This is a genomic window from Maribacter spongiae (assembly GCF_047345125.1).
Lineage (GTDB): Bacteria > Bacteroidota > Bacteroidia > Flavobacteriales > Flavobacteriaceae > Maribacter.
On record NZ_JBLFEQ010000002.1, the window covers coordinates 346,028 to 403,698 of the forward strand.

General features: G+C 41.5%; 44 protein-coding genes and 2 tRNA genes (2 of these 46 running past the window's edge). 12 read left to right on the top strand and 34 right to left on the bottom strand.

The genetic code is table 11. From position 1 onward, the window contains the following. Both arsS and arsM read left to right on the top strand, forming a co-directional pair. Positions 1–760 carry the 3' portion of an arsenosugar biosynthesis radical SAM (seleno)protein ArsS gene (gene arsS / locus ACKWB9_RS04180; protein ID WP_414001738.1) on the top strand. Its footprint begins 296 nt before the window's first position, so only the last 760 of its 1,056 coding nucleotides appear in the window; its start codon lies beyond the left edge, outside the window; it ends in the stop codon at positions 758–760. A gap of 27 nt (positions 761–787) precedes the next feature. Beyond that, positions 788–1,756 carry an arsenosugar biosynthesis arsenite methyltransferase ArsM gene (gene arsM, locus ACKWB9_RS04185; protein ID WP_414001739.1) on the top strand — a complete coding sequence of 323 codons (969 nt, stop codon included), beginning with the start codon at positions 788–790 and terminating at the stop codon, positions 1,754–1,756. Positions 1,757–1,955: 199 nt separating this feature from the next. On the opposite strand, the gene ACKWB9_RS04190 is transcribed toward arsM, so the two are convergent. After that, entirely contained in the window at positions 1,956–3,011 is a 1,056-nt protein-coding gene (locus ACKWB9_RS04190) for a bestrophin family protein (protein WP_414001740.1), read from the bottom strand. A 297-nt stretch (positions 3,012–3,308) separates the two neighbouring features. On the opposite strand from ACKWB9_RS04190, the gene ACKWB9_RS04195 reads away from it, so the two are divergent. Next, the gene (locus ACKWB9_RS04195; RefSeq protein ID WP_414001741.1) at positions 3,309–3,926 is read left to right on the top strand and encodes a TetR/AcrR family transcriptional regulator; all 618 of its coding nucleotides are present in this window, start codon (positions 3,309–3,311) and stop codon (positions 3,924–3,926) included. 10 nt (positions 3,927–3,936) lie between these two features. Here ACKWB9_RS04195 and ACKWB9_RS04200 read toward each other — a convergent pair whose 3' ends face one another. The 3 genes from ACKWB9_RS04200 to ACKWB9_RS04210 are packed head-to-tail and all read right to left on the bottom strand — an operon-like array spanning position 3,937 to position 6,671. Further along, positions 3,937–5,022 carry a glycosyltransferase family 9 protein gene (locus ACKWB9_RS04200; RefSeq protein ID WP_414001742.1) on the bottom strand — a complete coding sequence of 362 codons (1,086 nt, stop codon included), beginning with the start codon at positions 5,020–5,022 and terminating at the stop codon, positions 3,937–3,939. 58 nt (positions 5,023–5,080) lie between these two features. Beyond that, on the bottom strand, positions 5,081–5,701 hold the full coding sequence (locus ACKWB9_RS04205; RefSeq protein WP_414001743.1) for a DUF4254 domain-containing protein: 621 nt from the start codon (positions 5,699–5,701) through the stop codon (positions 5,081–5,083). Between the two features lie 31 nt (positions 5,702–5,732). Then, entirely contained in the window at positions 5,733–6,671 is a 939-nt protein-coding gene (locus ACKWB9_RS04210) for a hypothetical protein (RefSeq protein WP_414001744.1), read from the bottom strand. Between the two features lie 41 nt (positions 6,672–6,712). Here ACKWB9_RS04210 and ACKWB9_RS04215 point away from each other — a divergent pair, with 41 nt between their 5' ends. Further along, positions 6,713–6,934 carry a DUF6341 family protein gene (locus ACKWB9_RS04215; protein WP_414001745.1) on the top strand — a complete coding sequence of 74 codons (222 nt, stop codon included), beginning with the start codon at positions 6,713–6,715 and terminating at the stop codon, positions 6,932–6,934. A gap of 68 nt (positions 6,935–7,002) precedes the next feature. Here ACKWB9_RS04215 and purD read toward each other — a convergent pair whose 3' ends face one another. From purD to ACKWB9_RS04235, 4 genes are all read right to left on the bottom strand, one after another. Next, complete coding sequence (purD, locus tag ACKWB9_RS04220) at positions 7,003–8,274, bottom strand: phosphoribosylamine--glycine ligase (protein ID WP_414001746.1); 1,272 nt, start codon at positions 8,272–8,274, stop codon at positions 7,003–7,005. A gap of 46 nt (positions 8,275–8,320) precedes the next feature. Beyond that, positions 8,321–9,298, bottom strand: coding sequence for a UDP-glucuronic acid decarboxylase family protein (locus ACKWB9_RS04225; RefSeq protein ID WP_414001747.1), 978 nt, complete (start codon positions 9,296–9,298; stop codon positions 8,321–8,323). After that, positions 9,295–10,452 carry a glycosyltransferase family 4 protein gene (locus tag ACKWB9_RS04230; RefSeq protein ID WP_414001748.1) on the bottom strand — a complete coding sequence of 386 codons (1,158 nt, stop codon included), beginning with the start codon at positions 10,450–10,452 and terminating at the stop codon, positions 9,295–9,297. Before ACKWB9_RS04230 ends, ACKWB9_RS04225 begins: the two co-directional genes overlap by 4 nt. A 91-nt stretch (positions 10,453–10,543) precedes the next feature. Beyond that, on the bottom strand, positions 10,544–11,620 hold the full coding sequence (locus ACKWB9_RS04235) for a DUF1972 domain-containing protein (protein WP_414001749.1): 1,077 nt from the start codon (positions 11,618–11,620) through the stop codon (positions 10,544–10,546). Between the two features lie 201 nt (positions 11,621–11,821). On the opposite strand from ACKWB9_RS04235, the gene ACKWB9_RS04240 reads away from it, so the two are divergent. Further along, a complete protein-coding gene (locus ACKWB9_RS04240; protein ID WP_414001750.1) occupies positions 11,822–13,003 on the top strand; it encodes an O-antigen ligase family protein in 1,182 nt (393 codons plus the stop codon). Here ACKWB9_RS04240 and ACKWB9_RS04245 read toward each other — a convergent pair. The 17 genes from ACKWB9_RS04245 to ACKWB9_RS04325 all read right to left on the bottom strand — a co-directional run bounded on the left by ACKWB9_RS04245 (position 12,979) and on the right by ACKWB9_RS04325 (position 31,356). Continuing rightward, positions 12,979–14,091 (bottom strand): glycosyltransferase family 4 protein, encoded by a 1,113-nt coding sequence (locus ACKWB9_RS04245; RefSeq protein WP_414001751.1) that lies wholly within the window; start codon positions 14,089–14,091, stop codon positions 12,979–12,981. The genes ACKWB9_RS04240 and ACKWB9_RS04245 overlap by 25 nt on opposite strands. Positions 14,092–14,209: 118 nt before the next feature. Beyond that, entirely contained in the window at positions 14,210–15,397 is a 1,188-nt protein-coding gene (locus ACKWB9_RS04250) for an O-antigen polymerase (RefSeq protein ID WP_414001752.1), read from the bottom strand. Positions 15,398–15,406: 9 nt separating this feature from the next. Further along, positions 15,407–16,219 (bottom strand): hypothetical protein, encoded by an 813-nt coding sequence (locus ACKWB9_RS04255; protein ID WP_414001753.1) that lies wholly within the window; start codon positions 16,217–16,219, stop codon positions 15,407–15,409. After that, a complete protein-coding gene (locus tag ACKWB9_RS04260) occupies positions 16,189–16,515 on the bottom strand; it encodes a hypothetical protein (RefSeq protein WP_414001754.1) in 327 nt (108 codons plus the stop codon). Before ACKWB9_RS04260 ends, ACKWB9_RS04255 begins: the two co-directional genes overlap by 31 nt. A gap of 224 nt (positions 16,516–16,739) precedes the next feature. Further along, a complete protein-coding gene (locus ACKWB9_RS04265) occupies positions 16,740–17,888 on the bottom strand; it encodes a CDP-glycerol glycerophosphotransferase family protein (RefSeq protein WP_414001755.1) in 1,149 nt (382 codons plus the stop codon). 120 nt (positions 17,889–18,008) lie between these two features. Beyond that, complete coding sequence (locus tag ACKWB9_RS04270) at positions 18,009–19,277, bottom strand: oligosaccharide flippase family protein (protein ID WP_414001756.1); 1,269 nt, start codon at positions 19,275–19,277, stop codon at positions 18,009–18,011. 153 nt (positions 19,278–19,430) lie between these two features. Then, a complete protein-coding gene (wecB, locus tag ACKWB9_RS04275) occupies positions 19,431–20,561 on the bottom strand; it encodes a non-hydrolyzing UDP-N-acetylglucosamine 2-epimerase (RefSeq protein ID WP_414001757.1) in 1,131 nt (376 codons plus the stop codon). 57 nt (positions 20,562–20,618) lie between these two features. Beyond that, positions 20,619–21,056: an adenylyltransferase/cytidyltransferase family protein gene (locus ACKWB9_RS04280; protein WP_414001758.1), complete on the bottom strand. Its 438-nt coding sequence runs from the start codon at positions 21,054–21,056 to the stop codon at positions 20,619–20,621. 18 nt (positions 21,057–21,074) lie between these two features. Beyond that, positions 21,075–22,892, bottom strand: a complete 1,818-nt coding sequence (asnB, locus tag ACKWB9_RS04285) for an asparagine synthase (glutamine-hydrolyzing) (protein WP_414001759.1) — start codon at positions 22,890–22,892, stop codon at positions 21,075–21,077. Between the two features lie 4 nt (positions 22,893–22,896). Then, on the bottom strand, positions 22,897–23,751 hold the full coding sequence (gene rfbD, locus ACKWB9_RS04290) for a dTDP-4-dehydrorhamnose reductase (RefSeq protein WP_414001760.1): 855 nt from the start codon (positions 23,749–23,751) through the stop codon (positions 22,897–22,899). Then, a complete protein-coding gene (gene rfbC / locus ACKWB9_RS04295; RefSeq protein WP_414001761.1) occupies positions 23,748–24,293 on the bottom strand; it encodes a dTDP-4-dehydrorhamnose 3,5-epimerase in 546 nt (181 codons plus the stop codon). The genes rfbD and rfbC overlap by 4 nt, the downstream gene beginning before the upstream one ends. Continuing rightward, entirely contained in the window at positions 24,290–25,159 is an 870-nt protein-coding gene (gene rfbA / locus ACKWB9_RS04300; protein ID WP_414001762.1) for a glucose-1-phosphate thymidylyltransferase RfbA, read from the bottom strand. The genes rfbC and rfbA overlap by 4 nt, the downstream gene beginning before the upstream one ends. A 5-nt stretch (positions 25,160–25,164) precedes the next feature. Next, on the bottom strand, positions 25,165–26,217 hold the full coding sequence (gene rfbB, locus ACKWB9_RS04305) for a dTDP-glucose 4,6-dehydratase (RefSeq protein WP_414001763.1): 1,053 nt from the start codon (positions 26,215–26,217) through the stop codon (positions 25,165–25,167). A 32-nt stretch (positions 26,218–26,249) separates the two neighbouring features. After that, positions 26,250–27,245 carry a hypothetical protein gene (locus ACKWB9_RS04310; RefSeq protein WP_414001764.1) on the bottom strand — a complete coding sequence of 332 codons (996 nt, stop codon included), beginning with the start codon at positions 27,243–27,245 and terminating at the stop codon, positions 26,250–26,252. 3 nt (positions 27,246–27,248) lie between these two features. Beyond that, positions 27,249–28,931, bottom strand: coding sequence for a DUF6909 family protein (locus ACKWB9_RS04315; RefSeq protein ID WP_414001765.1), 1,683 nt, complete (start codon positions 28,929–28,931; stop codon positions 27,249–27,251). A gap of 50 nt (positions 28,932–28,981) precedes the next feature. Then, a complete protein-coding gene (locus ACKWB9_RS04320; protein ID WP_414001766.1) occupies positions 28,982–30,481 on the bottom strand; it encodes a GH3 auxin-responsive promoter family protein in 1,500 nt (499 codons plus the stop codon). Positions 30,482–30,486: 5 nt separating this feature from the next. Next, the gene (locus ACKWB9_RS04325; protein ID WP_414001767.1) at positions 30,487–31,356 is read right to left on the bottom strand and encodes a M23 family metallopeptidase; all 870 of its coding nucleotides are present in this window, start codon (positions 31,354–31,356) and stop codon (positions 30,487–30,489) included. 202 nt (positions 31,357–31,558) lie between these two features. On the opposite strand from ACKWB9_RS04325, the gene ACKWB9_RS04330 reads away from it, so the two are divergent. The 4 genes from ACKWB9_RS04330 (at position 31,559) to ACKWB9_RS04345 (ending at position 35,305) form a co-directional block, all read left to right on the top strand. Then, a complete protein-coding gene (locus ACKWB9_RS04330) occupies positions 31,559–31,744 on the top strand; it encodes a Sec-independent protein translocase subunit TatA/TatB (RefSeq protein ID WP_414001768.1) in 186 nt (61 codons plus the stop codon). 295 nt (positions 31,745–32,039) lie between these two features. Continuing rightward, a complete protein-coding gene (locus ACKWB9_RS04335) occupies positions 32,040–34,541 on the top strand; it encodes an OmpA family protein (RefSeq protein ID WP_414001769.1) in 2,502 nt (833 codons plus the stop codon). Between the two features lie 204 nt (positions 34,542–34,745). Beyond that, a complete protein-coding gene (locus tag ACKWB9_RS04340) occupies positions 34,746–34,916 on the top strand; it encodes a DUF6747 family protein (protein WP_414001770.1) in 171 nt (56 codons plus the stop codon). 212 nt (positions 34,917–35,128) lie between these two features. After that, on the top strand, positions 35,129–35,305 hold the full coding sequence (locus ACKWB9_RS04345; RefSeq protein ID WP_414001771.1) for a DUF6747 family protein: 177 nt from the start codon (positions 35,129–35,131) through the stop codon (positions 35,303–35,305). 12 nt (positions 35,306–35,317) lie between these two features. Here ACKWB9_RS04345 and ACKWB9_RS04350 read toward each other — a convergent pair whose 3' ends face one another. The 3 genes from ACKWB9_RS04350 to ACKWB9_RS04360 all read right to left on the bottom strand — a co-directional run bounded on the left by ACKWB9_RS04350 (position 35,318) and on the right by ACKWB9_RS04360 (position 39,327). Further along, complete coding sequence (locus tag ACKWB9_RS04350) at positions 35,318–36,364, bottom strand: DUF4837 family protein (RefSeq protein ID WP_414001772.1); 1,047 nt, start codon at positions 36,362–36,364, stop codon at positions 35,318–35,320. A 13-nt stretch (positions 36,365–36,377) separates the two neighbouring features. Beyond that, complete coding sequence (locus tag ACKWB9_RS04355) at positions 36,378–38,018, bottom strand: LysM peptidoglycan-binding domain-containing protein (RefSeq protein ID WP_414001773.1); 1,641 nt, start codon at positions 38,016–38,018, stop codon at positions 36,378–36,380. A 118-nt stretch (positions 38,019–38,136) separates the two neighbouring features. Then, positions 38,137–39,327: a phosphoglycerate kinase gene (locus ACKWB9_RS04360; RefSeq protein ID WP_414001774.1), complete on the bottom strand. Its 1,191-nt coding sequence runs from the start codon at positions 39,325–39,327 to the stop codon at positions 38,137–38,139. Positions 39,328–39,561: 234 nt separating this feature from the next. Between ACKWB9_RS04360 and ACKWB9_RS04365 the strand changes: the two genes are divergently transcribed. Continuing rightward, on the top strand, positions 39,562–40,725 hold the full coding sequence (locus ACKWB9_RS04365) for a DNA polymerase III subunit (RefSeq protein ID WP_414001775.1): 1,164 nt from the start codon (positions 39,562–39,564) through the stop codon (positions 40,723–40,725). A 1-nt stretch (position 40,726) separates the two neighbouring features. After that, on the top strand, positions 40,727–41,125 hold the full coding sequence (locus tag ACKWB9_RS04370; RefSeq protein WP_414001776.1) for a DoxX family protein: 399 nt from the start codon (positions 40,727–40,729) through the stop codon (positions 41,123–41,125). Positions 41,126–41,301: 176 nt separating this feature from the next. Here ACKWB9_RS04370 and ACKWB9_RS04375 read toward each other — a convergent pair. From ACKWB9_RS04375 to ACKWB9_RS04395, 5 genes are all read right to left on the bottom strand, one after another. Beyond that, positions 41,302–41,372 (bottom strand) — tRNA-Cys (locus tag ACKWB9_RS04375). Between the two features lie 87 nt (positions 41,373–41,459). Further along, positions 41,460–41,531 (bottom strand) — tRNA-Cys (locus ACKWB9_RS04380). Between the two features lie 37 nt (positions 41,532–41,568). Continuing rightward, complete coding sequence (gene folB, locus ACKWB9_RS04385) at positions 41,569–41,931, bottom strand: dihydroneopterin aldolase (RefSeq protein ID WP_414001777.1); 363 nt, start codon at positions 41,929–41,931, stop codon at positions 41,569–41,571. Between the two features lie 44 nt (positions 41,932–41,975). Then, positions 41,976–42,932, bottom strand: coding sequence for a PorP/SprF family type IX secretion system membrane protein (locus ACKWB9_RS04390; protein ID WP_414001778.1), 957 nt, complete (start codon positions 42,930–42,932; stop codon positions 41,976–41,978). Positions 42,933–42,951: 19 nt separating this feature from the next. Next, positions 42,952–56,607 carry a T9SS type B sorting domain-containing protein gene (locus tag ACKWB9_RS04395; protein ID WP_414001779.1) on the bottom strand — a complete coding sequence of 4,552 codons (13,656 nt, stop codon included), beginning with the start codon at positions 56,605–56,607 and terminating at the stop codon, positions 42,952–42,954. Positions 56,608–57,039: 432 nt separating this feature from the next. Here ACKWB9_RS04395 and ACKWB9_RS04400 point away from each other — a divergent pair, with 432 nt between their 5' ends. Beyond that, complete coding sequence (locus tag ACKWB9_RS04400; RefSeq protein ID WP_414001780.1) at positions 57,040–57,300, top strand: helix-turn-helix domain-containing protein; 261 nt, start codon at positions 57,040–57,042, stop codon at positions 57,298–57,300. Between the two features lie 304 nt (positions 57,301–57,604). Here the strand turns inward: ACKWB9_RS04400 and ACKWB9_RS04405 are convergent, their stop codons facing one another. Beyond that, positions 57,605–57,671, bottom strand: partial view of a PorP/SprF family type IX secretion system membrane protein gene (locus tag ACKWB9_RS04405; RefSeq protein ID WP_414001781.1) — the end only. Its footprint extends 2,198 nt past the window's final position; only the last 67 of its 2,265 coding nucleotides appear in the window; its start codon lies beyond the right edge, outside the window; the stop codon is at positions 57,605–57,607.

The following is a 57,671-nucleotide window of genomic DNA, read 5'->3' on the forward strand; positions in this document are numbered from 1 at the left end:
GGCGCACACCTTGGATCTGACCGGAGGAGCACCGGAGATGAACCCGGATTTTAGATGGTTCGTGGAAGAAGCGGCAAAAGCGGGTATCAAAGATTTTATAGTACGTTCCAACCTGACGATTATCCGGGCGAACAAAAAATACCATGATCTGCCGGATTTCTTTAAAAAGCACAATGTACACGTAATTTCGTCCATGCCCCACTATACCCGTGGCAAGACGGACAAACAACGGGGCGATGGGGTTTTTGACAAATCCATAAAAGCATTGCAGGAACTCAACGCCCGGGGCTATGGCATGCCGGGCAGTAATCTGCGCCTGGACCTGGTGTACAACCCATCAGGGGCCTTTTTGCCCGGCGACCAAATGGCCATGGAAAAAGATTTTAAGAAAGCTTTGGACGAGGATTTTGGCATTCAGTTCCATAACCTTTTCGCAATAACCAATTTGCCCATTGCACGGTTTTTGGATTATCTGATCGCTTCAGAAAATTATGAGGATTATATGTACGCCCTTGTAGAGGCTTATAATCCCGCTGCCGTAGCCAATGTCATGTGTACAAATACCATATCCATTAGCTGGGACGGTTGGTTGTACGATTGTGATTTTAACCAAATGCTGGACCTAAAGGTAGCCAGTAAGATAAAACACATTAAAGATTATAACGAGGACATCTTAAACGATAGAGACATTATCATATCACAACACTGTTATGGTTGTACTGCCGGTGCCGGAAGCAGTTGTCAGGGAACGGTAGCATAATACTAAAATTAAACATTAAAAAAGATTATGAGTTATTTAGAAGCAACAAACGATTTATACAAACAGGCTGCATTGACCCCAGATGTTGGTCTATGCTGTACCACCAATCCCATTTGGGAACTTCCCGGGCTTAAAATTCCAAAAATCATGCAGGAAATGAACTATGGTTGTGGAAGTACCGTACACCCAAGGGATCTTTCCAACAATCCCAAAATGTTGTATGTTGGTGTTGGCGGTGGAATGGAACTGCTACAGTTTTCTTATTTCAACCGTCAAAAAGGTGGCGTTGTAGGTGTGGATGTCGTTGATGAGATGTTAGAGGCCAGTAGAAAAAATTTCAAAATAGCCGAAGCGGAAAACGATTGGTTTAAATCCGAATTCGTGGACTTAAAAAAGGGGGATGCTTTAAATTTACCTGTAGCGGACAATAGCATAGATGTTGCCGCCCAAAACTGTCTGTTCAACATATTTAAAGAAGAAGATTTAAAACGGGCCATTGAAGAAATGTACCGGGTCTTAAAACCCCACGGAAGATTGGTTATGAGCGACCCTACCTGCGAACAGGAAATGAACACGACCCTAAGAAACGACGACCGCTTGCGGGCGCTTTGCCTAAGTGGAAGCTTACCCATAGCACAATATGTAAAGGCATTGACCGATGTTGGTTTCGGAACTATTGAAATTAGGGCAAGAAAACCCTATCGTATCCTAGATCCCAAAAATTATCCCACTGATGAATTGATCTATATCGAGTCCATAGAAGTCGCTGCCATAAAAGATCCTATGCCGGAGGACGGCCCCTGTGTTTTTACCGGTAAGGCCGCCATCTATTATGGGGATGAGGATTACTTTGATGATAAAAAAGGCCATGTACTGTTAAAGAACCAACCCTTGGCGGTTTGTGATAAGACTGCGGATGCCATAGCCGCTTTAGGAAAGGAAGATGTTTTTATTAGTGGATCTACCTTTCATTACGATGGTGGAGGGTGTTGTTGAGGATTATTATTTTTCAAGCTCTCCATCCTAAAATAAACGGTATGGTATGAAATATAAAATTATTAAACCTCTGGAGAGTTTATAATGCTCCGGAGGTTTTTTTGGTTCTATACAAGTGTAATTTTGGCTAAATATTTCAACTTGCTTTATTGATTCACAACCAAAACTATCACGATATATATATGCTAGATAGTTTTTCTTAAAACTGTGTATGGTGTTTTATGGGAAACTGTGCCGGAATATCTTCTTTTGACTCTCCTAGGTTTTGTCTTAGGTCAATTTCAATACCTCTGGCAATAGTAGAGATCGGCACATCGTTTGCCGTACCTTCAAAAGGGTTTTCCCCTGTTCTTCCGATCCGTTCCATGGTATGGAATATCCATGCGACGATTACATAGAACGGAATGGTAAACCAAACAAAAATAGACCCTATTAATGGATAATTATCGAAAATCGTATTTCCGATCCCGGCAAATTGAGGTACCAATGCCAACGGAAGCAACAGTACAAAGACCCACATAAAAAAATGGTTCAATGTGGCAAACTGCCTGGGGTAAGGGAAATTCTTAATACGTTCGCTCTTGCCCTGCAACGTAAACAGCTCTTGTAGAACACCTTCCAATTCCAAAAAGGAAAACTCCCAGATAACGCCTTGTTCCTTTAATTTTCTCAAATGGTGGGACTGTTGGTACAATAATGCGGTCTGTTTATTATTTTTATTCAGGACTTCATCCAAATCGTTTGTAGAAATATAGGGTTTTATATCTTCTTCCAGGGTATGTTCCCGCTCGGGCGGGTGCATATCCCACTCCTTATTGGTCCTGTGGTTTATGGTAGTCTCCCAGGGTTTGGGCAAACGCATGGCATGCCGCAAGGCCGTCATCCATGCGATATGACGATAGGTAAGTACCTTGATCTCATTTTTTAGTTCTTCGTTCGATAAGGGTTTTTTTGCATATTCATTGGTCACCATATCCTGAACGTACATTCCCAATGTTCTGGACGTATTTACGATACCGCCCCAAATTTTTCGGGCCTCCCAGATCCTACCGTAAGCCGAATTATTTTGAAACCCGATAACAAAGGCCACAGCAGTGCCTATCAATGCCAAAGGAGTCCAGGGAATCCTTAACCATTCCAAATCCAAAAAATAATAGGCTGCGACCCATAAGCTTATGATCACTACAAACAAAAGCGTCTCAAATCTGGTCCACATGGCCATTTCAAAGGCCGTATATGTTTTTTTAATATGCATGTTTTAGTGTTTGAAGTTGATTTTGCCTTTGAAATATATGAATTTAAGCTAATTTTTGAGAGGAACAAATTCGAAAATTGCCCCGTCCTTCTTTTTTGGGCTGTAGTTTGACCAAACAATTGGGCCGTTAAACCGACCGGGTAGTCTGTTCGTATTTTGAAAAACTGTGCTGCTTATCGATATTTTTAACGTTGAACGATTTTTTTGGTAGCTATGACCGGATCTATTGAATAGAAATACGTGATAACGGGTTCTTTGTACTGACCGAAGGGTCGGATTAACCCAAATCTTGAAATTATGGACAAAACCTTAAAGCGCATGGCTACCATGCAACGTATGCAAACCACTGGATTACAACTTTTTTACACCAAAGGGTATTACAATACCAGTATTGATGACATCTTAAAAGAGCTATCCCTATCCAAAGGAGCTTTTTATTATCATTTTGATTCCAAAGAAGACTTCTTCATTCAGATAATACAAAATAATCTGGCTGGTAAAATGTATAGCTTGCTTATTGAACCTATTGAAGGTCATGAGAATCCTTTGGACCTCATTACCAAGTGTTTTGAAAACGCATTGGAAACCGCCGTTCACAATGAGTTTGATTTTGGCTGTGTTTTGGGCAATTTCCTATCGGAATTTAATGGAAGGAACGAGACCATTATGAGACATCTTAATGATATTGTTTCCATATGGGAAGTAAATCTGGTATCTACCCTGCAAAAAGGAAAGTTTAATGGGTATTTGAATCGCCATACGGATTGTGAAGCTGTTGCCAATTATCTAATGAGCTCTTATTTTGGTATTCGTACCCTAATGGTAAGTGCAGCTCCCAGTGCCAGAAAATATAGATTTATGGGTCAGTTGAGGCAGTATTTCAGGTCTATCGAAACCAAACCCGTTGCGGCATAAAAACTATTCCCTAACGGGAATCCAAAACCGATTTAATTTTTTGAATCACGTGTTCTGGCCCAATGGTCTCCATGGCATTTTCGTATCCTTTTGGAAATGCATTGCCATAGACCGAGGTGGGTATTAAAGGAAATTGGTCCCTATCCGCTAAAAGAGCGTTACGGTCACTTTGCCCAAAAGGGTAAAAGCCCGCAAAGGGATGGGTCACTCCCCATAAGGTAATGGTTGGAATACCGAACATGGCCGATAAATGGGCATTTCCACTGTCCATGGCGACCATTGCATCCAAATTGGAAATCAATGCAAGTTGTTCGTCTAGGTCAATACGGCCAGCTATATTCATGCAGTTGGAAAATTGATTTTCCCATTTTTCCAATTGTCTTTGTTCGGAAGGCCCTCCTCCAAAAAGGAGTACTTGACAGTTTTTTAAATTATTCAACCTATCCAGTACTTCTTCCATCAAAGGCAAAGGATACATTTTTCCTGAAAATGCAGCAAAAGGTGCTATACCGATCCATTTTTTCTGTTCAGATAATGGTAACTCCGGTTTTTTAAAATTAATTTCCTGCCTCGGCAGCACATTTTCGGGCTTCAGATCAATTTTAAACCCCAATTTTCCAAACACATCGGCATATCGTTCATGTGTGGTCCTTAACTGCTTGAAATGCTTATTCTTTTTGGCCGTAAGTGCTTTTTTTTCTGCTCTCCCTTTATCTATTTGAACAAATGGGGTACCGCTGAGTTTAAAGAGTCCTTTTAAAACATTACTTCGCATCACATTGTGAAGGTCCGCCACGGTATCGATCTCCAATCTCCTTAATTCCCTATACAGTTTCCATAAGCCCTGAATGCCTTTGTGTTTTCCTTTAACGTCCGCTGCAAAAACAGTGACATTGGGAAGCTGTGAAAATATCGGTTTGAAAAAGCTTTTGGTAAGTACCGTAACCTTAAGCTCGGGATAAGCGGCCATAAGTGCCAAAAGCACATGAATGGCCATGGCCACATCTCCCATAGCGGACAACCGAATGACCAAAATATGAAATCCTTCCACTCGTGAATGGGAAATCTCTTTTTGGTATTTGTCGTTGTCTTTCACAAGCTAAAGTCTATAACCAGCAATGATCTATGCACTAAAAGATGGAGTATTGAGCGTTTTACATTCCTTTTGGTGGTTGGGAAAGCTGGCGCAAAACAGGGTTTAGTTCATCATCATTGTACATTTTCATCTGCTTATAGACCTTCATGTATTTTTTACCACACTCAATGTCCGTCAACAACTGATCGATCGCAGCGGAAAGGTCTTCTTTTTGTTCTAAAAGTACATTAAGTTTGGCTCGACATTTTTCTATGTGTTCCGCAGATGCATCGGCACGTTCCACTTCTTCCCTCATATGATAGATTTTAAGGGCCAATATGGAAAGTCGGTCAATGGCCCAGGCCGGACTTTCGGTATTTATGGTCGCATCCCCATTAACTTCTACCAATTGGTATTTTTTAAGAAAATAGCTATCGATATATTCGACTAAATCCGTTCTATCCTGATTGCTGGCATCTATTTTACGCTTTAGGTCCAAGGCGGCGACCGGATTTATTTCCGGATCCCTAATAATATCCTCATAATGCCATTGTACGGTATCTATCCAATTTTTTCGATATAATAAGTGAGAAACCTCGTCCTTTGGAAAAGGGTTGATGAAATCTTGATGAACATTGTCCTTAATATGATAAGCATCAATACTCTGTTCAAAAATCGTATAGGCTAATTTGCTGAACATTTTCCTTTTTTTTTTACAAAGATACCCCTAATTATAAAACTACAAGTTTGTAAAAAAACATTAAAAGCGGAAGGAAAATGCCCATAATCAATACGATTTCCAAAATATTTGGTTTTTTGATGGATTCCATATAATTGGTAATGAAAATAACCGAAGGGAAAAAAGTAATAATAATGGCCTGATTGTTTTCCGTTGCCACCAAAAGATTAACAATAAGGCCTATAATAAAGGATAGGGCAATAAGCCTTATAGTAACTATTTTTCCCATACCGGACTTTCCCAATTTTAAAAATGCAAAGAAGGCCAAGATTACGTTGGCCATTACATAAATCGTTAGTTTAAGGCTAGACCACCATTTAGCGGGATAAATGACATTAAAATCTATATTGAAATTATAATGGTCACCAATAAACGCCGTTTTATTCATCAGAATTAATATACTGTAGAGTATAAAAAACCAGCAAAAGGTCGCCGGCACCACTGTTAACCAATTCCTTATGTTCTTGGGTTCATAAATATAGATAGCTGCAAATACTAAAATGACGTAAAGGACTGCCCATTCGTAGAACAGACTGGAAATCAATATCCAAAAAGTAGCGTCAAAAATCTTTGATTTGATATTTTTCAATGATTTTAGACTCAATAGACGCCTTGATGCCAAGAGCAGAAAAAAGGTGCTCAGTATGGCATTGTTGTCTCCCAGGGTTTCCGGAAACACCACGATCAACATGGTAAAAAATAGAATAGGGAATGAATTGGGACCGGTAAGCTTGTTTCGTTTTACGATAAAATCCACTACAAAAATACTGAACAGCAATATACCCAACACCAAAGTTCTTAGAAGGATATTTTCTGTAGAAAAACCCTGATCTAAGAGATAAAATTGAACGCACCAATAGAAAAGGAATAGAAAACCTAATAAAATAATGAAGTTGACCGGTTTAGTTTTTCCAAAAATGCTTGAAATCATCTATGATTTTTATACTTTTGTTGCGTAAATATAGGAATAAGATGAAGTCATTTTTTGAAGGTATCGAGGATTTATTTGTAAATGGATTGTTTGCTCCATTTGATTTTTTCCGGTTTATGGAAAACTGGTGGGCGGCCAACGTTATTAACTGGTTGTTTATGATTGTTGGTACGGCGGCTTTTGTGTATTGGATGCTCCAATTACGGATTTTTGATCAGAACAACGAAGAGGACAAGTCCATTTCCTCTCATTCTTATTTATAAACCTTCCCTTTGACCTCCTTCAAAAAGAAGGGATAATCAAGGGTTATTCTTGGATATGATAGGTTTTGTTACAGATCGAAACCTAAATCTTTTCTATAATTCATTCCTTCAAAGGAAAGTTTATCTACATTTTTATAGGATTGTTTTAAGGCCTCTTTAAAATCCTCCCCATAAGAGGTTACGGCCATTACCCTGCCCCCATTGGTCACCACCTTTCCGTTTTCTAATTTGGTTCCTGCATGGAAAACTATGGAATCTTCTATGCTATCGATTCCCAAGATTTCCTTTCCTTTTTCATAGCTACCGGGATAACCTCCTGAAACCGTCATTACCGTTGTAGCGGTACGTTCATCTATCTGTAAATCGATTTTATCAAGTGCCTGACCTGCCACTGCTTCAAATACTTCAACAAGATCGTTCTGAATTCGTGGAATTACGACTTCCGTTTCCGGATCTCCCATGCGCACATTGTACTCTATAACTTTAGGGTCATTGCCTACTTTGATCAAACCGATGAATATAAAGCCTTTGTATGGCAGATTATCCTTTTTAAGCCCTTCTACGGTAGGTTTTACCACCCTCTCCTCTATCTTGCCCATAAAATCCTTATCCGCGAAAGGAACGGGTGATATGGCCCCCATACCGCCCGTATTAAGTCCGGTATCTCCTTCTCCAATGCGTTTATAGTCTTTTGCCGTAGGCAAGGTCTTATAATTTTCGCCATCGGTCAGTACAAAAACACTGAGTTCTATACCATCCAGAAATTCCTCAATGACCACGGTAGCACTGGCAGAACCGAATTTTTCATCCAAAAGCATGGATCTGAGTTCGGCTTTGGCTTCATTTAAATCGTTCAAGATGACCACGCCTTTTCCCGCAGCCAATCCGTCCGCTTTTAGAACATAAGGTGCCTGGAGGTTTTCAAGGAATTCATACCCGGCTTCCACATTGTCTTTTGTAAAGCTTTCATATTGCGCCGTAGGAATCTGATGCCGCATCATAAATTCCTTGGCAAATTCTTTACTGCCTTCCAAAGTCGCGGCCGCTTTTTGAGGACCGATTACGGGAATATGCTTTAACTGGTCTTCTTCTAAAAAGTAGTCATGTACCCCGTTGACCAAAGGGTCTTCCGGGCCCACTACCACCATATCGATTCCTTCTTGTATAACGAAATCCTTAATGGCCGGAAAATCGTTTACACCAATCGGTACATTATTGGCCATTGCACTTGTACCTGCATTGCCAGGGGCTACATAGAGTTTATTGAGTTTTGGACTGTGGTTCAGTTTCCATGCCAGGGCATGTTCACGACCGCCGGAACCAAGGATAAGGATTTTCATTCGTAAAGATTTTCGGCAAAAATACACCTAACCACCAAATAATAGTTTATTTGGTGAAAAAATTGCGGTGCTCTTTCTTTTGCAGTTCCTCGGGGGACAAGGATTTAAAATAATCATATACGATTTTTAATCCTTCGGAGCGATTCACTTGCGGTTCCCATCCCAATATTTCTTTTGCTTTTGTAATATCCGGTTGTCTTTGCAACGGATCATCTTTGGGAAGTGGTTTGTATATGATCTTTTGGTCCGTTTCCGTTAACGCAATTATTTCTTCCGCAAACTCTTTGATCGTGGTCTCATGCGGGTTTCCAATATTGACCGGTTCTGGATAATTACTGAATAACAATCGGTATATTCCTTCCACCTGATCGTCTATATAACAGAACGATCGTGTTTGGGAGCCATCACCGAACACCGTCAAATCCTCCCCACGTAACGCCTGCCCCATAAAAGCCGGCACTACCCGGCCATCGTTTAAGCGCATACGGGAACCATAGGTGTTAAAAATGCGAACGATCCTGGTTTCGAGACCATGGTACCGATGATATGCCATGGTAATGGATTCCATAAAACGTTTGGCCTCATCGTACACTCCCCTCGGCCCTACGGGACTCACATTGCCGTAATATTCCTCATTCTGTGGATGTACCAAGGGGTCCCCATACACCTCGGAAGTAGAGGCTACCAATATCCTTGCGTTCTTCTCTTTAGCGAGCCCAAGTAAATTCAAAGTCCCCAAAGAGCCTACTTTTAAGGTTTCGATCGGGATTTTCAAATAATCTATAGGGCTGGCGGGCGATGCAAAATGCAGGATGTAGTCCAATTTTCCTTCTAAATGTACAAAGGTAGAGACATCATGATGGTGAAACTCAAAGTGTTCCAGGGGAAACAAATGTGCAATATTCTTTAGGTCGCCCGTAATGAGATTATCCATGCCAATGACATGATGCCCTTCTGCAATAAATCGATCACAAAGGTGTGAGCCAAGAAATCCGGCAGCACCGGTTATTAGGGTTTTTTTCATTCTACATCTACACCTTTTTGTCCTTCATTCTTCTTCTTCGGCTTAGACTTAAGTTTTTCCACCTTCCTTTTTAAAATGATTTTTTGTTTTAATGCGGTAAAATTATAGTTATACTTAAAAAAAACATATCCTAACAAGACAACAACCGAGACCAACATTATTACCATCCCTAGATTCTTTGCCGTACTTCCCAAAACAATAAAAAGAACTACAAAAACCAAATTAAAACACCCTATGATAAAACTAGCTTGTTTATGAGAAAGGCCCCAATAATCAATCAGTACATGATGCGTGTGATTACGATCAGGTGAAAATGGGCCGCGTTTATTCGCTATCCGTATTGCAAATACCCTGGCCGTATCAAACAAAGGAACTATAAGGATGCTAATAGCAATTATTGGTGCATTTTCCAACAAAAATGGCAATTCGGTATAATCATTAGGTTTTAAAGCCAAAAATTTAAGAGTTAATATACTAATTATAAATCCTATTATCAACGATCCCGTATCTCCCATAAATATTTTTCTTTCCGACGATATATTGAATCCAAAAAAAGCCATAAGACATGCATTCATTGTTATACTAATCAATGCGAAAAAGTGTTCTCCTGTCAAATAAAAAATTGTAGTATAAATTATCATAATTACTATTCCAACAACCGAAGCCAAACCGTCAATCCCATCAATTAAATTATAAGAGTTAATTATAGTAATCATAATGAATGCTCCTATAATTAAATATAAGTAGTAAGGTATTTCATTTATGTTTAGAAAACCGTTTAAGGAGTAAATAACAAAACTATCATTTACCAAAATAAAAGCGACGGCAAAAACTTGTGCCAACAATTTTGACCCTGGGGAAATTACAACTAAATCATCTTTTAAGCCTACAATAAAAAGTATCGTTAGTCCAGGTATTATATAGATTGTTTCATCAAAAATATCTCTGCCATGAATAAAAAATAGAGCGAAAATTAGTGCATAATAAAAAGAAATGCCTCCTAGAGTAGGTGTTTTAGATATGTGGGAACTTCTTTGATTAGGCTTGTCCATTAAACGTTTATGCTCAACTACACTTATTATCTTAGGTATAGTGAGATAAGTCAGAAGGAACATTCCTATAAAAAGCGATATTGCTGTTTCCAGAAAAAACAAAATGCTAAATTAATTATTAAAAGTAGTCAAACTTAGAAGAGTACAATTCAAAATATGTGAAAAATATTCTAGTGCCAAATAACAATTGTTCTTAGAATAAATTATCATAAGCATTGCTAATAAACTTCCATGTATATTTTTGAACTGCTTCCTTTCTCATCTGTTTAGCAATATCGTTTAATCTTCCTATAGTCAATACCTCATCATCCAATATCTTTTCAAGGTCTTGACCTGTCCTAAAATACAGGGCTTGTCCACTAGTTGTATATCGGTTGTAGTCTACATCGAAAGCAACAATTGGAAGACCTAGATACATTGCCTCTACTAATGAAGGGTTAGTGCCTCCCGCACTATGGCCGTGTACATAAAACTTGCAATTACTCCTCAATTCATTCAATTTTTTCTGATCATAAATAGGGTGTAGCAGGTGTAGGTGGTCGAATGCAGCGAACTTCTCAAGCAAACCCACCCCATAGGCACTATTGTTCCAGTTTCCGACTAATAGCAGATTCATCTCGCTTTTGCTGAACGCCTCGAGAATAATGTGGATGTTGTTTTCCGGTTCGATGCGACACACCTTAAAAGCAAATTCGTCGGGGATATTAAATTCCTGCCTAGTCCTATCAGTGAGCGTTTCTCGAAAAATATGGTCGCCCCCGTAGGCAATCAGGTTACTAGGCCTTTTATACTCTTCCAAAACGTAGTCCTCGATGCCTTTGTTATCCACCACCACCGTATGACTAGAGCGAACGGCAATCCGCTCCTGCCATTTCAAATACCTTTTGGCATAGCCGCTCCATTTCGCACGTTTCCATTCTAAGCCGTCAATGTTAGTGATAATCTTTTTTGTGGTCAACTGCCTGACAATAGGAATCATGAACGCCCCGCTTACCCCCAAAACCAGAATGACATCTGCAAAAAAGGCCGCGTGCATCATGGACAACATATCATAAAGAATACTGGATTTACCGTTGGCTTTAATCGGCAAATACTTTAATCTAGCCCCCAAATATATCTTTTTCCGATTTGAAGGGTAGCTCGGTGCACTACAATAGACAGTAAAAGCATATTTTTTGCCAAGCTGTTCTACCAAGTTTTCTGCTAAGGTCTCAAATCCACCATATTTTGCAGGTATTCCAACGGTTCCTATAATCGTTACTTTTTTCAATATCGGACGTATTCAGATGATTTCAAGACCTTATTTTCTTTTCCAAGATTTCGATGGGGATTGATTTCCGTCACTGAAAGACACCTCCTTCGACTGCTTAAACCATGAAGGCATTGGCTTTCATTTATGCCTATTTTGTATAATAAAATTAAATTTATGGTGTTATTTTAATTCTTTAATTTCGTTTTCAAACTTTTATGAGTGCTGTTGGACAAACTTAAGAAAATAGTATTGTTTATTCTAGTGATTACGATTCCACTAGCACGAATTTTTAACCTTAACTCGTATGCCATAGCATTATTTACGATACTCTTCTTATTTTCACCACGAAAAAAGTTCATTCCTCCTCTGAAACCCATAACCTTTCTTTTTTGCGCCTATTTCATCGTACTCAGCCTGAACGTTCTAGTGGTCGCACAACCCCACGCAGCATCAATCTTGCTAAAATACATCCCCTTGGTGCTGATTCCCATTTCACTATTGTTTGTGAACTATCAAAAAGAGGTTCTCGAGGTTTTTGTTTATTCCATTGTCTTTTCCTCCTTAACCTGCATTGTTCATGCTACCATCAAAAGCAAGGGATATATTTTCTATTATCATAATCCAACGGAACTTCTCGATATACAAATAAACTATTTGGGTATTTTCATATGCTTTGCACTTGCCATACTTTATCATGAAATATTGGCGGCAAATGTAGCCAAATTAAAGCACTACCTTTTTATACCCATTCTCTTTTTTTCCTTGGCTGTTCTCTTCAACAGAACAGCGATTATAGCATCCTTGATTATTACCCTATTTTTTGTAGTTTCCCTTTTCAAAAGATATCGAAATACAAAATTTTTAATCGGATTTATCATATTCTTCGCCTCAACCACCACATGGATCTTAAGCAGGCCAATAATACAAAGTAAATTTGAGGAATTGGTCCATTTGGATTATAAGAGCGTAAGCAATTATAACAATGGTGTCAGCAGCAGACTACTTTCTTGGGAATGCAGCTGGGACTACATCACGAATGGCGGTTTTTTTGGTCATGGCACCAACAATACCAAAGCACTGTTAAAGGTCTGCTACGAGCAAAAAATCGGTGCCGATACCATTCAAGTTTCCAAGGGATACAACGCCCACAACCAATTTCTGCAGACCGCTTTGGGTCATGGGTATTTGGGCCTTATGGTCCTTTTGGCCATTTATGGCCATATTCTGTTCGTCTGTATTAGGCAAAGGGACTTTCTACTCTTGCTCTACTTTGTCATCATCCTCATTTTTGGAATGACGGAATCCTTTATGGTCAGGCAATGGGGTATTGCATTCTTTACATTTTTTACTCCTTTCCTGTTAAGTCGGTGGGACCCTCAAAAAAAACAGGCTAGTTTGTAGCCTTCCAAGGTTTTTTTTGCGGTTTCCTCCCAAATGTATTCGTCAAGGATTTTTTGCCTTAGCCCTTGGTTAAAAGGCCTGTTGTAGGCTTCTTCAATTGCCTTTCGAATAGAGTCGATATCATCGGGCTCACAGTAATAGGCATAGTCCTCAAAATAGTCGCGAGTATCCCCTTTTTCGGTAATTACGATATTGGTGCCCATGGCACCGGCTTCCAAGGAGGAAAGACCGGGAGTTTCCATCCAACTTATCAGGGCGTGTACCCTGGCCAGTTTATAATACACCGGGAGTTTGTTATGGGGTATGGCACCTATAAAATGTACATTGGGGCCTGCGGCTGTATGTACGGCATTGATGAATCCAGGGTCATTTTTGGTCTCATTGCCAATGAGCACCAAGGGGTATTTGTCTCCAACCGCCCTTATAAGGTTCAAGGTAGACTTTCGCCCCTCGATCCTGGCCACGGAAAGTACGCAATTTTCATATTTCAAAAGTTCTTCCCCCAATGTTGCCTTGTCGATATCGTCCGGATTGAACAACTTTGTATCGACGGCGTTTGGCACGACCATATGCCTGTAGTCGTGCAGTTTATATTCTTTTGCCACCCGTTGCATTTCCGAAAAAGAGTTCGGCAAAAACACATCGACGTTCTCGGTGACTTTTTTTGCCAATCGATAATAGCCCCTGAAAAGCATATAGTAAACTCCCTTGTTCATTCGACCATCTTTGAGGTGCCTCAAAAACGTCTTGATATAGTTAATAGTATAGGGAGACAGTATATTGGCCACTTTCTGCGCAAAACCCCCACGGGCCTTCCTTTCAAATTCGGTATAGAGTCCATAAATAGTTGATAGGGCTACCTTTTTGTTGTACTTTTTGGCATGTTTGATCTGCATATACAGCTCTTGGGGATCCATTAAATTGAAGAGGTGCACCAAGTCATAGCCCGTTAAATCAGGTTCGAGTTCAATGCTGATATCAACTTCGAGCCCCAGTTTTTCGAGGTACTGTTTTGTTTTTTCAATTTGTGTAGTGTCCCCGCCCGGGGCACTGTAAAGGTTGCTTCTTGATTGAAATAGAACTTTCATGTAATGTCGTTTGTATGTTTATAATGCTTCTGCAAAACGGTCCGTTGTCTTTCCCTGGTCGCACGATGAACACAAATATGGTCCAAGCGAAACCATTATTTCGACCATTTTCCTTATCTTAAATTCTCAATTTGGCAATAATAATAAATGCTCCACAAAGAATAAGTTGTGGAACAAGAAAGAAAAGTCCGGGAGCCACAATACCCCCTACCGCCAAGCGTGAAAAATTAAGACTGAATAGCACGAGTACCACAAACCAACTCAATTTTCCGCTTCTCATAATCACTTCGTAGAAAAATCCTGCTAATGTACCCAAAAATACAGCGTGGAAAACAATCCCGACCCAACCAAAATTCATGTAGGCCTCGCCAGGTGCGGTAATGGTCATGCCCTCTCCTTCAAAATCCATGTTATACTTTGTTTTCAAAATAACGCCGGTAAACCCGTTTTCATGGAGCCCCAAAGCCACTCCGAGGTCACTTAGCACTGTGTACCCATAATAAAACAATCCACTTTTGTCGGTATTGTGGACTATGGCTCCTAAATTACTAACGTTAACCGCCGTTGTCCAGGCCGTAGACCCAATTGCCCTAAAAGAAAATTCACCCGTATGGCGATAATATCCTACCAAGGAGAGAAAGACAATGAAAACAATGCCCAATATAATATAACGCATCGAGATACCCTGCCTGGTCAGGTATTTATTGGAGAAAATCAAATATGCCAAAAAACAGCTTACAATCAAGTATGCGGCAGGGCCCCGAAAACCAATGCCCATCACAAAAAAAACACCTATGACGAGATAGATGACGGAAATTATCTTGATTCCGCCGAGCACGAACTTTTCAATGGCAAAACGATATACCAAGCTTACACTGATGAGGGCATTCGCAATAAGGATGTACTTGCCCAAACCTTTTTTAACCCCTATACGGGCACTTTCCAAGTTATCGAGAAAAATGGGGATCGTGCCCATTTTGAACAGGTACATATAAAGGTACAGGCTTACTCCAGCGATAAAAAACAGGTAAAATGCCCTTTTCCAATACTTGAGATCCATGCGAATATCGACAACAACATCCTTCAACTTCGGAAAAGTTTTTATCAACAGATAGCTAGGTGCGATATGGGCCGCCATGATAAAGATTAGGGGATAGATGACCAACATGATCCGTGTCTTGCTCGTGGTTTCGAAAAAGGGAAAGTAATGCTCCAGAAAAAAAGGGTACACCATCAAAAAGAAAACGAACGCTACTAAAAAGAAAATAGCAGGATGGAGCACATTGAAGATTCTGATCTTTCTCAAAGCATCGAATTATTTTTTAGCCGGTATGGCCACAGGTTTTGAGATCGGTTTGGCTTTTTTGATATCTTCCAACAGGGTACTGCCCATGATGTTTCCAATTTCTCTGTAATGATTGATTATGGTCGCTTTTTCAATCTTTGGCTCCAGTGTCTCGGAAGGGGCGATAAAAGCCAGATCATTAATCACATTTAGTTTTGGAAGGCCCTTTACTTGAGCATACCGCATTTTAATATACATCGCTATCATCCCATAATCGCTCCACAACAACTCATTGTTCAGATAAAATCCAGAATAGTACACATTTTTTATGTTTTTGTCGCGCAAAAGCTTCACAAAATCGTACGACGATACTTCATTCCCCTTATAATACATTTTATCATTCTTCGCAATGGCATAATCTATTCCGTTCACATTCAGGTCATATTCGAAACGTTCCAATTCCTTATGCTTCGATGACCTTTTAAAAATGACGATAAAGTTATTGTCAGGTTTTATGGTTTTTTGGGTTTTAACCGAAATATTGGTCAATGTTTTTTTGGGAAATTCAAAGCTTACCACCGTCTGATTGGACTTTATGAGCCCTACACCATTTTTCTTGAGCAGTTCGATCGAGGCCATCTTCATTTCTTCGGTAAACGAGTGCACCCCATCCTCCAGAAGGAAAATATTCAAATCCTTCTTTCTCTTCGAGAAAGAAAAAATACCGTTCGGTTTGTCCAAAATGCAATAGAAAGTATCAAAACCGGTATAGAACAGGTTCTGGATGTTGTTCTCTATCAAATAGCCGTCCATCATGTCATATAGGTTCTTGTTCTGTGGCAATTGAGATGGGCAATGATAATCTTGACCCCAAGTTCATTGAGCTCCTTAATCAATGGATTGATGTGTTTGATGGTAATGGAATCCAAAAAATTGTTTTGCCACAAATCGATGATGACCAGTGCACTCCGCTCGGGATTGACCTTTATTTTGCTATTTCTATCTACGTACATGCCACAATCCATATCATATTCGGAAAGGGTGTAGTCAATCGTGATTCCATTTTCAAAACTTTTTTTCTGGTAAGGCAGACGGTCTCCTTTCGTGTTACCGCAGCGCACAAAAAACACTAGAACCATAATCAAACAAATCGAAGAGGGGAGATAGTTATCAATCCTTATTTGACCCTTAGCATTTTTTTGCATCTATTACTATTTTCCGGGAGCCTAAAAAACTATCCGATATTTTATTATTCTTGTTCCAAAAGTACTAAAATTTAGTTTTTTAAATCCTGATGCTCTTGGTGAAATTTGGACAAACCAAACTTCAGAGTCGTATTTGAAAGTAAAGAATTCCATAAACATTATACCTTCAGTTGTGCCAGAAAATCCCCAATGTTTTGATTGCTATTCAACAGATTGAACTTGGAAGCATCATAGCTCCCTTCCAAATTCTCCATATTGGCGACAAAATTGATGAGTTCTTTATCAGTACGAGCAATATGGATGTTTAGTTCCTCAAAACTAAAATATAGGCCGCCATTTTCTGTGATGTATTGTTTTTCATCATAAATATATGCTATGATCGGGTTCCCCGTAATCATAAAGTCGAACATGATGGAAGAATAGTCCGTAATCAAGACATCACTGATGCATAACAAATCCTGAGTGTCCTCAGAGGAGACATTAATCACATTGGCAAGGGAGGTAAAGAACGCATCATCGAACACGTTCCTGTCCAACGGGTGGGGTTTGAAAAGTATCATCGATTCTTTCCGTTTCCCAATGGCTCGATCAACTTCAACTAGGGTTTGCCTCATTTTTGTGGTCGCTCCTTCGTTGTTTCTAAAAGTGGGGGTGTACAGGATAGTGGTCCTTTTTTCAACTTCTTCCGAAAATCCCATTTTTTGGAAGATGTCCTTCTTGAAAGCAGCATCATTTACGGCTTGATGAATATGGGCCGTTCTAGGTTGCCCCAAGGCTTTTATCTTGAAAGCAGGCAGTCGCATGGCACTTTCAAAAATGAAAACTGTGTCCGGGGATGCTGCTATAAAGTAGTCCCATTTTTCATAGGGTAATTTTCTTCCCGACTTTTGCAGCCTTTCAATCCATACCCGCTCTCTCAATGAGTCAAAGCCAATTTTTTTAATGGGCGTTCCGTGCCATAGGTTAATAAGAACCGCCCTTTTTGGAATTACCGGAAAAATATCGCTCACATTATGGGACATAAAAAAAAATGACGCCCTTAAAACCGCCCAAAATGTGTTGAAGCTCCATTTGTAGTAACAAGTATAGCCCATGGCCCTTAAGGCTCTAACCTCCTCCTTATTAGAGGTAATCCAGATAGGGTTGTAGTCCGCACTTCCTTGAAAATGTAGGAATAGAAACTTGGGGTTGTCCGAAAACAAATTAAATCCGGATCCAAACAAAATCAGATTCTTTCGGGGTGGCACCAAAAGGCACAATATCCCAAATATCACTTTTTCAAAAAATAGCAACAGCCATCTTTTCATGTCTCTATTGTATTAGTTTTATCAGTGTACTGTTCCGAAATGTCCAAACCATCTCCCTTTATCATCTCAAGAGCAGTCTTTAGCAGCTTCCAAAGTTTTGAGTAAAGGTGAAAATCTTTGCTATATCTTTTCATCGGACCTCAACTTTATGCGCAATTGATTTGCCCCGATCAGACGGATTACAAAAACAATCGCTTGGGTAAACAACAAAAGATAGATAATACGGTAAACCGTTAGATAGTTGAACAATACCGCAAGCAATACCACATGAAGTACCGAAGCGCAAACCACACTGTAATTTGCGTACTTTTCTTTCCCCAAGGCTCCCAAAAAAGGATAGCCTATCATCACGGTAGGTACAAAAATCAACGCCAGAAAGCAGAACATGCGCAAAAGTTCGGCACTTTCGGTAAAATCGAGCCCAAAGACCAACAGTACGATGGAGTCGCTAAAGAAATATACGAACAGGACTACCAAAGTGTTCACGAGAGTCACCGAGATCAATATTTTTTTGAATAGTTTTAAGTTTTTGTTTTTGGCCATGTACGGATAGAGTGCATCGCCCAAAGGAGCATAAACAACAGTCATCGCCATGAATAGTTTTTCCGCGGCCCCAAAAATCCCCGCAAAATAGTTGCCTAGGGCAAGGCCTGCAATAAAGGTATTGCTCGACGTATACATGGCTGCCGCTGACCGAGATAAAAAATATTGCATGCTATTGTTAATCAATCTTTTGATTTCTTGGGTGTTGGGCCTGGTCCATTTAACATTAAAATGGGTAAAGGCAAAGTAAAGGGAAAACACCCCGCCCACGATGAAACCTATGGAATACAACAAAGGAACCTTGAAATAGTCGTTCTCGGTCTTGATGAGGATAAATATCAAAGCGGTAAACAATCCTTTTGCAATCACATTTACACGGGTCATGTATTTCATATTTTCCATGCCCTGAAACAACCAAATCGGGTTAAGGACTTGACCTATCACAATGCCGAAACCAAGAAAATAAGCCGTTTTATGGTTTTGTAGCTCCTCTATCGCAAAAACACAGAGCACCAGCACTCCTAGGGCCAAAAGCACCAGTACTAGCTTTATATAATAGATATTGCTAAAAATTTCATTGATTTTTTGCTTTTCATCACGGTAAATCGAAATGTCCTTTGTTGCAGAAAGGTTAAACCCATAATCACAAAGTACAAACAGGTATTGCATTACAGCGTATACCATTAATACCACCCCATATTTCTCGGCTCCCAAAACCCTTCCCAAGTAGGGCAAGGTCAAAAAAGGGAGTGCCAGATTGACCCCTTGTAGCGAGAACAACGATACAAAGTTCTTGAACAACCGATTCTTATAAAGACTTTGGTACGTTTTTTTTAAAGAACTCATCTATATTATTTCTTTTACTTACAGATTGGACTCCTTTCAATTCAATCCATCTTTCTGCAAGAGGTCATTCCGATTCGATGGACAGCAAAAAGAATCCCGTTTCCATCAAGAATTGTGTTAATTTCCATAAGAAACTTTCCATCTCTCCAAATTTCATTTTCGGTTTGCTAGATAGGACACAATGCGTTGGCAGGCCTTGCCGTCGCCATAAGGGTTGTGCTGAAGTGCCATATTGCGGTATGCATTTTCGTCTTGGAGCAGGTGTTCGGTTCTCGATACTATTTTATATCTATCGGTACCTGTCAATATTACAGTACCCGCTTCTACTGCCTCCGGGCGTTCCGTGGTATTTCGCATCACCAATACGGGTTTCCCTAGGCTTGGAGCTTCTTCTTGTACTCCGCCACTGTCGGTAATGATGAGGTGCGATTTGTTCATAAGCCACACAAAACTAGGATAGGATAAAGGTGAAATGAGTTTTATGTTGTCGATATCTTTCAAAATCTCATAAACCAGTTTTTGTACATTGGGGTTCAGGTGTACGGGATATATAATCTGTACGTCGCTATGCTTATGGGCAATTTCTGCCAGGGCACTACAGATATCGATAAATCCCTGACCGTGGTTTTCACGTCTATGGCCCGTAACCAAGATTAATTTCTTGGAAATGTCCCAAATCGCTTTTAGATTTTCTATTTCAGGATTGATATAGTCGTGCCGACTTATTTTTTCAACACTCAATTGCAAGGCATCTATGACCGTGTTACCGGTAATCTCAATCTGTTCTTCCCGTATATTTTCACGCAATAGGTTTTGACGGGCCGTTGGGGTGGGTGCAAAATGATGGTCAGCAATGCTCCCCGTCACTGAGCGGTTCATCTCTTCCGGAAAGGGCGATCGCTTGTTAAATGTCCTTAAGCCTGCTTCTATGTGGCAGACCTTTGCCCCGGAATAAAAGGCAGCGATACTGGATGCCATGGTCGTTGTGGTGTCGCCGTGAACAAATACAAAATCGGGCTTAAACCCATCAAGCACTGGTTTGAGTCCATTGATTATCTCCGCTGTAAGGGAGTACAGGTTTTGGTCTGGTTTCATCAAATCCATATCAAAGTCCGGAACGATTTCAAAGAAATCGAGGACCTGATCTAACATTTCCCGATGCTGAGCCGTAATACAGACCTTGGTTTCAAAGACTTGCGGATGTTTCTGGAATTCCTTTATCAAAGGAGCCATTTTTATAGCTTCCGGACGAGTTCCAAAAACAATAAGGTTTTTAATTTTCATAGTCATTTGACGTGGGGGCTTTATAAAAAGTAGTATCGGTGGTCTTTACCATGGCAGCTATTTTCTCAAGTCTTTTAGTGTTTGGTTGATCAAGGTCGATGAGGTTCCCTGAGTATAGGGAAAGTAAATGATTTTTACCCCTACTTCCTTAAACTGTGCATCAAGGACCTTCCATTTTTCGGATTCGAACCAATCGTCCCCCACAAACATGATATCGAACTTGATCCGTTGCCACATCTTGAACTTGTCCATGTCATTTTGGGGCACTACGGCATCTACGTGGTGAATATTTCGGACAATCTCCATTCGCTCCTGATGCGGAATAATCGCCTTTTTGTTCTTATAGGCGACGAGCTCGTCACTGGTAACGCCCACTATGAGCTTATCGCACAGCCCTTTGGCATTCTTCAATAAATTTAGATGTCCGATATGAAATAGGTCATAAACCCCTGAAGTATAGCCGATTACTGTTTTTTCGTCACCCCTTTTGTACATATATCCGATTCTTTTTAGTTACCATCTCCAATCTGTTTGAAAATATTGTTTTTTGAATAGTTCTATGTTAATAAACATCCATAATATCTGCCCCGCCCTTACTTCCATCTTACTTTTCGCAATCAAATCAGCAACCACCCCTTCCTTTAGCCAAGAGCAATTTACCAATAAATCATTTGCCAAATCCTCCAGGTTTTCAAACCATTCGGTCAAAGGTACGGGGAAACCCACTTTTCTACGTGTGATTATTTCTTCGGGAAGGTACCTATACGATACTTCTCGCAGCAAGTACTTGGGTATATCGAGTACTTCGCTATACTCGTCACCAGTTTGATGTCTGGCATTGTTCCTGGCCGTTTCATCAATCCATTTCAATTTGAGCAAATAGGGGATTTCTCCGTACACATACTCAATGAGCTTATGGTCTAGGAAGGGAACCCTGGCTTCCACCGAGGTCTGCATAGTGGTCATGTCGACCCTTTGTAACAACCCTTTGACATGATAGCGATGAAAAAAGCGGAAAACGTTCTCTTCGTTCGGGTTTTTTTCAAAATCGCATCGAACACGACGGTCGAACTCATCTCGATAGTCGATAGGTGTGTTAATCAGTTGGTCCCGCATGCTACGGGGCACATAATCGTATTTTTTGATAAAATAATCATAAAAGCTTTCTGAAGGTTTTTGGTTCTCATAGTCAAAAGGTGCCCGAAATATTCTGCCATATCCACCCATGAGTTCGTCCGCACCCTCCCCGGAAAGTACTACCGTAATCTTCTCCCTTAGTTTAGATGACATTATCGCAAGAGGAATTTCATTGGGTACGCCCAGCGGAGCATCTTTAAATCCTATGAGCCTTTCCCAATTGGCGAGATAATCCTGTTTTTCCATCAGAATCTCATGATGGCTGGTACCGTACTTATCCGCGATGACCTGCGCATATTCAAATTCGTTCAGTTCCTCGAACCCTATAGTGTAGCTGTTTACCTTATCTTTTTTAGCCAGTGCCGTAACAGCGGTAATGTAGCTGGAGTCAACCCCTCCGGATAGATAGGTGCCCAGGGGCACATCGGCCATAAGACGATACTCTATGGCCTTTTTCAACTCACTTTCAAGACCATTTTTCAACGCTTCCTCGTCGAACTCCTCCGCCATGTTAAACACCTTCGGAAGATCCCAATAAGTCTTGGTGACCCCTGAAAGGCTTTTTCGATACTGTTGATAGGTTCCGGGTTCGACTTGTCGGATATTTTCAAAAAAAGTATATGGTGCGCGCACATAGCGATTGGCCAAATATTCGTCCACGGCCCGTTCATTAAAAATAGCTTCTACCAGCCCGCTGGATAAAATTGCCTTTACCTCGGAGGCGAAAATCAGATGCTTTCCATTGTCGAAATAGTACAGGGGCTTAATGCCCAATCGATCCCTGACCAGATAGAGGTCTTCCGTTGCGGCATTGAACAGAGCCATGGTAAACATGCCATTGGCACGTTCTAAAAACCAGTCGATCCCCTTCTCCTGAACTGCTGCGATAATCACCTCGGTATCGGAGTCGGTTCCAAAGGGATAGGACAGTTCTTCTTTAATTTCCTTGAAATTATAGATTTCCCCGTTAAAAACAATGTTCCAATTCCCGTTGGAAGAGGTCATAGGCTGATTCGCCACTTCTCTTAAATCGATAATGCTCAAACGCCTATGACCCAGTGCAATTCTGCCTTGTGCGATATAATAGGCCCCGGAATCCGGGCCGCGATGCGCGATGGAATCATTCATTTTTGAAATACGCCCCCGTAAATCCGGAACGGTCTCTTTAGCATAAATACCTGCTATTCCGCACATACAATCATCTTGCTTTTTGTAAACATTTCATCAAACTATCCCTCCAATGGGGAATTTCGATGTCCATCTCTTTTTTTATCTTGGCCTTGTCCATGACACTGAATGCCGGTCGTTTTGCCGGGGTGGGATATGCATCGGTCCGAATGGGGTTTACCCGACAATCAATTTGTTCTAACCGAAAAATGGCCTTTGTAAAGTCATACCAACTGGCAACGCCCTCATTACTATAATGATAAATGCCGTATTCAGTCCGATCTTCTGTAATTATCTTTAGAATAATTTGGGCCAAATCACCCGCATAAGTTGGAGTCCCTATTTGATCTGCTACTACATTCAGATTATCTCTTTCGGATCCTAATCTTAACATGGTCTTGAGAAAATTCTGCCCATGTTCAGAATATAACCAGGACGTTCTAATAATAAATGAGTTTGGTAAAAATCGCACCACTTCCTGCTCGCCTTTCAATTTGGTCAATCCATAGACTCCTAATGGCTTAGTACTGTCTTCTTCTATATAAGGACTGGATTTTTTACCGTCGAAAACAAAATCCGTTGAAATTTGTATAAGCCCCGCATCATACTTATTACACGCTTTAGCCAAATTTTGGGCACCAGTCTCATTTACGCTTACAGCAATTTCTCGCTCTGTTTCGGCCTTATCCACTGCTGTATATGCCGCACAATTCACACAAAAAGATATATTTTCGGATTCAAAGAATGAATTTACTTCCGCCTGCTTTGTAATGTCCAGTTCATCCAAATCCACATAGATAAAACCATACCCATTCAGACCTATTGCCATGTCCTTTATGCAGGTGGCCAATTGCCCATTGCCTCCGGTTACTAATATTTTCCTCATAGTCTTGCATTCTCTAAGGTTGGCAAAATCAAGTCTTTGTCCGATACTTTAATTTTATCTGCCGTCATTTTCCAATCGATATTTAATGCTGGATCATTATAAATAATTCCGCCTTCAGTTTCTTTATTGTAGTAATTATCACATTTATAGAAAAATTCCGCAGTTTCAGAAAGAACCACAAAGCCATGCCCAAAACCCCTGGGAATAAAAAGTTGTTTCTTGTTTTCATCGCTTAACTCTATTGCCACATGCTCGCCAAACGTAGCGGAGTTTTTTCTCAAATCGACGGCCACATCTAATACTGCCCCACTCAACACTCTTACCAACTTTGCTTGGGCATATTCTCCTTTTTGATAATGAATAGCCCGTACTACTCCTCTTGAGGAGAAAGATTGGTTGTCCTGTACAAAATTCACTGATTCACCGACACCATTGTTAAACCGTTCTCTATTGAAAGATTCCATAAAGTAACCCCGGTCGTCATTAAAGACTTTTGGTTCAAGGACAAAGCACCCTTTAAGTTTAGTCTCTGTAAAGGTCATTGTTGTTTGTTTAAAATACCTAAAAGATTTTTGCCATATCCGCTTTTCATTAAAGGCTCTGCTAGACTTTTGAACTGGTCCCCATCAATATATCCCATTTCATAGGCAGCACCTTCAATAGCACCAATTTTTAGGCCTTGTCTCTCTTCAATAACTTCGACAAATTGCGAAGCTTGCATTAAAGATTGGAAAGTTCCGGTATCAAGCCAGGCAGTTCCCCTATCCAAAATACTCACATTTAGTTTTTGTCGATCCAAATATACTCTATTAACATCGGTGATTTCTAGTTCCCCCCTATGACTTGGTGGAATATTTTTGGCAATTTCAACTACATCATTGTCGTAGAAATAAATTCCAGGGACTGCATAGTTCGATTTTGGGTTATTTGGTTTTTCTTCAATACTAATGGCTTTTCCCTTTTCGTTAAACTCAACTACACCATACCGTTCAGGATCGTGTACCCTATAAGCATATATAACACCTCCATCCGGGTCATTATTCGATTGTAATAATTTGGCCAAACCAGAACCGTAGAATATATTATCCCCCAGTATTAGAGCTACCTTATCATCGCCTATGAACGCTTCACCGATTATGAACGCTTCCGCCAAGCCATTGGGAGCTTCTTGGACTGCATAGGAAAAGGAACATCCATATTTTTTGCCATCTCCCAACAGGTCTTTAAACAAGGGCAGGTCCTTAGGGGTCGAAATTATCAAAATATCCCTAATACCAGAATACATCAAGGTAGACAAGGGATAGTAAATCATTGGTTTATCGTAAATGGGCATCAATTGTTTACTTACAGATAAAGTAAGCGGATGCAGCCTGGTCCCAGAACCTCCAGCTAATATTATTCCTTTCATTTTCTTTATAATGATTTAGAATACATCTTATTATAATAGTCTTGATATTCACCGGATGTAACACTAGCCAACCATTCTTTATTTTGTAAAAACCAATCAACTGTTTTTTCCAATCCCTGTTTAAAAGTAACGGATGGCTTCCAACCCAATTCTTTATTTATCTTATTGGCATCAATCGCATATCTTAAATCGTGACCAGGCCTATCTTTAACATAAGTAATCAATTTCTCCGACGAGCCTGAAGGTCTTTCTAGTTTTCTATCCATGATTTGGCAAAGCAATTTTACCAAATCAATGTTCTGCCATTCATTAAATCCACCTATATTATAGGTTTCATGATTTTTACCTTTATGAAAAACTAAATCAATGGCGGTCGCATGATCCTCTACAAAAAGCCAATCACGGGTATACTTTCCATCACCATATACTGGCAAAGGCTTCTTCTCTATTATATTATTGATAAAAAGCGGAATTAATTTTTCGGGGAAATGATTTGGACCATAGTTATTAGAGCAATTGGAAACCACATAAGGCAATTTATATGTCTCGCCGTATGCCCGAACAAAATGGTCAGAGCTTGCTTTTGAAGCAGAATACGGTGAATTAGGGTCATAAGAAGTAGTCTCCGTAAAAAGCCCTGACTCTCCCAAAGTTCCATAAACCTCATCTGTGCTTACGTGATAAAATCTTTTCCCTTCTTTACTGTTCCTCCAATATTGTCTTGCGGCATTTAAGAGGTTTACAGTACCTATAATATTAGTTCTTACAAATGAGAGAGGATCCTTTATAGAACGATCTACATGGGATTCGGCCGCTAGATGAATTACTCCTTCAAAATTATATTCTTCAAAGATTTTAAATATATATGCTTCGTCTACAATATCACCTTTAAGAAATTTATAATTAGGGCGTTTTTCAATATCTTTTAGGTTTTCAAGGTTGCCTGCATAGGTTAGTTTATCTAGATTAAAAATGTTGTAATTAGGATAGTTTTTTACCATTCCTCTTACAACATGCGAACCGATAAACCCGGCTCCTCCGGTTACCAATAAATTCATAATATACTAATGTTTGATGTGAATATATAAAGTTACAGTTCCTCTGCCTTTTTATTCAGATAGATTAGGAATGATCCTAAAAAGAACAGTCCTATCAAAATCAAAGGAATTAAAACAATATTCTTCCCAAAAAAAGCTTTTTGTATCTGTTGGGGTTGTCCGAAATTAATGATCTTAATAGGATCTGTACGCTCTATCAATTCCAACTTTCTAGCTTCGATATCCCTGATCAAGCTGTTTTTGTATTCAAAAAGGCCAGTAATATCCACGCTTTCTTCACTTTCTAAAACAATGCGATCACTGCCCTGATTTTGATTGCCGCGAGCTATTTTATTGGAATAATTAATAATAATATCATCGGCCTGCTTTAAAAGTATTTCATTTTCCTCAATTCGCTTTTTGGCATTTGATTGATATACTTCGATCAACTCATCAAAATAACTATTGGAATTAATATAGTCCATCACTTTTTCTACGAATTCCTGTCCTTTTTCAGCATCCTTATAGGAAAATGTAATCCTGTGATTAAAGGAGCTTTTATTCTGTAATTCGGCCCGTACAATATCCGATATGGCATCTGTACTCTCAAAACTCTGCAGTAGCTCCAGAAATTTCATTTCGCTTTCTGAACTCACTTTACCATCATCAACCGGCGCGATAGAAACCTCCAATCCATCCAACATTTCAATATTGATTCCTAGCCTTTTAAAAAAGGTGGTGTCCTTCGATTTAATATTGGCCTGGACCTCATTCACCACATCGTACAAATAGTTTTTACTTTCCATCTGAGGTTTTACGATGACCTCTGTCTTTAGTTTTTTTGTAACTATTTGATTCAATGTGTATCCAATCGCTCCGCCTAAGATGGCAAGACCCAAAAGAATGAGTACATTTTTTTTCAAGTACAGGAACAACCTCAAAAAGGCCCTGAATAGCCTATTAAAACCTCTTCCGATCATTTGGAACAATTGCCCTAAATCTATTTCGTCAGAATTATTTGTTGGGTTCGTCGAATCTCTTTCCGCCATTTGCTATGAATTAAAAATCTGTTTTAATATTCTATCGGTTATTAAATATGTGGGCTTTACACCCGTTGTTCCCAAGCCTCCCGATGCCAGGGTACTACCGGTTTCCAAGGGATTGTCCGAAGCATAGTATGCATAACTCACTTTAACGTCTTCACGGATACTTTTCCGAATCTTTGATGCCGATTGTATCGCTTTTTGATAGTGTACCCCTTCCATCTCCAGACCGATTACATTCCAGGTGGATTCGTGAAAAAACCTAAGGATATCCTTATTCTGCAAAGATGTTCCCAAAACGGTCACCATAGCACCCTCATAAACTTTTAATCCATATCCTTCAAAATCCTTGGCGCACAACTCGTTCTTAAATGGATAATTATCTGCGGTGCCTTCAAAAATATGGGCAGAAGGTATCATCAAATCGCCCTTGCCTCCTTCCAAAATCCCGGCCTTACCCATAATGGAAATTGAAACTACATTTAAAAAAACAGCTTTCTTTTCCCTATCAAAGGGTTTCAACAGCTCATCTACGGTCTCATAGGCCTGCTCCCCAAAGGCGTAGTCCATGACAAAGATAACAGGTTTTTGTTCATTTGGAGTGTCGGGAAATTCATAACAACAGGCATTGGGACCAACTTTGGCCATATCAAAAATTTGTACATTGATATTTGTCCCCGAGGTATCTTCCAAACTGATCATGCCATTTATTTCGGCATATTCCTGTACTTTATTCCGCAAGGACGCATTTCCTGAACCACTCAAGGCCTCAAAAATTTCCAGTGATGCGGAATCCCCGAATTCTTCATGAAGTGCCTTTCTTGCATAAAGAGAATTCATAACACTATGCATATTCGCTGAAATAATATGTATGGGCCGCTTTAGCAACTCATGCTTTTTTAAAGTCGCTTTGATGTTGTTCGCCCATCGTTCCCCATGTATGTGATGCCCCAATCGCTCCCGTAACAATGCACTAAAGGTTATTGTTCTTTTTTCTCCCGTAACCTCCTCTTCCAGGGCCAATTTTCCCAACCAAAAAACTATGCCAAGGAACCGTTCGGGGTTCTCCTTAGTGCCGAACTTATCATAAACCTCCATAATTTCCTCAAAGGACCTTCCCAGAATATTGGCGGTATGAATCAAAGCTATTTCCCTTTCGGGTTGCGAAAGTTCCTCTTTTTTTATGGCATTCTCCAATTTTACCCAATCCCGAATGGTCTTGTTCGTATCGGGAATCAGGACACGTTTACAAATTTTTTTGGATTCGATAAAAAGAAAGGTAAGGTGTGTTAGAATATCATAAATATCCGATCTGCCCCTCGTAATTTCGATATTCATCTGCTCATCATCAATGCGGTAACAGTTCCGCCTCCGTTTTGGGGGAATGATTGGGTTGATATGGGATACCCCATAGCCTTCGTCCGAGGTCAGGTTGATGTATCGACATTGCTCAATACCTTCTGGCAGGCGATCCAATACATAAACAAGCCCGTCCAGTTCTGCTTTTTCCTCGGCGACAGACCCATAAATTTCCGGTCTTAATGCTAATAGAGCATTTTTCAGCGCTTCTCCAGAAACGCCGTTTGGTTTATAAAATCCACGATTGAACAAGTGGCGCATGGTCACGTACAACCGTTCAATGGCGTTGGTGGATTCTTGTGCCCGTGTTGTAGTGGTCGTGGTTGTTCGCATGGATAATTTCGTACAAAACTACTAATATTTTGGTTTTTCCCGCCAAAAAATCAATCTATGGTCTGTCGGGAAAGAACATCGGCCACCTTGCGGTCATTGGATAATCGTTGTACCTTATTCTGACCGCCAAGTTTCCCTATAGCCTTCATATAGGCCCTAAAGCCTCCTATCTCTATCGGTGTCACTTTCAACGATTGCAATATTTTTCCGGAAATCAAATCATAATAATAGCTGTTCTGCTCCTGGAGGGAATTATCTAAAACAGCAATGAATTTCTCCATATTGGAAGGGAGTCGTTCAAATTCTATCAGCCATTCGTGATAGGGCAATTCTTCTTTTTCAGGTGTTATTTGTGGTGCCACCGTAAATTCATTTACCCTGGCATCCGTTTCCCGGATAGCTTTGGACATGGCTTCCTCTACTTCTTTTGCGATTACATGTTCCCCAAAGGCGGAAATAAAATGTTTTATGCGCCCTGAAACGATTATCTTAAAGGGCTCTTTTGAAACAAACCGAACGGTATCTCCTAGATTATATGCCCATAGACCGGCATTTGTAGAAATAATCATTACGTAATCAACGTTCAGTTCAACATGTTCCAGCGTAATTCTTTTTCTATTTTCGTCAAAGAATTCATCTGCCTTTACAAATTCATAGAAAATGCCCGAATCCAATAACAAGAGCATCCCTTTTTCTTTTTGGTTATCCTGATAGGCAAAAAAGCCTTCGCTTGCCGGAAACAATTCTATACTTCCCATTTTTCGCCCGATCAGTTCCTCAAACTTCTTGCGGTAGGGTTCATAATTGACACCGCCGTATATAAAAAGTTCAAAATTTTGGAACAAACCCCCAATATTCCGATTGGTTTTTTCTTTTAGCCGTTCAAAATACATTTGTACCCAAGACGGTATTCCCGCAATTACGGTCATGTCTTGATCTTTGGTCTCCTCTACAATGGTATCTACCTTGGTCTCCCAATCTTCTATACAATTGGTTTCCCAGCTTGGCAATCTGTTCTTCTGTAAATAGTTGGGTACGTAATGTGCGGAAATACCGGATAACCTCCCCAATTTAATACCATTCTTTTCCTCAAGCTCCGGGCTCCCCTGTAAAAAAATCATTTTGCCGGTTACAAAATCGGCCCTGCCCGTTTCATGTATATAATTAAGAATGGCATTCCTTGAGGCTTCCACCTGATTTTTAATGGATCCCTTTGTAATGGGAATGTACTTGGCCCCGGAAGTGGTTCCGGAGGTCTTGGCAAAATAGATAGGCTTTCCCGGCCACAGTACATCGGCTTTCCCGGCCACGACCTTATTTACATAAGGTTTTAGTTCCTCATAATCACGTATCGGCACTTTCTCGGCAAAATCGGCATACGATGTAATATTCCTAAAATCATGGTCTTTCCCAAATTCCGTATGTGCTGCTTGCGACAACAGTTCCTTGAACACGTTTTGTTGGGTCTTAAGGGGTGAATTGACCCATTTTTCAGTTTTTTTTGCAATGTATTTTGCGAAAATCTTGGCGGCGATCGCTTTAATGGACATTTTATTCAATTAAAATCAATAAAGTCGAGCGGATTTACGGGGTTGCCGCTATCCCATAATTCAAAATGCAAGTGAGGGCCAGTCGTAAATTCGCCCGTATTGCCTACGGAAGCTATGACTTCACCGGCACGCACAATGGCTCCCTGTGATTTGGCCAAGGATCCATTATGCTTGTACACGCTGAGCAATCCACCTTCATGTTCCAAAATGATAACATATCCCGTATCCGCTGTCCATTCGGAAAAAATAACCGTGCCATTATCAACGGCTTTTACAGGAGTATCTTTTGGAGCGACCACATCCACTCCATAGTGTTTTTTCTTAGCATCATAGCTCATGGACAACGTACCGGTAATCGGAGGAAACAAGATCAAGGTCTTTTTATCGGTATTGCGTTCAAATAAATTGTATTTGTCTTCCAGGGCCACTTCTGCGCGCAATAAGGAATCTTCTTTGATCGGTGTAAGATCTACTGAGGCAGGATCCAATTTAAACTGCTCAAAAAGAGAATCACGGTTAATTTGATTATTTTCGATATCCCCGGTCAAAACCATACGGATATTATTTAGATACTTATTGGTATAATTTAAGGTTCTCACCAAAGAATCCGTTTTATAGGTCAATTCGGTAGCTTCCTTTTTCAGTTTTGTAGAAGAATAACCCGGTATATATTCCCGTAAGGGGGTAAAGGCAATCAATAAGATCGTAAGGCCTATAAGGCCTATCATGAACAGGGAGCCTGTAACAAAAACGTTTAGCCTGCTCAGTTTAAAAGAAATTTTTTCTTCAAAAGTGCTTTCATTGAGAATTACCAAACGATACTTGTGCAGTAATTTTCGTTTTATTTCCTTTCTTTTTTTTACACTCTTGGCCATTGTAACAAAGATAAACTTACTGATGAAAATAGTTCGGCATCAACCATAAAAATATAATTCCCTGCCCAATAATTGCCCTAATCCAAAACTACAAAAAGCTGTAATTGTACAAGCAAGCAATTAATATAACCACCATACGTTAATATTCTAGTACCCTTAACTAGATTTTAGTACATTTGTTATTCTTAACAATCATCATTTTATGACAATCTTATCTACTTTTTTAGCAATTGGGGCTCCACAAATAATCTTAATTGTGGTCGTAGTCCTATTATTATTCGGAGGGAAAAAAATACCGGAGCTTATGCGGGGCCTGGGAAGCGGAATAAAAGAATTTAAGGATGCCTCTAAAGAAGAGGAAAAAATAGAGGAAGGCAAAAAGGAATAACACTTCCAAAAACATATTTCATTTTACCAAGAGCGGCCATTAAAAAATGGTCGTTTTTTAATTTATCCGTTTTTTCTTTGCTCCAAACCCTGTTAAATACGCTTAGCTGTTTTACCCTGAAAACCATATGTTTAAAGGTTACACGACAAAAATGACCCTTTTCACAACAAAAAATGAATCCCCCGGGGTTTAAGGTTTAATTTCGGATATAATTTTAATCAAAATGGAATCCATTAGTGCTTTATCAACAAAGCGATCATAGTTTTTGATGATGGAACCTTAGATTATTACGAGCATGAAAAATATAATCGCCATTTGCATCTTCCTTTTTCATATAGGAGCCAGGGCGCAAAGCTTTCAGGAGGATATGCTGTCCGAAAGAAATACGGAACAGTCTTCCGTTATGGATGCCGATGTCCGATCATCATCTATGATCGAAGATGATAGGGCATTTGCCCAAATGGCAAAATCCTATGATGTTCCACACCGCACATTTGAAAATTTAACCGAAATTGAAGATGGATACTACATCATTTCCGGAGTATTCAGCAAGTCTAAAAACCTGAAAAAACAGGTCAAAAAGTTTAAAAAGAAGGGTTTTGAATCCGGTTATTTCCAAAATACCGAAAATAACCTCTACTACCTGTATCTTTCCCAATATAATTCATGGCAAACGGCATTGGAAGATTGCAAATCCCAATTTGACCGAAAATACAAAAATGATGTATGGGTACTCAAAATAAGCAACAACGTTCCCGAGAAAGAAATGGTTCCCTTGGAATCCGTTACCTATGATCTGTTGTCCGGGTCTGCAGGGACAAAAACGGCTACGGTAAATCCCAATGCTGCCCTATTGGAGCAAGCGGGAGATAATAATGTTTCCGTTTCCCAAAACAGGTTGCTCAAACGTGCCGACAAATATTTTAATAAAATGTGGTATGCCGAAGCTGCCAAATTTTATGAACTGGCACTTGCCAAGAATCCCGGGAATTATCCTTACAGGATTCTACAAAAAGCAGGGGATGCCCATTATTTCAACACCAATATGAAGCAAGCCTATAAATGGTACACCCTTTTATATGAGAAGCACGGTGAGGAACTATCCGCGGATAATATTTTTAAATACGCCCATACCTTAAAAGGAATTGGCAACTACAGCCGTTCAAAACGGTTAATGCGGCTTTATGACAAAAGGTTTAAAGAAACCCGCAGCCTCAAAAAGGCCAAATCACGAAATTTTAGGAGGAACGAGGTGGCTTTGGACAATATTTTAAAGGATAAGCATCGGTTTGAAATAAAGAACATCAAAATCAACTCTAAATATTCGGATTTTTCCCCAATGTTCTATAATTCCGATAAGGTCGTCTATGCATCGGCAAAGGATTCTTCCTTTTTTAAAACCAGGCGGTATAAATGGAACAATCAACCTTATTTGGATCTTTATGTAGCCCAACTCAATGAAGAATCCATGGAACTTAAAAACGCCATTAAATTCTCTAAAAAGGTAAATACCAAATATCATGAGGCTTCCGTTACTTTTTCCCCAGATGGGAAAACCATGTATTTTACAAGAAACAATTATGGCAAAAAATTAAAACGGGACAAAAAGGGCATTAACAACCTTAAAATCTACCGGTCACAAAAAATAGGGGGGGAATGGACCGAAGCCACAGAAGTCGCTTTTAATAGTGATACATATTCTACGGGACATCCGGCCTTGAGCAAGGATGGGAAACAACTCTATTTTGTATCGGATATGCCCGGAAGCATCGGCCAGACCGACATTTTTGTGGTAGATGTCTTGGAAGATGGAGGATTTTCCACACCACGGAACCTTGGGCCTGAAATAAACACGGAACAAAAAGAGATGTTTCCGTTCGTTAATGAGAAAAAATTATATTTTTCTTCCAACGGGCATATAGGTTTGGGGGGATTGGATATTTATGAAGCGGATTTTAATGAAGAGGGGGGATTTTTAGAGGTAAAAAATCTAGGCAAGCCCGTAAATAGTAATAAAGATGATTTCTCCTATATCGTGAACGAGGATACCCAAAAAGGTTTTTTTGCATCCAATCGTACCCGTGGAAAAGGGGACGATGATATTTATTCCTTTAAAAGATTGGTCGTAGAAGAGACACCCGATAATTTAAACGCCATAGCCGGTACGGTGACCGAACTGGTAACGGGGGATATTATGCCCAAAGCCTTAGTGGAGTTATTGGACAAAAACAATATGAAGTTGAAAGAGGCGGAGACAGCGGAAGATGGCAGCTTTATATTCGAAGGTCTGGATTCCAATACCAGATACACTTTACGAACCACCAAGGGAACCTTTTCCGAAGATACCCGAGAAGCGGCCACCAAAGAAAACGAAACGGTCAGCGTAGCTGTTTCCCTAAGAAGGCTCAACGAAAAAATTACGGTCCAAAATGGTATCCGTAAGTTAAAGACCGAAATGATCCACTTTAACTTTGACAAATCACATATTAGAAAAGAGGCAGCTACAGAATTGGATAAATTGGTGCAGGTAATGAACGAATATCCAGAAATGGTCATCAAAATTGAATCCCATACCGATTCCAGAGGTAATGCCGTGTATAACAAATACCTGTCGGATAAAAGGGCCAAGGCTACCCAAGAATACCTTATATCCAAGGGAATCAGTCCGGAACGCATACAAAGTGCCACTGGTTATGGTGAAGAAAGACTGTTGAATGAATGTAATGGAAGCGTACGCTGTACAGAACAAAAACATTACCTGAACCGTAGATCGGAATTCGTCATCGTAAGCATGTAACCAAAAAATAACTTATACATTATAAAGCCACTATAGCTAAGACCTATAGTGGCTTTTTGTTTTAAGAGCGTCATTTACCAAGAGATGATCTTTCCCGTTCCAACAATTCACAACAACTTAACCCCTCTTCACAACAAAAAAACGGCAAAATATACCTATTTATATGATTATCAGTTATATATAAACAATCCCAAATCCCATATCATGAAAAATGCCCTACTTATTAAAGAAATTTATCTAGAAGCTTTTAAAAACCTAGGCCACACTTTGGTCAAATCATACTTTAAAGCATTTTCTTGGTTCTGTTTTGCAAGTTTTGCCGTAGTTCTCTATGCCTTTATTTTTAGAATCGCTACGGGATTTGCCTTTGATTGACCCAAGTTAAATCAACCAGGCCCTTAAAAAGCACCGTATATCGGTGCTTTTTGTTTTTAAGCAAGGTTCGTATAACGAATAAATCGGCATTTTACGGATTTCCTGAAATAAACCAGTCCTTTCATAGCGGATATGCCTTCTTTGGCCTATTTTATTTATGGGATTCCCCGTTCGGCCCGAACTTTGTATTTATATAAAATAAATGTTCAGGTATGGAAAGATTTTTACTCATAAAGGAAATTTATGCAGAGGCTTTTAAAAACTGGAAAAACATCCTCTTGGAAAACTATTTCAAGATATTCTCCTGGATCTGTTTCTTTTTGATAGCCGTGGCTCTTTATGCTTTTATATATAGGGTGTCCACCGGTTTTTCTTTTGGAAACTTCTAAAAGAAAGCATCGTCACAAAACTAAAAAGGCCCGGGAAATATCCGGGCCTGTTTCGTTTTCCCTTCTTCCTTCAGGGGTGTTGAACCTTCCCGTTTTCAATATCGCTTCCAATTCAAACATATAATCTCTTTTTTCCGTCGCAGGGGCAAACGTAAAGCCCTCCAATATCAATTTTCTATTGTTGGGTTTATCGTTTATAATATAGGTCAGGAACGGACCTGCCATAGGGTATGCGGACATTTCCCAAATTCCTCTAGCTTCGGCCGCTTTTCTCTGTGAGACCTCGGCAGGAAAAACATAAGGGGAAAATGCCTTCTCCGTGATCATATGATTTTCCTTTCCCGGAATATCTTCCCCGGGAATAAACAGTTTGCCTATGGAATCTCGCATTTGTACAATATCCTGAACGAAAGTAGTATCATTTTTAAAGCTATCCCAGGGTACGGTATAGGCAATAATGTTCATGGTCCCCTTTTGTATCTGCCTATCCATCCATACAAAATTATCTGCCTGCCTGCCAACTTTATAAATGGAAGGAATGTCCATCGTAATCCCAAATTCATCCTCCATTGCCTTTTCCTTGTTCAAAGAACGGAGAAACCGCTTTTGTGCCTGTTTCAGTTCATTTTCCCTGTATCTGGCAACGAATTGTGGTGCCTTCTTATCCAAATTTTCAATAATCTCCGCTTTATTGCGTCCTTTTACGATTCCTACTTTCTGGGGTTTGGCATACATATTGGATTTCATATGGGCAATGTTCAAAGAATCTTCCATAACATACAGCACCGATCTTGTATTCCTAATGGCTCCCGAAAAAATCTGTGGAGGAATTTGTGTGATGCTAAACTGTGCCTCGTCCCAGGTAAGGCCAAGGGCCGGAGCGGCAAAATGCTCCCGTATCTTATCTCCCACCTCACCTTTCCATAACTCGTTGTCGATAACCACGGTCAAAGTATTTACAGCACCTACGGATTCTGGTAAATAATCCGCTTTCCCACTTTCTTTACAGGAAAACACGATTAAAAGGACAATAAGGGAAAATGTTTTAAGTTTTTTCATTTTAAGTTCTGGTTTACGATGAACAATCGCACAATTTTAATTTTGTGCCCGGTTTTAAATTGTTACCGCTAATACCGTTCCATTTTCGTAAATTTTCAATACTAATTCCAGGATATTTTTTGGAAATCGTCCATAAAGAGTCTCCACTGCGCACTACATGGACCTTGGTTCCATTAGAAACAATGTTTCCAGAAGATGTGTTTTTGGGCTTTACCGATGCCGTTCGGTTTCTTCTTGGGAATATCGTCAACCGTTGGCCGATACGCAAGTTATTGCTCCGCAATCCGTTCCATCGTTTTATCTGGTTCACGCCAACCCCATAGCGTTCCGCTATTTTGCCCAAATAGTCCCCACTGCGTACCCTGTAGCGTATTCTTCCTTCTTCGGCCTGCTTTATTAAGCGCGGTAACGGACTTTCCCTACTTTTCAGTTCTTTTTCCACATGGGCATAAATAGCTTCCTCATTAGCTACAAATTTGCCCATATCCGCTATAGGAAGCCTTAAGGTGTATTCCTTTCCCTTTATATACGGAATAACGTCCAATTTATAGGAAGGGTTCAAAATCTTAAGCTCTTCCTTATCTATACCCACTAATTCAGAAATCTGATCAAAGGTAATAATGCTCTTTATGTGTATGGTATCCGTTTCAAAATAAATGCGGTCCGCTTTTTTGCCCGTTAATCCGTGTTCCTTGGCATACTCAAAAATATACATCGTAGCCAAAAAAGCAGGTACATAGCCTGCAGTCTCCCTTGGTAAGTTCCTACGGATATTCCAATAGTTCTTATAGCCTCCCGACCGTCTGATCGCCTTGTTTACATTGCCTGGGCCGGAGTTATAGGCTGCCAGGGCCAAGTCCCAATCGTTAAAAACATCATATAACTTGGACAGATACCTGCATGCGGCGGCCGTGGATTTTATAGGGTCGCTACGCTCGTCCACGTAGCTGGTAACATCCAGCTTGTACATTTTTCCGGTACCGTACATAAACTGCCACAGACCGGTTGCCCCTACCCGTGAGCGTGCTTTGGGGTTTAAAGCGGATTCCACAATGGAGAGGTATTTCATTTCCAACGGGATATCATGATTGTCCATTTCCTGTTCAAAAAGTGGAAAATAAAACTGGCTGACCGTTAGCATACGTTCCATTAAATCCCGCTTTCTGGTCAAAAAGGATTTGATCACATTTTCCAAGGATGGATTGTACGCCACATTAAAAGGGGTCTTTTCATTCAGTTTTTGAAGACGGAGTCTCAACGTATCCGTTGGCAGGTCATAAATATAGGGGACGGAAGGATCCAAATGAACCACCTCTTCATGGATTTCTTCAAATAAGGGTGCATTGGCAATGAGTTCCTTCATCCAAAGGCTATCGTATTTAGCTGCCGTACTATTATCCCGAAGGTCGTATTTTTTATCCTTTCCCGATTTATAAAAAGGAAGGCCTGCATCCGGCCGTTGTTCCGCTGCCTGTACCCCTGTATTATTTTTATTGATCACGGGGTTTGACAAGACCGTATCCACAGGTATCCGGACCATGCTGTCTTGAATTCCATGTTTAATGGTATGGGAATCCTTTTCCTGTGAAAAAACGGAAAAAGACAACAACAAAAACCCAAGTAGGCAAAAAGAGATTTGATCAAGCTTTTTCATAAAGGCGAAAATTTCTTAGCGGGACTAACGAAAATCGCACATTTTTTTCTGGGAATAAAATTTTACCTCTTAAAATGCTGCCAATAAAATGTATCCCGTTTATCGATAACGGCCTTTACTACGCCAATATTGCAGCGATACCCGGCAATGTTTTGCCCTCCAGGCTCTCCAACATGGCCCCTCCTCCGGTAGAGACGTAACTCACTTTCTCCTCAAATCCGAATTGTTTTACCGCTGCGACGGAATCCCCTCCTCCTACAAGTGAAAAAGCACCGTTCTTGGTAGCTTCTTCAATACAATTTCCAACGGCGATCGTTCCTTTGGCAAAACTCTCCATTTCAAATACGCCAACAGGACCGTTCCACAAAATAGTCTTGGCTCCGAGAATAACCGATTTGAAACTTTCCAAGGTATTTGGTCCGGCATCCAGACCCTGCCACCCCTGCGGTATCTTATTTACGTCCATTATTTGGGTATTGGCCTCATTGCTAAAGTCGTCCGCCGCAATGACATCTACCGGGATATGGACATTTACCCCTTTTTCTTTGGCTTGTTTTAAAATGTTCAGGGCCAATTCCATTTTATCATCCTCACAAATAGAATCACCGACCTCACCTCCTTGGGCCTTTATAAATGTATAGGTCATTCCACCTCCTATAATCAGGTCATCTACCTTGTCCAGAATGTTTTCAATAATCGTAATTTTCGAGGACACCTTGGCTCCGCCCAAAATGGCCAAAACCGGTTTTTCTCCGGTTTGCATCACTTTGGCAATGGCATCGATTTCTTTTGCCAACAAATATCCAAAACACTTGGCATTCGGAAAAAACTTTGCCACAATGGTGGTGGAAGCATGTGCCCTGTGCGCCGTACCAAAAGCATCGTTTATGTAGATGTCCCCCAGTTTTGACAATTGCTCCGCAAAATTCTCATCTCCTTTTCCCTCTTCAGCATAGTACCTTAGGTTTTCCAATAAAAGCACTTCTCCATTTTGAAGCCCCGCAACCGCCTTTTCGGCCTCTTCTCCTACGCAATCCGCCACAAACTTGACCTCAACACCAATGATATCGGAAACCGTTGCGCAAATATGTTTTAAGGACAAATCTGGGTTTCTTTCTCCTTTCGGTCTACCCAAATGACTCATCAGAACGGCACTTCCCCCATCTTCCAACACCTTGATTATAGTTGGTTTTGCAGCTTCTATCCTATTGGTGTCCGTCACTTCAAAATTTTCGTTCAAGGGAACATTAAAATCCACACGGATCAGTGCTTTTTTATTTTCAAAGTTATAATTGTCCAATGTCTTCATGCCGATTTTGCTTTTAAATGAACGGCAAATGTAAAGATTAATGGGTTTGGGATAAAATACTCCCGTCAATTATTTATAATCGTCTGTTTTAATAAACTTGCGTTGTTTCAATTCTTCTGTAAAAACCCTCTTTTACATTCAATCAAACTGTTATTCTATTCAAAATTTGCACGTTTTAAAAAGCTCGGAACAACTTTAATCCCGTAATACGGGAAAACAACTATATTTGAATTAATGTTATTCGATCAAATTTTAGGGCTTTCCCATATTAAAAATCATTTGACGTCTAGTGCCGATGCCGGTCGTATTCCGCATGCACAGCTTTTTGTAGGCCCCGAAGGGTGCGGACTATTACCCATGGCACTGGCCTATGCACAATACATTATATGCCAAAATGCACAGGGGGAAAATGAAGGGAGCGATACGGCCTGCAATCTTAAATTTGAAGGTCTTGCCCATCCAGATCTTCATTTTGCGTTCCCCGTGGCCAACTCGGACAAGATAAAAAGTCATGCTGTAAGCAATCATTATATGCAGGAATGGCGGCAGTTTGTAAAAGAACAGCCCTACGGCAACCTTTTTGATTGGTACCGGCTGATCGAAATTGAAAAAAAACAGGGACAGATCGGGGTAGACGAAGCTCAGGATATTGTTAAAAAACTCTCTTTGAAATCTTATGAAGGCGGTCATAAGGTGATGTTGATCTGGATGGCGGAAAAGATGAATACCTCAGCAGCTAACAAATTGCTAAAACTGATAGAGGAACCCCCCGAAAAAACCATCTTTCTTTTGCTTTCTGAAGACGAGGAACAGATTATCCAAACCATACGCTCCCGGTGTCAAATCCTGCATTTCCCCCCATTACCCGAAACCGTAATAGCGAATGCCTTAATAAAAAATGGGGCCACAAAGCAAGAGGCCATGCGCTTGGCACATGAGGCCAACGGCAACTATAATAAGGCGTTGGATCTTTTAAACCAGGATTCCGAAGACCTGGTCTTTGAAAAATGGTTCGTGCAATGGGTCCGCAGTGCATTTAAGGCCAAAGGCAACAAAGGGGCCATTCATGAATTGATACTTTGGAGCAATGAATTGGCCAAAACGGGAAGGGAGACCCAAAAGAAATTCCTTCACTATTGTTTAACGGTAATGAGACAGGCCTTACTGATCAATTACGGGGCGCATGAACTGGCCTATATGAAAATTCATGCCGATGGGTTCCAATTGGAGAAGTTTGCGCCATTTGTCCATGAAAACAATATCCTGAATATTACGGAAGAATTGGAGAATGCCATCTACCATGTGGAGCGGAACGGCAATGCAAAAATCATCTTTACCGATATTTCCATCAAACTTACCCGACTACTCCATAAAAAAACGACACAAATACCTTTATGATATGGAAATTTTATTGATTAGTGCCACAGAAATACTATTACTACTGTTCTTGATCATTACTTTTTTGCAAAGTGGTGTGGATAAAATCATGGACTGGCAGGGAAATCTATCCTGGCTCAAAGGTCATTTTTCTAAAACACCCCTTAAAAATATGGTTCCGGCACTCCTGAGCATTGTAATGCTTACCGAAGTTGTTGCAGCGGCACTTTGTACAATGGGAGCGTATCAACTCCTCGTGGGAGGAGGCAAGACCACTGCATTTTATGGGGCCATTCTATCTTGTTTAACCTTGTTGATGCTGCTCTTTGGCCAACGCATGGCCAAGGATTATGAAGGGGCAAAGACCATTGCTATCTATTTTGTACCAGCCATCTTTTTAGTCTTTCTCTTACAATCCTAAAAAAGGTAATTACAAAGTTGATATTCAATCTGAATAAAGAGCAGGGCAGAACGTTATCATATTGAGGTTTCCCACCGCTCATATTTCGTACTATCAAAATGAATAATCACCGTCTAATGTAAATCGGTTGGGTTCTTATAAACAAAAAAACCTTCCCCGATCGGGAAGGTTCTGTGAGGCATCGAGCGGATTCGAACCGCTGTACAAGCTTTTGCAGAGCTGTGCCTAGCCACTCGGCCACGATGCCTTTTTTTCAAGACTGCAAAAATAAACAATAATTCTATTTTAGCTCAATTTATATGCGCTTAATCCTATTGTTCATATAGTGCTTTAGAGGCATCGGGTGGACTCGAACCACCATGAAAGTCCTTGCGGGGCTTTGTCTAACCATTTCGACCACAATGCCATTTCAATTTAAAAATACTACTTAAATCCTTTAAGGGTTATTTGTTCCTCTTGGATTTTAACACTATCGTTACCTTTTCCACATCGCCATTTATAGGCGGATTCATTTTAGACACCCCTACTTCGGCTTTTTTTACGGTCTGGATTTCCCTAAAAATCCGATCTAAGATACGTTTACCCACATGCTCCAACAATTTTGAGGGAACGGCCATTTCTTCCTTTACTATTTTATTGATATGTACATAATCTACGGTATCCTTTAGGTCATCCGATATAGCGGCTTTGGAAAGATCCGTTCTTACCGAGACATCTACGGAATATTGGCTGCCGATAACGGTTTCCTCCGGTAAACAACCGTGATGGGCGTACACCCTGATATTTTTGACCCATACTTTGCCCATGACGAAATGAAGATTTCCGCAAACTTATAACAAAGTAACTAAACTTAATAGGTACACCTGCAATTACTGATGCCCTGAAAAAGGTCTACCCCCAATGTAAGCACATGGGTTCCCGTACTATAGCCCAGGATTTCATTTAAAATGATCTGATAGGAATACCCAAAATAGAAATTGCTTTTCTTAAAACCTACAATAGGCGATATATATAACGGATCTCCGATCTGGTCGTTTAAAAAACGATAGTTTATACCCGCATAGTAATAATCCTCAAAATCGTAAAATCGAAATTTTAAATTTAAATCTGTTTCCGAACGACCATCACTTTCAAAAATTTTAAACAGTAACGACGGTTCAATTTCCACTTTGCTGTTTTTATTTTTAGTATATCTATATCCCGTATAAACATAATAGTTTCTTAATTCATTAGGTTCATCCACATCAAAAGTAAGACTTTGAGGGTCTTTTTCTAATATATTTGATGCATTAGCAGCTAAATAAAATTTATCGAATCGATATAGAAGCCCCACGTCAAAGTTGTGATTTGTTGTTTGACGATTATTGACTACTCCATTATCCGGGAATTCTAATAAGTCAAATTCATTTGTGTCAATTCTAAACTGATTAAAATTATATGAAATTCCAAATGACAAAAACTCGTCGTCATACCTGTCCAAGGTTAAATGATGTGCAAACGAAACCCGTGCTCCTTGCTGTTTGGTGTAACCATTTTTATCATTGTAAAAGAAGATTCCAACTCCTGATTTTTCTCCTATACGCATATCGGCAGCCAACGATTGAGTTCTCGGTGCATCCTTAATACCCACCCATTGCGCTAGACCATTCATCCTTATTTTGACATGATCTCCGATACCTGCATATGTTGGGGATAGGACAAAGGGGTTATCCGCCAAATATTGCGATAATTGAGGCGAATTGAGTTCTTGACCACTAAGGGAAAAGGTATTTATTAATAAGACCAAGGCCAATAGTCTGCTACACATAGTTTTATTAGGTTAAGTTCTATCGATATAGGGTAAAGTGTCCAACAAATTCTCTGTCATCTTCCTCTCCCCTTAGTTTGATTACATACCAGTAATCACCTGTTGGAAGCTCGCTTTGGTTATACAGGCCGTCCCAGCCCGCATCATTTAAGCCCATTCTGTACACCTCCCTACCATAACGATCGAAAATGATGGTTAGTATTTCTGGAAAGGCCTCTCTATTCCTCGGTACCCAAAAATCATTTTGGCCATCACCGTCCGGTGTAAAGAAGTTAGGGACCTCAATATCTATGAACTCCATGAAAATACTGGCCTGGGCCTCACAACCGTTTTCATCTATCACGGTCACATCATAAGTGTCCGTTCTGTTGATAATAAAAGTGTTGTCGTCACCATTGTCCCGGTCTCCAAAATAAAATGTATATCCTTCCAGTCCACCTTCTGCAACAGCTGTAATCTCATTAATGTTATTCTGCTCCAAGGTCAAGGTCAAAGGTTCAAATGCCTGAATGGTAAAATCTATGGTCTGCACACATCCATTAGCGTGTGCAATGGCAATATAATGATCGCCCGGAGCAATGTTCCTAAAGTCCGGATTCAACTGCATGGCGGTGGCACCGGTATCATCCAGGGCATATAGTACGTCCCCAATGACCGATGGATCTTCTAATGTAATGTTGACATAATTGTCCGGAACATCACCGTTGCATTCATACACCGGAACAACCTCGGCATTTAGGTTAACCCCGGCAGCAATGTTCACTACGGTATTGGTCTCGCAACCATTGGCATCCCTTATAAAGATGAGGTAATCGCCTGCGGCCATATCCAAAAAGTCTACCCTGTCTTGAACAAAATCGGTATCGTTATTGGAGTTCAAGGCCGTACTATAGGGTGCCGTACCACCACCTATGGTCAATGTTATGGTACCGTCTTCACTATCTACACATATTTCCGGGGTACTTGTAAAGCTTACGGTAAGTGCAGTGGGCTCCGTTATGGTATAGTTCAAATGCTCAAAACAACCATTTTGATCTTGTGCGATTATCGTATAATCCCCAGGGGCCAAATCCGTAAAGGTGTTGATCGTATCAAACTGGTTCAGGTTGGGTGAAATGGCATATTGATAACCCCCTGCTCCTCCTGAAAGGGTAACCGTAATACTGCCGTTATCCTCGCCTTCACAGGTTACGTTACGTATATCCTCCGTATAGGACAATGGTATCGGTTGATCAATTATCACTTCTTCCGGTAAGGTCCTACAGTCTTCACTGGTCACGGAAACATAGTAGGTGCCTGCCGGCAAATCCCTGAATTCCCCTGTGGAAACCGGTCCGGCAATACGTGTTCCGATGGCCAAAGAGATATCCGTGAATAATTCATATTGGTAGTTACCCAAACCGCCATCGGCTTCCGCATAAATTACGGCCGTACTTTCTCCCGTACAGTTGATAAATGCCGCCGCATCATCTACCGTTAAGGTCAATGGGACTATGGGGTCTTCTGTAATGGCATTGGATAGGACGGCCTCGCAACCATTGGCCGCATCTCTAACATAATACTGATAGGTTCCTGCAGGGAATACCCCCGTGGCGGGCAATCCAATCGGGTTACTGGTCATGGGCAAGAAGGTAATGTTATCCGTACTATACTCATAGGTGCCACTTCCTCCGGTTGCGGAAAGCTCAAATTCTACACCTGTGGCGCAGGTCAGTGGATCCGTTCTGATCAAAAGTGCTTCGACCAGGGCGGGTTCCCTAACTTCTACCGTATTGGTTTCCTCATCACAATTCCATCCGTCGGATACTGTAATACTATAGATGCCGGCTCCCAGATTATTAAAGTCCGGGCTTAACTGATTTCCAGTGGTAAAGGTGATGTTCGTTCCGGTAGCATCGTAAAGATTCAATCGATACTCGTAAGAACCGCTTCCTCCACCTACTACATTGGCTGAAACTGTGGCGTTCGTATCGCCAAAACAGGCTAAAGTGGTCACCAAAGGTGTGGCATTTACCACAATTGGCGTTGCCGCAGGCAAGACTTCTGTATAGGTACGTAGGCAACCGGAATCATCCGTTACGGTGATATCAAAACTTCCTGCCGCCAACCCATCGAACGAGAAGGCCTGAACATCCGTAGCATTATAGGCATCCCCTGTGGTCGTATTGGTCATTGTAATATCATAAGGGGGGTAACCTCCACTAGGCACTATCTGTATTTCCCCCCTGTTATTGTCACAGGTCGGTGGGGACACTATGGTGATAGCCGCATCCAAAGGAATACTTGGCGATAGAATGGTTATACTATTGGAGTCATCCGAACAGCTTGTACTCGTTGGGTCGATTTCTGTAACCCTTACATAATAATTACCGCCCGAAAGTCCGCCTATTGGTCTTGGGTTTACACTTGTATCTGTATTTACAAGGCCTCCTACAGGGTTATCGGCACTATCGAATATTTGGTAACTATATCCCCCTGAATAGCCTGTGACATTAATTTCCAGCGCACCGTTTCCATCACCAAAACAAGTAACGGGAGTCGTCGCGGTAGCGGTCACATCAATTAAATCATACGGTGCTATTTCATACGGTGCGGTATCTGTATAACAACCGGTATCCAAATCCGTAACCCTAAAGGTATAAGTTCCCACGGCGGTCAATTCATAGGTTGCCGTTGTAGCGGTCGTTCCCGTTTGTGTGCCATTGGGGTTACCTATGGGCAGCAATTCATAGGAATAGTTGTGCGGATTGCCATCATCCGTTACGGTAATGGTTACTTCTTCCGGATTGATACACGAAATAGCGGTATTCGGTGAAACGGCCGCCGTAAAGCTATTGAGCGGTTGTATCTGTTGGGTCGGTAATGGGAATAGACATCCATTCGCATCCCTCACTACAATATCATAATTCCCCGCCAAAGTGGTCTGGTGCGCAAACACATTGCCTCCCGTTGGCAGGAAACTGCCTCCGTTTACACTGTAAAAGTAATCCGGTGTTCCCGTGCCTGCGGTAATCGTTACTTCTATTGAAGCGGTCTGTGTTGCATTGGCACTATCACAGGATAATTCTACCACATTTGTAATTGCCGCATCCAAGAGCAAAGGCTCGCTAATAGTTATCTGATCTGTGGCGATACAATTCCTATTGGAGGTAACGGTAATATCATACGTACCATCTGGCAAACCGGTAAATACACCTGTGTTCTGGGTGAAAGTAGATATGCCGTCCGTAATTTCATAAACATAGGGCGGATTATCGTTCACACCGACACCGGAAGGTGCCAAATTAACGGTTATGCTACCATCCGATGCCCCGTTACAGCTTACATCGGTCTTATCGGTAGCCAATAAGGTCACCGGTGTAGGTTCTTCTAGGGAAACAGGCGCATCCGCAAAACAATTCGGAGTCCCTAATGTATTGTCCGTAACACGAACAATATAGTCTCCAAACGCCACCCCGGTAAATTGATTTCCTACAGGAACCAAGCCTGTATCCGAAAGGTCTGTTCTTAACAATTGTACCGTAGAAGTTCCCGAGCCCCCTATAACGGTAAAGTCTATGATCCCGTCATTGGTAATACAGCTTGGTTGTGTGTTCACGGTTGCCGTAAGTTGCAGTTCCGGGGCTATGGTCAGGTTTTCTATCTCTCCACAACCATTGGCATCCCTAATCTCAATAGTATGAGGACCGGAACCCAATCCGTTATAGGTATGGGGATAACTGGCAATACTCTGGAAAGCGTTACCATCAATACTCATAGTATATGGTGCAACACCCATGTTAACAGCATCCAGGGATACGGTAATGGCGAAACTTCCTTCTTCCGCGCATTCATCCACAAGGATTAAAGAAATATCCGGAACGGTATCCATGGCTATGGTAATCGCTAGCGGCACGCTATTGACACACCCATTGGCATCCCTTACATAAATATCCCAATTTAAACTTACCGTTGGATCTAATTCAACGGTATTGTCAAACGGGAAGGTTGCCGGAACACCACTACCGCTTATAGAGGCGCCATACGTATATGCCGAAGTCCCTCCTGATGCCTGAATCGTTACTATGGCATCGGATATATTGCAATTGGCATTCACATTATCCACTAATTGAAGTGCCAATGGTTCCGGTGCATCTATGGTCACCGTATTGGTCGTTGTTGTACATAATGGGTTAGCCGTTTCCGTAATTTCGACAGAGTAGGTTCCCGGTCCAAAAGTTGAGGAAACCGTAAAGGTATATGGGTCTGAAATTGCATTATCCGAAGCTAAGGTTCCTCCTATGGCAGTGCCTGTATTATCCAAAACCTCATAGTCAAAAGCACCCGTATATCCTGTGATGGTCACCTCAATGGTTCCATCCGTGGCATCACTACAGCTAGCGTCGGAAGCTACCGTTGCAATAGCATTTATTAGATCATATGGTGCTACGTTGTGCTGTACGGTTACGGAGCAATTGGTGGTCGTATCCGCAATTTCATATACATAGTTGCCCGGTGTTGTTATGATAATATTCGTTGGATCCGCAACTACATTTCCACTCGGTAATTCGGTGTATGTATAATTTCCCGAACCGTTGGATGCAACGATCGCTATAATTTCCTGACCGTTATTACAATCGATCGCCTGAAGCTGATTGATTACGGCCGTTACCTCTTGTCTGGCCGGAACGGGAACCGAAACGGCATCCGTACAGCCATTACTGTCCTCAACCACTACGTCTACGTTCGCAGCACCAAAGGCAACCTGATATGTATTGTCCGGTCCAAAACTAACGCCATTGTCAAAGCTATATAGATAAGGCCCTGTTCCAGAGGGGTTTCCAAGTCCGTCATTATTTATAGTCACCGTAACGGTACTTGAGCTATCGTTACAATCAAACGCAGATGCCGTAGCTGCTATATCCAATTGAGAGGGTTCGTCTATCACAATACCCACAGTATTCGAACATCCTTTGTCGGATATTACCGTGACATTCTGCGGCCCTTGAGGCAACCCGGTGAAAATATTGGTCGTCTGGGTAGTTGTTCCCCCATCCAAACTGTATAAATAAGGTGTATCTATATTACCGGCATTTAAGGCAACCGTAATGGTCCCGTCACTACCGCCAAAACAGCTAACATCGGTTTTGGACAAGGTAAATGTGGGTGTCGCAGGGGTCGGCAATGTTATGGTTACGGGAATCGTACAGTTGGTAACCGTGTCCTCCACCTCAAAGGTGTAGGCTACAGAATGTGTCAACCCTCCGAAAACACCCGTTCCGTTGGATGGCCCGGCCGGGGTTGTCTGTGTGTACGTATAGGTTCCGGAACCACCTCCGGCGGTAACGGTAACCTCACCCGTATTGGCAGGGTTACAATTTTCATCGGAACTTATATTGGCCAATATCGTAAGCGGGGCATAAATAGTAACGTTTTCCGTCTCGCCACATCCATTGGCATCGATAATGCTAAAGGTATGCGCTCCTGAACTTAGGTTTGAAACAGTGACCACATCACCTATTCCGTTCCAAGCGGTGGCAGCTTGTGGTGCGCCCCCGTCAACGCTAATGCGATAGGGGCCTACGCCTACAACATCCAAGGTAACATCTACGCTAAAGGCACCTTCATCCCCTGCACATTGGTTGTTTGCGATCGCACTTATTTCGGGAGACGGATCTGCTGCAATGGTCACATCCAAAAGCGGGGAAACACATAGGTTGGCATCCCTGGCATAAACATCCCAGTCTAAACTCACAGATGGATCTAAAGTAAAGGTAGCCCCTTCCGGAAAGGAACTGGGTGCAGCGGCACCGTCTACCACATAGGCATAGGTGTACGGTCCGTTTCCTCCACTTGCCCTTACCGTAACTTCGGCATCATTGCTACAATTGGCCGGGGTCTGACTTACTAATGTGAGGGCTACTGGTGTGGGTTCGATTATTCTAAATGTCGTTGTTGCCGTACATGATGGGGCGGATGCTTCCCTGACCAGTAACACATAATCTCCCGGAGGAATCTGGTTTACCGTCAAGCTTTGTGGGCCTCCGGCCGGCCCCGGGCCAACAGTCCCCGTATAAGTGCCCGCACCTATTACGGCGGTGTTGGTAAGCGCATTTAAAATTTCCCAGTCTATACTGGTTACGCCTGCATCATAATTATCTACCGTAAATGCCATTGTTCCGTCATCCGCAGTCGCACAGGTAATATCCGTAGTACTGTCCACAACAGCGGAAACTGTGGATAATGGAGGAATGATCACTTCCTGGAAACTGGTACAAAGGTTGATATTATCAACCGCTTGAATAATATATGTTTGCCCGGGATTTAATCCGGTAAACGTTGCTACTTCGGTATCCGGTGCCGTAGGAACTTCTGTATTAGGTGGTGTTCCTATATCGTAAATTTCAAAGGTATAATCACCAGAGCCTCCGCTAGCCGTAATTTCAGCCGTACCTCCTGTAGGGCAATCCGGTGGAGGAATATTGGCGGTAAGCGTCAAAAACGGATTAGACCTTACCCTTACGGAACCTAAATCACTTTCGCAACCATTGGCATCTACAATCCGCACATAATAGTCTCCAAAATCAACACCGTTAAACGCATGGGTGGTACTTGCCGTAGTGGCAGGGTTGGGGTCTCCGCTTCCCAGGGCAACAATGTTATTGGCACTGTCGTACAGGGTATAAGTATAATTTGCAAAGCCACCTTGGGTTATGGTAACATCAATACCTCCCAGTATATTACCGCCACCAGGAACATTACTACAAGTAACATCTCGTGCGGTCATATTGGACAGTATCTGGAGTGGTTCATTAACGATTGCGTTATCATTAAATTCACAGCCCCTGCTATCACGTACAATGTACGGATATGTATTGGCGGCCAAGCCGGAATATGTTGTCGTAGATGTAAACGCACTACCATTAAAACTAACGGTGTAGGGCGCTACTCCAAAATTGGTGTCTATATCAATAAATACGGAGCCATCGGCACCTCCAAAACAGGCCACATCCGTTACGGTCGGTGCCGCTTGGGGCACTACCGTAGGCGTGATTATAATTTCATTGGTTTCTACGGTACAATTTCGGGCATCGGTAATCAAAAACTGATAAGTGCCATCTGCGGCCGCTCCATTATAGGTAAACGAATTCCCGGCAATGGGCGTTGTTGCTCCATAACCTCCACCATCTAACTGTACCTGATAGGTTGCATAAGGCGTATATCCATCATTAATAGCAACATCTATTACGGCATTCCCTGTACATAAAAGGTCCTGCGTCAATACGGCATTGGCCGTTAATTGCGGTTCAATGGTCTCGGTCAAGGTATTGGAAACGCAGCCAAAGGCGTCTGTAACCTGAATGTTATAGGTGCCAGGGGTCAAGTTGGCAATCGTAAAGGGATTTCCAACAGCCGTTGTTTGCCCCCCTCCATTAATGCTATAGGAATACGGACCAACGCCGTCTGTAATGTTCACGACAAGTGAAGCCTGATCGGTATTATCATAACAAAAATCCGAAGGTGCTAAAGTAATGGCAGGTGTTTCGGCCGGGTCTATGGTTATCGGTCTGGTTACGATACATCCGTTGCCGTCACGTACATAAATGGTATAAGTGCCGGCCGGTACGTTCAAAAACTCGTTGTTTCCATTATAGGCATACACTATAGCAGGGCCAACGGTATTTTCCAATTGGTACTCGTAATTGCCCCAACCATCCGTTGCCGTAACCGTTATGGTCGAATTTACTAAACAGGTCACCGGAGTGTCCGTGAACGTAAAATCCAATGCAGCGGCAGGTTCTGAAATTATTGCGTTGGTAGAAACCGTACAATTGGTCGTATCGTCAGTAATATACACTACATAGGTGTCAGCATCCAATGTAGCTACGGAAATAGGTGTAACTGTATTGATATTGTTCGCGGATTGTACCGTATTTCCCAATCCGTCTTCCACTACGTAACTGTAGGTACTTATAAAATCAGATACGGTAAAGGTGAACTCTCCATCGGAATCGCTTACGCAGGTCACGTTACGCACCAATTGGGAAACTACGTTCGCTTGTGCTATCGGGTCTATCGTATGGTTCTCCGTGATGCTACAGCCTTTCGCATCCGTTATCCTAAACGTGTAGGTGTCCGGGGCCAAACCGGTAAATACGGCATTGTTCCCGTTATTGACAACACTCCCTGCAGGTGCTGTTATTTCATAAGTGAAAGGAGCGTTCCCGTTTGTTACTGAAACGGTAACGTCACCAACCACGGTCGGACAAGTAAGGGCGGTTTGTGCAAACGAAAGATCGGTAGGAGGGTTTAAGGCATCAATGGTTTCAACACTGATTGCCGTACATTGGTTGGCATCCCTTACCGTAATGGTATAGGTGCCGTCCGTAAGGCCGGTAAAGGCCGTTGTACCATCAAAAATGACACCATCTATACTGTATTCAAAGGGTGCCGTTCCACCGTTCACGCTTATAACACTGATCGTGGCATCGGTATTACAATCGTAATCCGTGGTTATACTGGTGTTCAACGCCAAAGTATTCGGTTCTCCCACTGTTGCCGTACCGGTTGTAATACATCCCTTGCTATCCGTAATCGTATAGTTGTACGGTCCTGCGGCCAAGCCGGAATACGTCTGCTGTGTTGAGGGAGCGCTTCCATCAAATACAATGGCATAGGGCGGAGTACCTCCGGAAACATTTAAGTTGACCGCTCCGTTGGAATCCCCATTACAACGTACATCGGTAATGATCGGGACACTTGCGGGCGGTGTATCGTCCGTAACGACTACCTGATTGGTCGTTACCGTACAAGATTCGCTATCTGTTATGGTAAATGTATAGGTGCCCGCAGTAGTCGTAAAATACGAAAATGGAACGCCCGGCACAGCTGTGCTCGCCTGAAAGGAAACACCGTCCAGAAACACTTCATAGGTATAGTTCGGGTTTCCATCCGCTATGGAAATCTCTATTTCAGCATCGGGTGTGCCGCTACAATCCAAATCCTTGATCAGATTGGCGGAAGCTGTCAGGGAAGGGAATACATCTATACTTGCGGTAGCGGTACAGTTACGCCCATCGATTACCTCAACGGTATAGCTTCCGGGGCCCAAACCTGTAAAACTGGTCCCGGATTGATATACTCCTCCGTTTACCCTATATTGGAACGGGGCAACGCCACCGGAAGTGACATTTGCGGTCAATATTAATCCCGTAGCACTATCGTAACAAAGGCTATTCGCGGTCACGCCCAATACCGGGGCAACAGTTGGTGTAAGGTTAAAGGTCCCGGTAACTTCACATCCGCCGGCATCCCTGACCGTTACGATATAATTTCCAGAGGTATCCGTTAGGCCTGTAAAAGAATTGCTTCCTTGTGGGCCCGTACGGGTTCCGGTTGGGTCTTCCAATTCATACTCATATCCGCCCCAACCATCGACCGCGGTAATGGTAACCGATCCCGGTTCTGTTCCTGAAATGGAACAGGTCAGGTCCGTAACGTCTAAATTGGAAATTACCAGTGCTGCAGGTGGTGCGGCAACAGTAACATCGGCCATATCCGTACAATTGGTATCATTGTCCGTAACCGTAATGGTATAGGTTCCAGCAGCAAGTCCGGTCAACGGAATTGTATTTGCGGTTTCTGTAGAACCCGAAAAAGTGCTCGGCCCCGTAACGCTATAATCGTAAGAAGTTACAAAGTCACTTACCATAAAAGTAATGGCACCGTCATTCGTTCCCAAGCAACTGGTATTGCTGTCCAATTGCCCTGTGACGGCAATCCTGTCCACCGGTGTTATGGTAAAGTCCTCCTCAACAGCACATCCCTTTGTATCTGTCGCCCTAAAGGTATAAGTGCCGGGGTCCAATGTGGTAAATAAGTTACTGTTTCCATTGTTCAATGCGTCCGCAACGGGGGCAATAATTTCGTAGGTGAAATTGGGGTTGCCACCTACAACGGTCACCGTAACATCCGCGGTTTGCGCAGGGCAATTAGGGGCCGTGGCCACAAATGTCAAATCCGTTGGTCCATTTAACGGATCAATGGTTATGGAGTTCGTATCAAATTCACAATTATTGGCATCCCTTACCGTAATGGTGTAGGTGCCGTCCGTTAAATTTTCGAAACGATGGGCATTTGGGGTAGTATCCGGAATAAAGGTTACACCATCTATACTATAAGAATAGGGTGCCGTTCCTCCGGTAACGTTTTGGGCTTCTATAATGGCATCCTGCAAGCAGGTATAATCCTGTATCAGAGCCGAAGTTGCATCCAATGGATTTGCTGGTTCGGAAATGGTATGGTTTTCGATAAAATCACAGGAAGCACCGTCCCTGCTTTGGCTAACGGTAACTGAATAGTCTCCGGGAGCTAAATTGGGGAAGAAACCAGAACTGTTGGTCGCGATATTGGTATTGCCAGCATCAAATAAGCGGTATGTGAGCGTATACCCGTTATCATTGGTTACATTGAATTGAATTGATCCGCTGGAATCTCCAAAACATCCTACATCTGTAATGGTCGTTGGATCAAACTGGGGCAAGGGTATGGACACAATCGTTACGACATTTGAAAAATGAAAACAATTGTTGTCATCTACTACTACAAATACATAATCCCCAGGGTCGGCAATAGTAAAATCAGGATCGGTCTGAAACTGGCCGGGAGGAATGTCCTGCGGTGTCGGATATGAAGTAACCGTTGTGCCTCCATTATCAACATACGTCCAAATCGCATAGGAATATGGTGCTTCTCCTCCCGAAGGGTTCATTGTTATGATTCCTTCACCACATACTATGGATCTTGATATACTGGCACTCAGGTCCAGGTCATTATTGTTCGCTATCGTTACCTGTTCACTATAAAAGCAGCCGTCGTCCGTTCGGGCAATTGCTATATAGTCTCCTGCCGTCAAACCTGTAAAGGTAAAGTTGTTACTGGATTGGGCCGTTTCATCGTCTATAAGTGTTCCTTGCCCACCATTGGAACCATCATCTAAACGCAGTTCATATTCATAATCGGCGTCGGCGTTATTCACCTGTATGTTTATGGTTCCCGGAATGGTACATGTTTCCGGTGTGGGCGTTACATTGTATGTTGCTTGCCTATCTAAAATACCTATAACCGGTGTTTCAAAAATACAGGCGTTCGCTATTGGCGTTCCGGAACCGTCCAGTTGTGTTACCTCAACAATATAAGATCCGTTTTCACCGGGATTAAAATCAAAACTCGGCCCGTTATTGGAGCTAAAAGGAATTAAAATACCATTTGTGGCCGCATCCCTCAATTGATAACCATAGCTCGTGCCTAAATTGGTAATCGTAATATTCCCCGGGGTAGTACATACAATATCCCGTTCGTTATATTGAATATCCAAGGTATTTTGAAATACATTGAAGTAAAAACGACTAGTACATCCATTTTGATAGGTGACGGAAAGCCTGTATTTCCCTTCGCTGGACACGATATAATTATTTCCGGTGCCTTCGGTGGTCCATGTACAGGTCAACGCCTTGTTGGCACAATCATCTCCGGTAGTATCAGGTGTTTGACAGGAATCCAACCTTTCCCATGCAATAGTCTGGGCATCTAAAATATTTACCTGGAGTTGTTTGGTATCCGCAACTCCACAAAGGAACAGTTTGGGCAGAAAATCCTGATCAATACTACATTGAACGATTTCTCCGGTAATGTCATTGGAGGGATCTGCATCCGAGTTTACATTGTTAAAATATTCTATTACAGGGTTGGGTATAGTTCCAGAGCCATAAGGTACCACGGCAATAATTTCCTGAAACCCTTTACATGGGTCCGGAATTATCTTGTCCACGATATAATCGCCAGTCTGAGTCACTACAATGGTGCTTGGATCATTGTCCGGGTCACCATCCGTAATCACCATGTCACCGGCATCTATCTGACCATTCCCATTAACGTCATTATACCATATATAGGAATCGAAACCGTCACCGGCGTCCAATATGGCCTCATTACCACAAAGTTCTACGGTCCTGGAAAAATCACAATTGGAGAGGTCGTCCAAAAGAAAGTTGGTGGCCCCGGGTATAGTGAAACCACAGGCATCAAAATCGGTTACACTGGGGTCGTCCGTAACAATAGCGGAATTCTCAACCCCATTATAGGTCGAGTATGCCAAATTTTGAATCAGGTCGGAACAGGCATCAATAAAATCGAAACAATTTTCCGCTACCTGTACGCTAAACCGAATTGAATAGACAGGGCCTCCCTCTAGTACAAGGTCATTCGGTATGGTAAATACAATTTCCCTGGTGGCGGCATTGTAGGTATACGTAACCCCTGGTGGCAATAAAAAATCGGAGGCAATAAAATCACTTCTTCCGTCCGGCGGGGATACGTTTACCGGTAAAACATCCCTGATCGTATAACTATCCCCGTCGTCATTTCCTATATTCTGAAAAGACAATACATAATCCAAAAGCTGGCCCAGGTTTACTCCCTGTCCCGTAATATCTACCCCCCCCGGGGTATTTACCCTTTTTTCCAGTACAATATTGGGTGCAATAATCTCTACGTCAAAAGAAGCAAAAAAGATGTCGTACTTGTCCTGGGTAGAACTCGCCCTTAATATGGCATTTGTTGCATCATTAGGGATTACATTATTAAAATTATTCGTGACGTTGAACAAATCCACATCCCACCCCAGCGTATTTACACTATTGGGATTACGGGCAGTAAACATCACGTCTTCTATGGTAATGTTGGAATTGAAAAAATTATTCGTAGGGTTCAAGGTGTTTCCCAAAGGGCTAAAGGGTTGGCCTTCTGCACTAATGGATAGTCCATCTCCGGTAATTCTATTATCTCCTTCCAAAGCCGCCACCCCAATTTTGGCGTTAACATCAAAAGGAGCGGGAAGGGTCGTAAAGCCACTTACAGGAATGTCTACCGTTTCCCCGGATTTAATTCCGGCATAACCATCAAATGTGGTAATATATCTACTTCCCGGAAGATTCGGGTTTTCATACACCACGACCATGGTCCATCCTCCAGAAATACCTCCGGATATACCACTGCCGTTACTGGCCCTCATATTGGCCACAAAATAATCCCCATTGGGGTTGGCCAATCCGGCGACTATGGAGGTAACGTCTTTGTAATAAGCGTATGGGCTATAATATCCAAAATCCGAATCACCATCACCATCGAACAATTCTTCGTCCGCCGTTATATCCTGATAGGCACCGTTGGGAACTTGAAATTTGATCTGATCAATGTTGCTCCTATCCGAATTTACATATACCGCAGACCAATACAAGCCGGCATAACGCACCAGGGAACAATCCGGATCTGGAATCGATAAGGTGGCACTGCTGGAGCTAAATGTAGTCGGGTCGCTATCCACATCTATGTACTGCATGTTCAAATTATCATTGAATTCGGATGCATTTCCCGTAAGATCGTATGGGTCATTCGGAGAGGTGGCCGGTACCGTTACCGTTTCCCGTCGCCATCTGCCATTTCTAAACACCCATCTAGTGAACGTAAATTCGTCATTTTGTCTATTCACAATGTTGTTGCCTATAAAGGTGAGTTCTCCGCGAATATCCGCCGCATAACGTACATCGAAATCATTTTTGACCTGCCCAAAGGCAGAAAAAGTTCCAAAAAACAATAAACCGGCAATTACGATACGCTTAAGCAAAGAAACTTTCATGGATTTGGTCAGTTTGATAGTATCAGAATATGTAAACATCTTGGTCATGTGGTATTGTTCGTCAGTATATCCGAGTAATGTCACCTTGTTCAAAAAGCGTCTAAACGGAAATCTCCAATAACAAATATTGACCTTAAGGGCGAGGTGCTGAATTTAATGTTGTGGTATGGCCTTTTTATGTTGTGAAACCACATTTAAGGAGTGTTTGGTTTTGCAAAAATCCCGTGTTTTCAGTGTTGTAGGAAGGTATTGGGGGTTTAAGCTTTTACGTGAAATCAAAAATTTATAGGAGTATCAGGAAGTGTTTTAGCTCATTTGTGTAACATTTCGGAAATTCCAAAGTCTTTGATGGTATAAAAAGAAACCCACAAACTATAGAATATATCTACTTCTAACCAAGAACTCATCTTGACTTTTTCTATTTCCTAAAAAATGATCAAGGAGCGATTAAAGAAGTTACGGTTGGCCCATAATTTAACCCAAACCACGCCTGGGAAAATTTCCGGTGTATCCAACGTTCAAATCGGCAGATATGAAAATGGGGTGTCCAAACCTAAACCAGAAACCTTGATCAAATTGGCAAAGGCCCTGGGAGTAAATCCAGGTTATTTTACGGATAAAAAACAAATTCCCCGACAATACCCATCTGGAAGAACACCTGGAAAGATTGAGAAAGGTCATCAAAACCGATGATGATCAAAGAACATTAATAGCCCTCATCGATGTTTTATATTATAAAAACGAGGATAAATCCATACACTGATTTCTAAGAACGAAGACATCGTACAATTTGCTATTGATCAATATACCAACACTTGTCTTTGCGAAGAATTTCTCATTCCAAAAAAATAGGGAGAAACCTTATAACATTGAGATTTCTCATCGCTCATGCTTCGCTTTATCGAAATGACGAATCGATGCTTTAAAACATAACGTTAAAGCAGTAATACCTCAATTATAATATGACTTTAGCATTTATATATTAATATTTTCCCCTTTAAGCCATTTGGTCCGAATTCACTCGCATGATCCACATCTTATCGTCATAGGCATCGTTCAATCTG

Coding starts and splice junctions, on each gene's coding strand:
- ACKWB9_RS04360 (WP_414001774.1), bottom strand. CDS start 39,327: ATGAAGACATTGGACAATTATAACTTTGAAAATAAAAAAGCACTGATC.
- ACKWB9_RS04280 (WP_414001758.1), bottom strand. CDS start 21,056: ATGTACAAAAGGGGTGACGAAAAAACAGTAATCGGCTATACTTCAGGG.
- rfbA (WP_414001762.1), bottom strand. CDS start 25,159: ATGAAAGGAATAATATTAGCTGGAGGTTCTGGGACCAGGCTGCATCCG.
- ACKWB9_RS04325 (WP_414001767.1), bottom strand. CDS start 31,356: ATGGCCAAGAGTGTAAAAAAAAGAAAGGAAATAAAACGAAAATTACTG.
- ACKWB9_RS04355 (WP_414001773.1), bottom strand. CDS start 38,018: ATGAAAAAGCTTGATCAAATCTCTTTTTGCCTACTTGGGTTTTTGTTG.
- ACKWB9_RS04225 (WP_414001747.1), bottom strand. CDS start 9,298: ATGAAAAAAACCCTAATAACCGGTGCTGCCGGATTTCTTGGCTCACAC.
- ACKWB9_RS04365 (WP_414001775.1), top strand. CDS start 39,562: ATGTTATTCGATCAAATTTTAGGGCTTTCCCATATTAAAAATCATTTG.
- ACKWB9_RS04345 (WP_414001771.1), top strand. CDS start 35,129: ATGGAAAGATTTTTACTCATAAAGGAAATTTATGCAGAGGCTTTTAAA.
- ACKWB9_RS04210 (WP_414001744.1), bottom strand. CDS start 6,671: ATGATTTCAAGCATTTTTGGAAAAACTAAACCGGTCAACTTCATTATT.
- ACKWB9_RS04320 (WP_414001766.1), bottom strand. CDS start 30,481: ATGTCCATTAAAGCGATCGCCGCCAAGATTTTCGCAAAATACATTGCA.
- arsM (WP_414001739.1), top strand. CDS start 788: ATGAGTTATTTAGAAGCAACAAACGATTTATACAAACAGGCTGCATTG.
- ACKWB9_RS04245 (WP_414001751.1), bottom strand. CDS start 14,091: ATGAAAGTTCTATTTCAATCAAGAAGCAACCTTTACAGTGCCCCGGGC.
- wecB (WP_414001757.1), bottom strand. CDS start 20,561: ATGAAAATTAAAAACCTTATTGTTTTTGGAACTCGTCCGGAAGCTATA.
- ACKWB9_RS04195 (WP_414001741.1), top strand. CDS start 3,309: ATGGACAAAACCTTAAAGCGCATGGCTACCATGCAACGTATGCAAACC.
- ACKWB9_RS04265 (WP_414001755.1), bottom strand. CDS start 17,888: ATGAAAAGATGGCTGTTGCTATTTTTTGAAAAAGTGATATTTGGGATA.
- rfbC (WP_414001761.1), bottom strand. CDS start 24,293: ATGACCTTTACAGAGACTAAACTTAAAGGGTGCTTTGTCCTTGAACCA.
- ACKWB9_RS04335 (WP_414001769.1), top strand. CDS start 32,040: ATGAAAAATATAATCGCCATTTGCATCTTCCTTTTTCATATAGGAGCC.
- ACKWB9_RS04270 (WP_414001756.1), bottom strand. CDS start 19,277: ATGAGTTCTTTAAAAAAAACGTACCAAAGTCTTTATAAGAATCGGTTG.
- ACKWB9_RS04310 (WP_414001764.1), bottom strand. CDS start 27,245: ATGGCGGAAAGAGATTCGACGAACCCAACAAATAATTCTGACGAAATA.
- ACKWB9_RS04340 (WP_414001770.1), top strand. CDS start 34,746: ATGAAAAATGCCCTACTTATTAAAGAAATTTATCTAGAAGCTTTTAAA.
- ACKWB9_RS04395 (WP_414001779.1), bottom strand. CDS start 56,607: ATGAAAGTTTCTTTGCTTAAGCGTATCGTAATTGCCGGTTTATTGTTT.
- asnB (WP_414001759.1), bottom strand. CDS start 22,892: ATGTGCGGAATAGCAGGTATTTATGCTAAAGAGACCGTTCCGGATTTA.
- ACKWB9_RS04400 (WP_414001780.1), top strand. CDS start 57,040: ATGATCAAGGAGCGATTAAAGAAGTTACGGTTGGCCCATAATTTAACC.
- ACKWB9_RS04315 (WP_414001765.1), bottom strand. CDS start 28,931: ATGCGAACAACCACGACCACTACAACACGGGCACAAGAATCCACCAAC.
- rfbB (WP_414001763.1), bottom strand. CDS start 26,217: ATGAATTTATTGGTAACCGGAGGAGCCGGGTTTATCGGTTCGCATGTT.
- ACKWB9_RS04190 (WP_414001740.1), bottom strand. CDS start 3,011: ATGCATATTAAAAAAACATATACGGCCTTTGAAATGGCCATGTGGACC.
- ACKWB9_RS04390 (WP_414001778.1), bottom strand. CDS start 42,932: ATGTGTAGCAGACTATTGGCCTTGGTCTTATTAATAAATACCTTTTCC.
- folB (WP_414001777.1), bottom strand. CDS start 41,931: ATGGGCAAAGTATGGGTCAAAAATATCAGGGTGTACGCCCATCACGGT.
- ACKWB9_RS04370 (WP_414001776.1), top strand. CDS start 40,727: ATGGAAATTTTATTGATTAGTGCCACAGAAATACTATTACTACTGTTC.
- ACKWB9_RS04205 (WP_414001743.1), bottom strand. CDS start 5,701: ATGTTCAGCAAATTAGCCTATACGATTTTTGAACAGAGTATTGATGCT.
- ACKWB9_RS04350 (WP_414001772.1), bottom strand. CDS start 36,364: ATGAAAAAACTTAAAACATTTTCCCTTATTGTCCTTTTAATCGTGTTT.
- ACKWB9_RS04260 (WP_414001754.1), bottom strand. CDS start 16,515: ATGGTTCTAGTGTTTTTTGTGCGCTGCGGTAACACGAAAGGAGACCGT.
- ACKWB9_RS04330 (WP_414001768.1), top strand. CDS start 31,559: ATGACAATCTTATCTACTTTTTTAGCAATTGGGGCTCCACAAATAATC.
- purD (WP_414001746.1), bottom strand. CDS start 8,274: ATGAAAATCCTTATCCTTGGTTCCGGCGGTCGTGAACATGCCCTGGCA.
- ACKWB9_RS04215 (WP_414001745.1), top strand. CDS start 6,713: ATGAAGTCATTTTTTGAAGGTATCGAGGATTTATTTGTAAATGGATTG.
- rfbD (WP_414001760.1), bottom strand. CDS start 23,751: ATGAGGAAAATATTAGTAACCGGAGGCAATGGGCAATTGGCCACCTGC.